Raw genomic sequence first — 57,671 nt, forward strand, 5'->3', positions numbered from 1 at the left:
AGGTGCGGGTGCTCGGCCTCGGCCTCGGTGCCCTCGGCGGCGACCGCCTTGTCCTCCTCGACGGCCTCGGACTCGGACTCGATGTGACCGGTGGCCGCACCGGTCATCGCGGTGCCCAGGTCCTCTGCGGTGACCGTGGCCGGGTCGGCGTCGGCGACCAGGCGGCCGCGGTAGATAACCCGGATGGTGTCGGAGAGGCCGATCAGCTCGTCCAGGTCGGCGGAGATCAGCAGCACCGCCAGGCCCGCGCGCTGCGCGGTGCGGATGTGCTCCCAGATCTGCGCCTGCGCACCGACGTCCACACCGCGGGTGGGGTGGGCGGCGATCAGCAGCTTGGGGTCATGGGCCATCTCGCGGCCGATGATCAGCTTCTGCTGGTTACCACCGGAGAGCGAGGCCGCGGTGACGTCGATCCCGGGGGTGCGAACGTCGAACTCCTCGACGATCCGCTGGGTGTCCTTGCGGGCGGCGGCCGGGTCCAGGAGGACGCCCTTGGAGTTGGGCGACTCGGTGACGTGACCGAGGATGCGGTTCTCCCAGAGCGGGGCCTCCAGCAGCAGACCGTGCCGGTGGCGGTCCTCCGGGATGTAGCCGATGCCGGCCTCGCGGCGGGCGCGGGTGAGCGAACCGGAGAGGTCCTTGCCGTCCAGCGTCACGGTGCCGGCGTTCAGCGGGAGCATGCCCATGATCGCCTCGACCAGTTCGGCCTGGCCGTTGCCCTCGACACCGGCGATGCCGAGGACCTCACCCTTGCGGATGCTCAGCGAGATGTCGTCCAGGACCACGCGCTCGATGCCCTCGGCGTCCGCCTTGGCGATGCGCAGGCCCTCGACCGTGAGCATCTCCACGTCGGTGACGGTGCACTCGCGGCTCTCCGGGGAGGGCAGCTCGGCGCCGACCATCAGCTCGGCGAGCTCGCGGGCGGTCACGCTCTTCGGGTCGGCGTCACCGACGGTGGTGCCGCGGCGGATGACGCTGATCGCATCGGCCACCGAGAGCACCTCGTGCAGCTTGTGCGAGATGAAGATGACGGTGACGCCCTCGGCCTTGAGTTCGCGGAGGTTGTCGAAGAGCGCGTCCACCTCCTGCGGCACCAGCACCGCGGTGGGCTCGTCCAGGATCAGGATCCTGGCGCCGCGGTAGAGCACCTTGAGGATCTCGACGCGCTGGCGGTCGGCCACGCCCAGGTCCTCGACCAGCGCGTCCGGGCGCACGCCCAGGCCGTACTGGTCGGAGATCTCCTTGATCTCGGCCTTGGCCTTGGCGCCTATGCCGTGCAGCTTCTCGCCGCCGAGGACGACGTTCTCCCACACGGTGAGGTTGTCGGCCAGCATGAAGTGCTGGTGCACCATGCCGATGCCGCGCGCGATGGCGTCACCGGGGGTGTGGAACTCGACCTGCTCGCCGTTGATGGTGATGGTGCCCTCATCGGGCTTCTGCATCCCGTAGAGGATCTTCATCAGCGTGGACTTGCCGGCGCCGTTCTCGCCCATCAGGGCGTGCACGGTGCCGGTGTTCACGGTGAGGTTGATGTCGTGGTTGGCCACGACGCCGGGGAAGCGCTTGGTGATACCGCGCAGTTCGACGGCCGGTGTCGCCGTCCCCGTGCTGGGGTTGCCGCCCTTGTTCAGGACGGGTTCGGAAGCGGTGATGGCGATCTCCTGGTGTTCTGGATGGCGCGTCGCTGCGCTGGAGGGCCAAGACGGGGGGATTTGAGGGGGATGGGAGGGGCCCGGTGGAGCGCGTTACGCGCGCCCCGCCGGGCCCCTCCCTGAATTCGCGTCAATCACGCCCTGCCCGGCAGGAGGCAGTGGCAGGTCAGGCTGGTGTCAGTTCTGCGGCGCGGTCGGGACCTTGGTGGCACCCGAGGTGATGGCCGTGGTGGCGTCGTCCAGCTTGGCCTTGAAGTCGCCGATGAAGCCGCCGGTGGTGGCCAGCGAGACGCCGTCGCTCTTCAGGTCGAAGTTCTTGACACCGGTGAGCGGGTTGCCGTCCTTGGCCGCCTTGATGTACTGGAACACCGCGACGTTCACGTTCTTCACCATCGAGGTGAGGATGTGGTCCTTGTACTTCTGCAGCGCCGGCTGCTTGGCCTGGTCGGCGTCGACACCGATGGCCCAGGCGCCGTCCTTCTGCGAGACGGCCTCGATGGCGCCCGAACCGGAGGAACCGGCGGCGGAGTAGATGATGTCCGCGCCCTTGTCGAGCTGGCCCTGAGCGGCCTCCTTGCCCTTGCCCGGGTCGTTGAAGCCGCTGAAGTCCGGCGGGGTGCTCAGGTAGGTGGTCTCGACCTGGATCTTCGAGTCGACCGAGGCGACACCGGCCTTGTAACCGGCCTCGAACTTCTTGATCAGCTCGGACTGGACACCGCCGATGAAGCCGACGTGCTTGGTCTTGGTCTTCAGCGCGGCGGCGACACCGGCCAGGTACGAGCCCTCCTGCTCCGAGAAGGTCAGCGAAGTGACGTTGCTCGGCTGGGTGTTGGAGGAGGAGTCGATGATCGCGAACTTGACGTTCGGGTTCTCCTTGGCGACCTTCTCGACGGCCGGCTGGTACACGAAGCCGACTGCGATGATCGGGTTGTAGCCCTTGGAGACCAGGGTGGAGAGACGGGTCTCCTTGTCGGCCTCGGCCTCACCGGTCTTGGCCTCCTGCTCGGCGACGTCCACGCCCAGCTGGGCCTTGGCATCGTCGAGACCCTTGGCGGCCGAGTCGTTGAACGACTGGTCGCCACGGCCGCCGATGTCGTAGGCCATGCCGACCTTGAGGGCGGAGCCGCCGGAGGAGCCGGAGCCGGAGGAGGCGGTGTCGGTGCTCTTTGCGCCGCAAGCGGCGAGCGAGGCGATGCCCAGGGATCCCGAGAGCACTACCGCGGCGAGCTTCATTGAACGGCGCAAGGGAGTTTCTCCTTCTCAACACAGCCGTTTGGCGTGGTTGAGCGCCACCGTAACGCGCGTAGAACACGGTTGGGTTACAGCCTGCGGGGGCCTGGGGGTTGTTACCAAAATGTGGTCCTACGTCCGGACAAAGCGGACAAAAACGAAACCCTCTATCCCCCGAACTGTCAGTGTCGGGTGATAACGCGAACACCCTGCGCCAGTACTCGAACACCCTACGCCAAGACGCCGCTTGCTCTCACATCCGCTTCTCGTATACGTATATCCCGCCGCCGCTTGCCACTTGCCGCTTGGCCCCGCGGGGCCGGGAAGGCCCCCGGCTCACACCCGGCCGTGCTCCAGCGCCAGCGCCGCGAAGAGCTCCACCCCGATCCCGATCGCCCGCTCGTCCACGTCGAAGTCGCCCTGGTGCAGGTCGCGCACCCCCTTCTCGTGCGGGGCCCGGACGCCGAGCCGGGCGAGTGCACCGGGGGCCTGCTCCAGGTACCAGGAGAAGTCCTCACCGCCGAGGCTCTGCTCGGTGTCCTCGACCACCGGGCCACCGCCCTGGGCGAAGCGGGCGGTCATCGCCGCCTCCAACTGCGCGATCGACTCGTGCTCGTTCACCACCGGCGGCACGCCGCGGTGGTAGTCGAGGCTCCACTTGGCGCGGTAGGTTTCGGCGATCTTGGCGATCAGCTCGTGCAGCGCGTCGGGCGCCTCGCGCCAGCCCGCCAGCTCCAGGCAGCGGACCGTGCCCTCCAGTTCGGCGTGCTGCGGGATGACGTTCGGCGCCGACCCCGAGGCGATCCGGCCCCAGACCAGGCTGACGCCCCAGCGCGGGTCCATCCGGCGGGCCAGCGCGGCGGGCAGGTCGGCGGCCATCCTGGCCACCGCCGTCACCAGGTCGGTGGTCAGGTGCGGCCGGGCGGTGTGACCGCCGGGACCGTCCAGGTGGAGCTCCAGGCGATCGCAGGCCGAGGTGATGGCACCGATCTTCAGGCCGATCCGGCCGACCGACACCCTGGGGTCGCAGTGCAGCGCGAAGATCCGGCCGACCCCCTCCATGCCGCCCGCCTCGATCACGTCCAGCGCGCCGCCCGGCATCACCTCCTCGGCCGGCTGGAAGATCAGCCGCACCGGCTGCCTCAGCTCCCCGGCCTGCAGCGCCTGGGCCAGCACCAGCGCGGTACCCAGCACCACTGAGGTGTGCACGTCGTGCCCGCAGGCGTGGGCCCGGCCCGGCAGGGTGGAGTGGTAGGGGACCTCGGTCTTGGCGTCGTCGATCGGCAGCGCGTCGATGTCCGCGCGGAAGGCCAGGAAAGGCGCGCCCGGCCTGGCCCCGGCCGGCACCAGGTCCACGATCATGCCGGTGCCACTGGGGAGCACCCGGGGCGTGAGCCCGGCTGCCACCAGCCGCTCGCGCAGCAGCCTGGTGGTACGGAACTCCTGCCGTCCGAGCTCGGGGTGGCGGTGCAGGTCCCGGCGGAACGCGATCAGCTCGGCCTCGTACGCCCGGACCCGGGCGCGCAGGTCGGAGCCCGGCCGGACGGCACCAGAGCGGGCGGGGGGTGTGGGTGCGGACTCGACGGCCTGAGGTTGGTTCACCTCAACAAGAGTAGGCCGGTGACAGGGATTTGGCCTGACTTCCGAAGAAGTCATGCTTACCGGCCGTGCAGATGGGTATGACATACCGTTTCAGCCGCCTTCCCGATGATCACTGCCCTGTGCAACGACTCCAGGGCCCGACGGACACGGCGGCCCCTGGGAGCCTGCCGCAATCCGCCCCTCTGCCCGGATTGCCCCGCACTGCGCCCCTACCCGCGGGTCATGCGCTGGCAAAGCTTTTGGATGAACTCTTGAGCAGCGCACACGCGTCCGAATAGACAACTACCGCACAGTCAACTTCCCTGCCACAGCTGGGTGAACAGCTCGTGGCTTCCTCCGTCATGCCCTGATGAAGGCGATCTGACGGACCGTTCACAGAAGTGGGGACCCTACGTGCCAGCAGCACGAACCCTGCGCACCCGGGCGGCGGTGGCGGCTCCGGCCGTCGCCGCGCTGATCCTGGGCACGCTCGCGGCCGCGACTCCCGCCGGTGCAGCCACCCCGGTCAACGAGCAGGCCGCCAAGGAGCTGCCGGGCAGCCACCCGGCCTGGGCCACCGCGCAGGCCGACGCCGGGGCCGTCGCCGACTCCACCCAGAGCACCGCCCGGGTCTACCTGGCCGGCCAGAACTCCGCCGGGCTGGCCGCGCTGGCCAAGGCCGTCTCGGACGTCAACTCGCCCGACTACGGCAAGTTCCTCTCCGCCGACGAGGCCAAGACCAAGTTCGGCGCCACCCCGGCCCAGGTCAAGGCGGTCACCGCCTGGCTGACCGGCGCCGGCCTCAAGGTCACCGACCAGACCGCGCACTACGTCGAGGTCTCCGGCACCACCGGCCAGCTGGCCAAGGCCTTCGGTGCCCCGATCCACTCGTACCGGACCGCCGACGGCACCCACCGCGCACCCGCCCGCGACGTCGTGGTCCCCGCCGCCCTCGCCGGCTCGGTGCTGGGTGTCGCCAACCTGACCGACGTCCAGCACAAGGCCGTCTCCCAGGCCGTCTCGGTCAAGGACGCCGAGCAGGCCGGGGCCCAGTCCCGGGCCGCCGCCGCGCCCGAGGCCGCCAAGCCGGACGCCGGCCTGCCGACCGTCCCGACCTGCTCGGACAACGGCTACGCCTCCAAGATCGCCAAGGGCGCCCCGGCCGGGTACGAGAAGAACGAGCCCTTCGCTCCGTGCTCGTACACCCCGACCCAGCTGCGCAAGGCGTACGGCATCAGCGATGCCAAGGTGACCGGCAAGGGGGCCCGGATCGCCATCATCGACGCCTACGCGCTCGGCACCATGGAGCAGGACGCGAACCACTTCGCGCAGCTGCACGGCGACAAGCCGTTCGCCAAGGGCCAGTACAGCGAGGTCGTCACCAAGGACAAGTGGAACCACCAGTCCGACTGCGGTGACTGGTCCGGCGAGGAGGCCCTGGACGTCGAGATGGCGCACGGTCTCGCGCCCGACGCCAAGGTCGTCTACGTCGGCGCCGACTCCTGCCTGGACGGCGACCTGAACGCCGCGCTGGCCAAGGTCGTCGACGGTCACCTGGCCGACATCGTCTCCAACTCGTGGGGCGAGATCATGCACGGCAAGAGCGGGGACCTGGACCCGGCCGTGATAGCCGCCGACAACCAGCTCTTCGAGCTCGGTGCCGTCGAGGGCATCAGCTTCACCGTCTCCAGCGGTGACTGCGGCAACGACTCGCCGCAGGCCGCCGCGACCGGCATCAACTGCGAGAAGGAGACCAACCAGGCGCAGGCCCAGTGGCCGTCCTCCTCGCCGTGGGTCACCTCGGTCGGCGGCACCGCCCTGGAGCTCGCCGACAAGACGGGCAAGTACGGCCACGAGGTCTCCATGGGCGACGTGCGCTCGGTGCTCTCGGACGACGGCAAGTCCTGGACCCCGAAGCCCGGCACCGGCACCTTCTACTTCGGCGGTGGCGGCGGCGTCTCCAAGGACTTCCAGCAGCCCTGGTACCAGAAGGGCGTCGTGCCGAAGTCCGTCTCCATGACGGCGGCCGACGGCACCAAGTCCCTCACCCCGCTGCGCGCCACCCCCGACGTCGCGATGAGCGGTGACCTGGTCGCGGCCACCCTGGTCGGTTACACCGACAAGGGCGCCTACAGCGAGGGCGGCTACGGCGGCACCTCGGTCTCCGCGCCGGAGTACGCGGCCATCCTGGCCGACACCATCCAGGAGCGCGGCGGCCGGGCGATCGGCTTCGCCAACCCCGCCATCTACGACCGGGCCGGCACCAAGGCGTTCCACGACGTCAACGACGCCGCCGTGCGCACCCCGCGCGGCAACGTGGTCGACCTCGGCATGGTCGGCGGCTCGCTCAAGGTCCGCCTGTACAAGATCGGCGCCGACTACGGCCTGACCGCGAAGAAGGGCTACGACACCGCGACCGGCGTCGGCACCCCGAACGGCGCTGACTACTTCAAGTCCTTCAAGCTGCCCAGGAAGAACTGACGCGGCGCACCACCCGAACGCCCCCGGTCCCTCTGCGGACCGGGGGCGTTCGCCCTGTCGGTCGGCCTCAGAAGCGCTCGACGGGCGCGTACGTCCCCCAGATCTCGCGCAGCGCGTCGCAGACCTCGCCGACGGTGGCCCTCGCCGCCAACGCCTCCCGCATCGGGTACAGCACGTTGTCGCTGCCGGAGGCGGCCCGGCGCAGCGCGGTCAGCGCCCGATCCACCGCCGGACCGTCACGCCGCGCACGGAGGCCGGCCAGCCGCTCGGCCTGCCGCGCCTCGATCGCCGGGTCCACCCTGAGCGGCTGGTAGGGCTCCTCGGCGTCCAGCCGGAAGCGGTTGACCCCGACCACGGTGCGCTCGCCGGAGTCGGTCTCCTGCTGGATGCGGTAGGCGGTGCGCTCGATCTCGCCCTTCTGCCAGCCCCGCTCGATCGCGGCCACCGCGCCGCCCGACTCCTCGACCCTGGCCATGAGTCCGAGTGCGGCCGCCTCCAGGCCGTCGGTCATCGACTCCACCGCGTAGCTGCCCGCGAACGGGTCCACGGTGGCGGTGACGTCGGTCTCGTACGCGAGCACCTGTTGGGTGCGCAGCGCGAGCCTGGCGGCCTTCTCGGTGGGCAGCGCGATGGCCTCGTCGTAGCTGTTGGTGTGCAGCGACTGGGTACCGCCGAGCACCGCGGCGAGCGCCTGCACCGAAACCCGGACCAGGTTCACCTCCGGCTGCTGGGCGGTGAGTTGGACCCCCGCGGTCTGGGTGTGGAAGCGCAGCATCTGCGACTTGGGGTTCTGGGCCCCGAACTCCTCCCGCATCACCCTGGCCCAGATCCGCCTGGCCGCACGGAACTTGGCGACCTCCTCCAGGAGGGTGGTGCGGGAGACGAAGAAGAAGGACAGGCGCGGCGCGAAGTCGTCCACGTCCATCCCGGTGGCGACGGCGGTGCGCACGTACTCGATGCCGTTGGCCAGCGTGAAGGCGATCTCCTGCGCGGGGTCCGCCCCCGCCTCGGCCATGTGGTAGCCGGAGATCGAGATGGTGTTCCACCTCGGGATCTCGGCCCGGCAGTACCGGAAGACGTCCGCGACCAGGCGCAGGCTGGGCTTCGGCGGGAAGATGTACGTCCCGCGCGCGATGTACTCCTTCAGCACGTCGTTCTGGACCGTGCCGCTCAGCCGGCCGGGCGCCACCCCCTGCGCCTCGCCGACCAGTTGGTAGAGCAGCAGGAGCAGGGCCGCGGGTGCGTTGATGGTCATCGAGGTGGACACCTCGCCCAGCGGGATGCCGCCGAACAGGATGTCCATGTCCTCGACCGAGTCGATCGCCACCCCGACCTTGCCGACCTCGCCGGCCGCGATCGGGGCGTCCGAGTCGTACCCCATCTGGGTCGGCAGGTCGAAGGCGACCGACAGGCCCGTGGTGCCGTGGGCGATCAGCTGCCGGTACCGGGCGTTGGACTCGGCGGCGGTCCCGAAGCCGGCGTACTGGCGCATGGTCCACGGCCTGCCGGTGTACATCGTCGGGTAGACCCCCCGGGTGAAGGGGTACTCGCCGGGCCGGCCGAGCCCGGCCCGCGCGTCCCAGCCTTCGAGGTCTTCGGGGCCGTACACCGGCGCGATCGGGAGGCCGGACTCGGTGCGGCGGGGATCAGTGTGGCGGGGGTCGGCTGCCATGCGGGGCCTCCGCGGGATGGAAGGTGCCTTGACCGCAATGTAGTGGGGGACGGAAGGCGGCGCCGGTCGTACGCGTTGAGATGATCAGTTCCAACGACCGGATCTTTCCCAGGAGTGGCAATGACCGAGCAGAAGGTGGCCGTGGTCACCGGTGCGAGCAGCGGGATCGGCGCGGCGACCGCCAGACGGCTGGCGGCGGACGGATTCGACGTGGTCCTCGCCGCCCGCCGGACCGAGCGGATCGAGGCGCTGGCCAAGGAGATCGGCGGCCGCGCCTACACCCTGGACGTCACCGACCGCGCCGCCGTCGACGCCTTCGCCGCCGAGGTCGGCCGGGTGGACGTCCTGGTCAACAACGCGGGCGGGGCGATCGGCGCGGAGTCGGTGGAGAGCGGCGACCCGGACGACTGGCGGGCCATGTACGAGGTCAACGTGATCGGCGTGCTGCACGTGACCCAGGCGCTGCTGCCCGCCCTGCGGGCGAGTGGCGACGGCACGGTGCTGGTGCTCTCCTCCACCGCCGCGCTGGCCGCCTACGAGGGCGGCGGCGGGTACGTCGCGGCCAAGCACGCCGCGCACACCATCGCCGCGACGCTCCGGCTCGAACTGTGCGGCGAGCCGATCCGGGTGATCGAGATCGCCCCCGGCATGGTCAGGTCGGAGGGCTTCGCGGTGACCAGGTACCGCGGGGACGAGGAGAAGGCCGCCGCGGTGTACGCGGGCGTGGCCGAGCCGCTCACCTCCGAGGACATCGCGGACACCGTCTCCTGGGCCGTCACCCGGCCCTCGCACGTCAACATCGACCTGCTGGTGGTCCGCCCGCGCGCCCAGGCCGCCAACCACAAGGTCCACCGCGTGCTGTAGCCCAGATGAGGCTCCTCCGGGCGGCGGGGCGCGGGCCCGCCGCCCACCGTCCCGCGCGCTTCCCGCGCCCCCGTCCGCCCGGGTGCCCCTCGGGAACGCCCTGCCCCTGGGGCCCTGGGACATGACCCGTTGGTGTCAACGTCACAACTTGATAGCTCGATCGAATGAATTCTGCGCGCCGCCTCCACAACTGATGAGCACTCAACTACCGTTGTCCCGCTGCCGGGTCGGACCTCCTGACGCCCGGCCCGGCCCGCTCCCACAGGTCGGTCGCGCCATCGCACAGCACGTATGTCCGTGCGCGCACCCGCCCCTGCCTGCTCCCCTCACGAGGAGGACCCGCTGGCCAGCGACATCCCGCCGCAGCGACCCGATCCTCCCCCGGACACCGTCCGGGAGGACCCGCCCCCGGACACCGTCCGGGAGGACCCGCCCCCGGACACCGTCCGGGAGGACCCGCCCCCAGACTTCGTCCGGGGGGACCCCCGATCGACGCCGTCCCTGCTCGGGCTCCACCGCTTCAACGAGGCCGACCCCGGCGCGGCGGAGGAGGCCCTGCTGGCCTGCTGCGGCAGCCACCGGTGGGCCCTGCGACTCGCGGCCCACCGCCCCTACCCCGACATAGAGTCCCTGCTCGCCGCCGCGAGCGAGGCCTCGTACGACCTGCGGCCGGCCGATCTGGCCGAGGCGCTGGCGGACGAGAGCTGGATGCCGCAGCCGCAGCTAGGCATGCGCGCGCCCGGCAGCCAGGCGGCCCACACCGCCCTGCGGGCCGCACACGCCGCGTACGAGGCGCGGTTCGGCCATGTCTTCGTGGTGTGCCTGGACGGCATCGACCCCGAGGAGATGCTCGACACCGTGCTGAGCTCGATCCGCACCCGGCTGGCGAACGACCCGGACGAGGAGCGCCTGATCGCCGCCGAGGAGCTCCGCCGGATCGCCCTGACCAGACTGGAACACCTGGTCGCCACCCACCAGGCCAGCCCGGCCCGCTAGGGCCTGGCCCAGCGCGTCACCCCGCTGTTACTGCTGCTGCGCCTCCCGCAGCTTGGCCACCTGCGCCTGGACCAGCCCCTGGTCCGGCGCGGGGGCCGGGTTCCCGCCCGCCCCGACGGTGGTGAACACCGCCAGTACCGTGCCGGCCCGCGCCAGCAGGGCGCGCTGGACGAGCGAGGTGGCGTCGGATTCATTCGTGAGGGTGAACGCGCTGGCGCCGTCCGCTCCCTCCGGCGTGGGCGTGTCGATCCTGGACAGCCGGTGCCTGGTACGGACCACGGTTCCCTTGCCGCCCGCCGGTCCGGCGCTCCGGGCGGTCGAGGTGAAGCTGCCGCACTGCGCCAGTACCCGGTCCAGCTCGCCCTGGATGTCGGCGGCCCGGCCGGGCTCGAAGGCCAGCAGGCCGGCGTAGACACTGCCCGCGGGGTCGGCGGCGAGCGCGACGCCGAGATCGGTCTCGGCGATCGGGCCGGAGGCCGCCTTGCCCGGCGCCATCGCGTCGAGCACCGGCTGACAGGCCGCCACGTCGGAGGTCTGGCGGTCGGCGCCCTGGGCGGTCTGCCGGCCCGGGGCCATCAGGGTGACGCTGTATCCGTGACCGAGGTCGCCGTCGGTGACGGCAGCGGCCCTCAGCTGGTCGGCGGTGAGCAGCCGGGGTACTCGGTCGGACGACGGGGCTACGGTGGCGCAGCCGGCCGCCAGCGCGAGCAGCGCACAGCTCAGGACACTCAGGGGACGGTGGGGCACGGCGGTCCTCGACAGCGGGAAGCGGACGGTGGATCGCACCGTAGCGCAGTTGCACCATCACCCAGAGTGACAGTTCCCGGTTCTGCTAGCCCGTACGTGCCTGATTGATCACACCTGACACCCCCGGAGGCGTCCGACGACACGGCGTCGATAGGATGCTGGCGGCCGGTGGACCGTACCCGGCCGGGCTGACCGACACCGAAGCCGGCCGAGCCCCCGAATCCGCTTCCGGAGGGTTTTCCGTGCCGGCTGGAACGCTGTACCGCGGCCGGGAAGGCATGTGGAGCTGGGTGGCTCACCGAGTCACCGGCGTCCTCATCTTCTTCTTCCTGTTCGCACATGTCCTCGACACCGCACTGGTGCGGGTGTCGCCGCAGGCGTACGACTCCGTCATCGCGACGTACAAGACGCCGCTCGTGAACCTGATGGAGTACGGCCTCACCGCCGCCATCCTGTTCCACGCCCTGAACGGCCTGCGCGTCGTTGCCGTGGACTTCTGGGCCAAGGGCCCGAAGTACCAGAAGCAGATGCTCTGGACCGTCGTCGGCGTCTGGGTCGTCCTGATGGCCGGCGCCTTCTACCCGATCCTGCAGCACACCCTTCGCACCTGGTTCGGGGGCTGATCCCAGATGGCTACTGAGACCACCGACACGCTGGTCGTCCCGTCCGCCCAGGCCCACACCGGCCAGGGCCTGGGGACCGGCAACCCGGCCGACGCCTTCGTGATCGAGCCGGCCCGGACCCGCACGAAGAAGACCCCGCGCCGTACGCGCACCAACTTCGAGATGCTCGCCTGGCTGTTCATGCGCCTGTCGGGTGTCGTCCTGGTCGTCCTGATCCTGGGCCACCTGCTGATCAACATCGTCCTCGACGGCGGTGTCTCCAAGATCAGCTTCGCCTTCGTGGCCGGCAAGTGGGCCTCGCCGTTCTGGCAGGGCTGGGACCTGCTGATGCTGTGGCTGGCCATGCTGCACGGCGCCAACGGCATGCGCACGGTCATCAACGACTACGCGGAGAAGGACTCCACTCGCCTGTGGCTGAAGCTCCTCCTGGGTGCCGCGACCGTCTTCACGGTCCTGCTCGGCACCCTGGTGATCTTCACCTTCGACCCCAACATCTAAGTCGGTAGCGAGCCCACAGCGAGGCGACTAACCCCCATGCAGATTCACCAGTACGACACCGTCATCGTCGGCGCGGGCGGCGCCGGCATGCGCGCGGCCATCGAGTCGACGCAGCGCAGCCGCACCGCCGTGCTGACCAAGCTCTACCCCACCCGGTCCCACACCGGCGCGGCCCAGGGCGGCATGTGCGCCGCCCTCGCCAACGTCGAGGAGGACAACTGGGAGTGGCACACCTTCGACACGGTCAAGGGTGGTGACTACCTGGTCGACCAGGACGCCGCCGAGATCATGTGCAAGGAGGCCATCGACGCGGTCCTCGACCTCGAGAAGATGGGCCTGCCCTTCTCCCGCACCGACCAGGGCCGGATCGACCAGCGCCGCTTCGGCGGTCACTCCCGCAACCACGGTGAGGCGCCCGTCCGCCGCTCCTGCTACGCGGCCGACCGCACCGGTCACATGATCCTCCAGACGCTGTTCCAGAACTGCGTCAAGCACGGTGTCGAGTTCTTCAACGAGTTCTACGTCCTCGACCTGCTCATCAACGAGGGCAAGACCGCCGGCGTCGTCGCCTACGAGCTGGCCACCGGCGAGATCCACGTCTTCCAGGCCAAGGCGGTCGTGTTCGCCTCCGGCGGCACCGGCAAGATGTTCAAGGTCACCTCGAACGCCCACACGCTGACCGGTGACGGCCAGGCCGTGGCGTACCGCCGGGGCCTGCCGCTGGAGGACATGGAGTTCTTCCAGTTCCACCCGACGGGCATCTGGCGCATGGGCATCCTGCTCACCGAGGGTGCCCGCGGCGAGGGCGGCATCCTGCGCAACAAGGACGGCGAGCGCTTCATGGAGCGCTACGCCCCCGTCATGAAGGACCTCGCGTCCCGTGACGTCTGCTCGCGCGCCATCTACAGCGAGATCCGCGAGGGTCGCGGCTGCGGTCCGGACGGCGACCACGTCTACCTGGACCTGACCCACCTGCCGCCGGAGCAGCTGGACGCCAAGCTCCCGGACATCACCGAGTTCGCCCGCACCTACCTCGGCATCGAGCCCTACACGGACCCGATCCCGATCCAGCCCACCGCGCACTACGGCATGGGCGGCATCCCGACCAACGTCGAGGGTGAGGTGCTGAAGAACAACACCGACATCGTCCCGGGCCTGTACGCGGCCGGCGAGGTCGCCTGCGTCTCGGTGCACGGCGCCAACCGCCTGGGCACCAACTCGCTGCTGGACATCAACGTGTTCGGCCGCCGCGCGGGCATCGCCGCCGCCGGCTACGCCGAGAAGCACGACTTCGTCGAGCTGCCGGCCGACCCGGGCAAGCTCGTCCAGGACATGGTCGACGGCCTGCGCGAGTCCACCGGCACCGAGTCGGTGGCCCAGCTCCGCAAGGAGCTGCAGGAGAGCATGGACGCCAACGCGTCCGTGTACCGCACCGGTGACACCCTGAAGCAGGCGGTCAAGGACGTTCGCAACCTGCGCGAGCGGTACAAGAACGTCGCCATCCAGGACAAGGGCATGCGCTACAACACGGACCTCCTGGAGGCCGTGGAGCTGGGCAACCTGCTCGACCTGGCCGAGGTGCTGGTCGTCTCCGCGCTGGCCCGCGAGGAGTCCCGCGGCGGTCACTACCGCGAGGACTTCCCCAAGCGCGACGACGAGAAGTTCATGCAGCACACCATGGCGTACCAGGAGGTTGCCGCGGACGGCAGCACCTCGATCCGCCTCGACTACAAGCCGGTCGTGCAGACCCGCTACCAGCCGATGGAGCGTAAGTACTGATGAGCACTCCGACCGTGGAGAAGCACTCGGCCGCTCTGGACGCGGCCGAGTCGGGTGCCACCCAGCTGATCACCGTCACCCTCCGGATCCGCCGGTTCAACCCGGAGGAGCACCCGGACCCGGTGTGGGTCGACTACAAGCTGGAGATGGACCCCAAGGAGCGCGTCCTGGACGCCCTCAACAAGGTCAAGTGGGAGCAGGACGGCACCCTCACCTACCGCCGTTCCTGCGCGCACGGCATCTGCGGCTCCGACGCCATGCGGATCAACGGCCGCAACCGGCTGGCGTGCAAGACCCTGATCAAGGACGTCAACCCGGAGAAGCCGATCACGGTCGAGGCCATAAAGGGTCTCGCGGTCCTCAAGGACCTGATCGTCGACATGGACCCGTTCTTCCAGGCGTACAAGGACGTCATGCCGTTCCTCATCACCAAGGGGAACGACCCGACCCGCGAGCGCCTGCAGTCCCAGGAGGACCGCGAGCGGTTCGACGACACCACCAAGTGCATCCTGTGCGCCGCGTGCACGTCGTCCTGCCCGGTCTTCTGGAACGACGGCCAGTACTTCGGCCCGGCCGCCATCGTCAACGCGCACCGCTTCATCTTCGACTCGCGTGACGAGGGCGCCGAGCAGCGCCTGGAGATCCTCAACGACCGTGAGGGCGTGTGGCGTTGCCGCACCACCTTCAACTGCTCCGAGGCCTGCCCCCGTGGCATCGAGGTCACCAAGGCGATCCAGGAAGTGAAGCGGGCCCTGGTGACCCGCCGCTTCTAGTCGCCGAGCCCCGAGGGCCCGTCCGGTCGAACCGGACGGGCCCTCGGGCGTTCTCGTCAGGACAGGACGCCCAGGTCCTTCGGCGCGGTGAAACCGTGGAAGGTCAGCAGGTGCCGCTCGGCGGTCACCGCGTACAGGTCCGGCACGCCGTCGCCGTCGATGTCGCCCACGCTGGCCAGCGTCGGGTACTCGTCGACCGGGAAGGTGCCGGCCACCGTGCCCGAGGCCGGATCGGCCAGCGCCGAGAAGTCGTACGTGCCGTCGGCCAGTTTGCCGACCGGGTACGTCCGCAGCGTGCCGGTGGCCCGCTCGCGGGCCCACAGGGCGAGGCTGCCGATATGCGTGCGCCGGATAAGCGCCCGGCGCAGATCCTGGCAGCGCCGGGGCGGTGGGGGCAATCGGTTTGGAAGGGTCAGTCCTCGCGGGGCGCGCGCAGGCCGCGGACGCCGATGCCGCCGATCACGAGGCCGAGGAGCAGGGAGGTGACGGCGAGCAGGAGGTGGATCCAGAAGAAGGCGGTGGGCTGGGAGTGGTCGCCGCCCACGAAGGCCTGGCCGCCGGAGTCCTTCCAGAGGTTCTTCACGAAGGTGGTCCAGATGATCAGGGACCAGACGCCGAAGGCGGCGAGGAACCAGGAGGCGCGGCGGCTGAGCTTCATGGGGTGTCCTTGGGCGGGAGGGGCGGTCTCGTTCCAGTATGAGGAGTCTGCCGGACGGCCCAGCGACCGGCACTCTTCGGAGGGACGGATACGGCGCGGCGACCGAATCGGCAGCGGTCTGGGTACGTTCACTTCGTGCGATCAGCCTGTCACCTTGCGTACCGCTGCGCGGCGGTCGCCGCCGCCGTCTCACTCTGCGCCGCCGCGGCGGCCCCCCTCGAGGAGCAACCGCCACCGGGCCTGTCGAAGATCGGCGGCGCCCGGCTCGCCCTGGCCGGCGTCCAGGTCTCCCCCAAGGCCGGGGCGCCGGCCCTTCCGGGGGGTCTGACCGGCCGTGCCTGGCTGGTGGCGGACGCCGTGAGCGGCGAGGTGCTGGCGGCCCAGAACGCCCATGTGCGACTGCCCCCGGCCAGCACGCTGAAGATGCTGTTCGCGGACACCGTGCTGCCCAGGTTCCCTCGCGATCAGGTGCACAAGGTCGCCCACGGGGAGCTGGCCAGCCTCGGCGCGGGCAGCAGCCTGGTCGGGGTGAAGGAGGACCTCGACTACCGGGTCGAGGACCTGTGGCGCGGCGTCTTCCTGAGCTCGGGCAATGACGCGGTGCACGTGCTCGCCCACATGAACGGCGGGATCGACAAGACCGTCGCCCAGATGCAGGCCAGGGCGGACGCGATGGGCGCCCATGACACCCATGTGGTCTCCCCCGACGGCTACGACGCGGAGGGCCAGCTCTCCTCGGCGTACGACCTGACGCTGTTCGCCAGGGTCGGACTGCGCAACACGGACTTCCGCTCGTACTGTTCGACAAAGCAGGCCACCTTCCCCGGCGCCTACGACAAGACCACCGGCCAGCGCGCCAGCTACGGCATCGCCAACACCGACCGGCTGCTCGGCCACTACCCCGGCCTGATCGGCGTCAAGAACGGCTACACCACCAACGCCGGCTCCACCTTCGTCGGCGCCGCCGAGCGCGACGGCCGGACCCTGCTGGTCGCGGTGATGCACCCCGAGACGTACATGAAGGTGTACGAGGAGACGGCGGCGCTGCTCGACTGGGGTTTCGCGGCCGAGGGCAAGGTCGCTCCGGTGGGGCAGCTGGTGGACGAGCCCGCCGGGAAGGCGGAGAGCCCGGGCAGCCGGGGGGCGCACGGCGCGGCGGGGAGGACCCGGACCGTCCAGGCCGCACGGGACGAGGTGGACGCCGGCGGCTGGATCGCCGCCGGGCTGTGCGGGGCGGCCGGGGCGGCTGCGCTGTGCGGGCTGCTGGTGCGGCGCCGTCGGGCCCGGGCCAGGGCTCTGCGGGCCGTGGCGGGGCCCGGGTCCGACGGCTCGGAACAGCCGGTGGGTGCGACCCCGGGGTCGCACGACTGACCGGGCGAACGGTCCGGGGCACGGGGCTGCCGGGGCAGACCGGCTTAGCCCTGGAGGCGGTGCCGGGCCCGGCGCAGAGCCCGGGTGGCGATCGGCGGGAGGACGTCGAGGGCGAGGCGGCGGGGAGTGGAGCGGCCGACCGGCCCGGGGGCGGGCTTGGCGGGATCCTCCCAGGCGAGGCGGTGGAGGGTCCGGCCGGCGATGGTCTCCTCGTCCATGCGGAAGCCCTCGCCGCGCCAGTCGCGGACGCACAGCTCCCGCTTGAGGGCTTCGGCGTCGCCCCAGGTGCCGTAGAACTTCTCGGGCGTCAGGCAGACCGGCTGCAGCCCGTGATCGAAGACGGCCTCCCAGACCGCGGCCGCCACCCCGGGGGTGTGCTCGGAGCGGTAGTCGTCCAGGGCGATCAGGCCGTCCGGGCCGAGGGCCGCTCGGGCCACCTGGATGTCGCCGGCGACGTGCTCGTACAGGTGCGAGGCGTCCACGTGGACGAAGCGGCAGCTCCCGGCGGGGATGCGCCCGTCGGCGAGGGCCGAGGTCGGGGCCTGGACCACGGTCGGCAGTTTCGGGTGGAAGGCCAGGTAGTTGGCCTCGAAGGCGCGGCGGGTCAGCGAATCCCGGTACGACATGGCCATTTCGGCGGAGTTGTCGTCGTCGGGCGCGTCGGAGTCGAAGAGGTCGCAGACGGTGAGGCTCTCGCCGGGCTGGAGGTGTTCGCCGAGCAGGATCGCGCTGCGGCCGAGGTAGGTGCCGAGCTCCAGGATGTCGCCCCCGGTGCCGGCAGCGGTCTGACGCTCCAGCATCCAGCCGAACACCTCCTGGTCGGCCTTCCAGAACCACCCCGGCACGTCGTCCGGAGTACGGGGCGCGGGGGCGGAAACGGGGGCGGTGTCAGCGCTGGTCAATGAGTGCCTCCAGGGAGGGTAGGCGGGGGGAGGGTCAGTCCCGGGTGGCGGCCAAGGCGGTTCTGGCCTGTTCGGCGGCGCGTTCACGAGCGGCTTCGGGGTCGTCCAGGGCGGTCCAGGAGACGCAGTACATCAGTAGCCGGGAAACGAAGTTGATCCAGAGCAGCAGGGCGATCGGAACGGCGAAAGCCCCGTAGACGCTCCGGCCCGCCACCTTACTGAGGTACGAGGCGAGCGCAACCTTCAGTACCTCGAAACCCACCGCGCCGATCAGCGCGCCGGACAGTACGGCTCGCCGGCGCTGCCCGCCGATCCTGGGGAACGGGCTCAGCAGGTAGGCGAACAGCACCAGGTCGGCGGCGACCGCGATCAGGAAACCGACGACGGCCAGCAGATAGCGGCCGGGGCCGCTCTGGGACAGGCCGAGCCACCCGGCGAGGCGCTGGGCCAGCGTGCTGCCGACGGCGGAGGCGACCATCGAGACGGCACAGACCAAACCGAGGCCCACCAGGACCACGCAGTCCCAGACCTTTCGCAGGATGAAGTTGCCGCCCTCCTCGGGGAGTTGCCAGATGTCACGGATCGATCCGCGCATGGTGTTCACCCAGCCGAGGCCGGAGAGCAGCAGCACCGCGGCGCTGACCACGCCGATGGTCCCGGCGTTGGCGGCCACCTCGTTCAGGTCGAGCGAGTTGGAGATCCCGGGCAGCTGCTTGGCGATGTCGCCCTGCAGCTGCTGCACGCGCGCGTGCGAGAGCGTCCCGACGGCGACCGCCATAGCCACCGTGAGCAGCGGGAAGAGCGCGAGGAAGCCGAAGAAGGTGACGGCCCCGGCGAGACGGTTGCTCTTGAGGGCGGTGAAGTGCTCGTACACGCGGTAGGGGCGGCTGCGCAGCACTCGGGCCACCACCGGGCCGATCAACGGCAGTCGGGTCAGAAAGTCCATCGGCGCACTCCCGCCTGGCAGGGCAGTCGACAGGGACAGCGGACGGTAGGGGTGGATACGCGGAGCAGAGCCCTGTATATCCCGGCCGGCCGACGGGGTGGCAACGGCGCTCCGCGGACGGGCCGTTGCGGGCCTCAGCCGGGCCGGTCGGTGAACGGCGCGGTGCCTCCGCAGTAGGTCGGCCAGTCCTTGGCCTCGACGTTGCCGCACCAGAGCCGGGTGTTCCTGCTGTCCTGCGGCCGCCAGTCCGGGTGCGGTGCGGCGCAGGTGTGGCCGGGAGCGTACGACGGGCAGCTGCCGTCGGCCCGTTGCAGCAGGTGCGCACGGTAGGCGTCGATGCCCATGGTGTCGGTCTGCGGGCCCTGCGGCATGTACCGGTTGGCGGACCAGGACGCGGCCATCGCCCCGAACACGGCGAGCGAGCAGAGCGAGCCCGCCGCCAGGCGCCGGCCGAGGAAGCGCGGGAGCTTCACCCGCCGCTCGGCGGTCAGCCGCAGCCAGGCACCGCGGGCCCCGCCGGCGAGCAGCATGGCCGAGAGCACGGTGAGGGCGATCAGCGCGTACAGGATCAGCCAGGTGGTGCGCGGGTAGAGCATGACGGCCTGGTCGCGCTCCATGTGCCCGGCGAACCAGAAGCGCAGCAGCCAGGCACCGACCAGGCAGCCGACGGCGGCGATCACCGGGGGCCGGCGCAGGCCGAGGGCCAGGGCGAGGCCGGTGCCGGTCAGCACGAGCAGCGCGAAGGTGGTCTGTCCGGCGAGTTCCCCGGGCGGCGGCCACGCCCAGGCGGCGGGCCATCCGGAGCGGTCGGAGCGCCAGCCGAGGACGTACGCCGGGTCGATGTAGACGTCGAAGTAGGCGTAGCGGTCCACGGTGTCGGCGCCGTGCTCGGCGAGCTTGACCAGCAGCGGCGAGCCGACCGCGGCGGCGGTGGCCGCGGCGGCGCCGAGCAGGCCGGCCGCCCTGGCCAGGGCGGCGGAGCCCTGACGCCACGGTACGAGCAGCAGGACGGCCACCAGGACACCGGGGGCGGACCAGACGAACCAGCCCGAGTAGCACAGGAAGAGCAGACCGAGGACGGCGCCGAGGGCCGCGCCGCGCAGCGCAGCGGTGCGGACGGACATCCGCGGCGCGTGGGCGAGTTCGGTGAGCAGGCGGCCGATCAGCGGCAGCAGCACCACCATCACCAGGTGGCTGTACGGCCGGATGGGGTCGAGGAAGAGGACGGCTGCGGGCAGCGCGACGGCCAGTGCCCAGGCGGGGCGGAGCAGGGTGCGCCAGGCGAGGTAGCACAGCGGGCCGAGGACGGCGCTGAGCAGCAGCTGGAGGTCCTTGAGGGCGTAGCCGACGTGGCCGCCGCGCAGGTACCGGGCCCATTCGGCGAGCAGCACGATGAAACCGGGCGGGTAGACGTCGGGCAGCCCCTCGCCGCGCAGGAAGGACGCGGCGTAGCCCAGCAGGGTGCCCGGGTCGCCGTCCTGGCCGCCGAGGCCCCAGGGGGTGCCGCGCAGGGCGACGGCGATGCCGCCCGCGACGATGCCGGTGCCGAGCCCCGCGACGACGGCGCAGCCGAGACGCAGCACCAGCTGCCAGCGGTGGCCCCGGGCTCGGTGGGCGGCCCACAGGACGGCGGTCAACAGCGGGACGGCCAGCACGGCCGCCCGGAACTGCAGCACCGCCAGACCGCTGACCTGGCCGACCCTGATCAGCGGGTTCACCTGGATGTTGCGGGACCAGAGCATGAAGCCGACGGCGACGGCGAGGGCGGTGGCCGCCTCCGCCGCGGCGGGCAGCCGGCGGGCCGGTGCACCGGGCGTGGCCGGCCGCGGGCCGGGTGGGGCGAGGTGCGGTTCTTCGGTTGCCTCGGTGGCCACATCGGGCATGCTGCTTCGCTTCCGTCGGGGAGGGGGCGCGTAGTGCGGGTACCCGGTCGCACCGTCGGGGGGCGCCGCGCGGCGCTCCGGCACTGCCTTCGGCGTAACGAGGTGTCACCCGGATGGGGCATCGATTTGTGATCCGATTAGCCCGAATGGGGCACCCGGGGTCGCTCACCGACGTTTCAGCGGACGATCGGACCGATCAGCGGGCGGCCGTCGCCGGTGTAGCGGACCAGGACGACCTCCAGGCGGCCGGCACGGCCCGGCCCGGCGAGCCGCGCGGTGGCGGCCGCCAGGGCGGGGTCGTCGAGGTAGACCCGCAGCGGGGCCGGGGAGCGGTCGGCGAATTGGACGATCTCCTGCGGGGTGCGGCGCCAGCGGCCCCAGATCCAGGCCCGCCAGGAGCGGCCGTTGTCGCGGGCGAGCACCCCGAGCCAGAGGTTGCCCTCGTAGAAGCGCGGGTCCTCGCCCTGCCTCGGCTCGGTGAGCAGCACGCCGATCCCGGGGTCGGGCACCGGGCGGGTGACGTGGACCGCGGTGACCAGGGAGGCGCTGAACGGGGCCGCCCGGTCCCCGTGCAGATAGCCGGCGAACCGGCTGGTCTGCCAGCCGCTGGTCCCGTCGTCGGTCTGGGAGTTGAGCACCAGCGCGGCCAGCACCACGAGGGCGGCGGCCCCCGCCCGGACGGCCCGCGCCGGGTTGCCGGCCGCCGTGCGGCCGCGCCCGGGCGGGCCGAACAGCGGGAGAGCGGCGGCACCGAGCGCGATCAGGCCGACCACGACCAGCTGGTGCAGCAGCTTCTCGTAGTAGTACTCGGTGTGCCCGGTGCTGGCGAGCTGGTACTGGCGCAGGGCGACGACCAGCCCGGCCACCGTGGTCACGGCGCAGAGCGCGGCGCGCCGGACGGCGTTGCGCCGGGCCGCCGCGGTGAGCAGCCCGAGGACGGCCGCCGCGAGCAGCGGCAGCAGCAGGTGCCGCACCACCGGCAGCGCGCCGCCCGGCATCGCCAGCACGGCGGGCGAGTTGGCTTGCCGCCAGTTGGCCAGGACGGGCAGTGCGGCGGCCGTGCCGGTGAGGGCGGCAGCGGCGGCCAGGGCGGCCCGGCGTACCGGCCGCAGGCGGCGGCAGTGCACCACCGCCCAGATCAGCAGCAGCGGGACGGCGGTGACCAGCAGCAGGTAGTACGAGAAGGAGATCCCGACGGTCAGCGCACCCAGCAGCAGCAGCTGTTCGCCGGGGCGGGCGAGCGGACGCAGCACCAGCGCGGTGAGCAGCGCGAACAGGGTGAGGCCGAAGATCTCGCTCTCGAAACCCGAGAGCAGCAGCCCGGTCGCCTCGTCCAGCACCAGGTAGCCGCCGGTCAGCGCGCACAGCAGCAGTACCGCCCAGCCGCCGAACGCCGGCCCCGCTGCCCGGCAGGCCGCCCAGAGCACGGCGGCCACGCAGGCCGCCAGCACCGTCCCGGTGAGCAGGGTGAAGGTGCCGAGGGAGGTGAGCGCGGGCGGTGCTCCGGTGCCGCCGCGCACGAAGCCGGTGAGCGCGGCCAGCACCAGGTGGCTGCCCTGCGGGTAGCTCTGGAAGCCGTCCTGCAGGGCGACGGCGGCCTGCTCGCGGTGGAAGACCAGGTAGCCGCCGAACCTGAGCACGGCGTCGTAGAGCGCGAAGTGCCGGGCCAGGTCCTCGCCGTGGAACAGGACGGCCAGGCGGCCGGTGGCGTCCTCGCCGAGCAGCGGGCGCAGGCAGCACCAACCGGCGGCGGCGAAGGCGAGCAGCAGCAGGCGGTCGGTGAGCGGGAGGGCGAGTCGGGGCGGCGGCCCGGGGCGGGTCAGCGCGAGGGCGGCCAGCGGCAGGGCGGTGGCCTCGGCGAGGGCGACCGGGTGCAGGCCCCACGGCCAGAGCGAGGCGAGGACGCCGAGCAGGCAGCCCCAGCCGGTCAGCAGGCCGGCGGACAGGACCAGCCGGTCGAGCGTCGTGAGGCGGGAGCGGAACCGGGCCGCGGTGGCGCACCAGAGCAGGGCGAGGGTGAGCGGGTCGACGCGGAGCAGGTGGAGCACCGGCGGGGCGAGGAGCAGTACGGCCGCGGGGACCAGTCCGGGCGCCACCGGCCTGAGGGGACGGGTGAGGCGGGGCACCGCGCCCTTGGAGTCCTCGGGGGCCTGGGTCGCCGCGTCGGGCATGGTGATCCGCTTCCGTCGGTCGTCGAGGCCGGGGCAGAAGCGGCGGCGCTCAGCCGGCGGGCGGGCCCCGGCGCACCGAGGTTGGCACAGTCCGCAGCTCCCCTCCGCCACTTCCGGTCCCCCGCCCGCGACGACCACCCGCATGGGCGACGCCCCGCGCCGGTCACCGTCGCTGCGGGGTGCGGGCGAGCGCGCGAGGGAATGCGCGTACGTCCGGCCGGGCCGCCGGGTCCGTGCTCCGCACGGCTCCCCCAGTCCCGGGGCGGGCGTGCGTCAGAAGATGCGCCGGGCGGCGAGGGTGGCGGCGTGGCGGGTGCGGGCCAGGGCGCGGATGGTCTGGTAGGCCAGGTAGCGACCCTGGCTGAGGAGCTCGGTCCGGACGCTGCCGGTGCCCGGGGTCGGGTGGTAGTCGGCGGGCCGCAGGCGGGCGCAGTGGCGGGCGGCCCGGCGGAAGTACTCGCGGCGGTCGCCCGGGGGGATCCGGCCGGGCTTGCTGACCACGGTGTTGAGGTGGTGCAGCATCCGGCCGTAGACCACGGGCCGCCAGTGGGCGAGGTCCTCCCGGCGGTCGAGGAAGGCGAAGACTCGGTCGTACTGGTCGAAGACGTCGAAGTGCTTGCGGGACGCGGTGGCGAGTATGTTGCCCCCGCTCTCGCGCTGGCGGTAGTGGACGCCGACCTGGTCGAGCACGGTGATCGAGCGGGCGGCGAGCAGGGCCGGGAAGGTCCAGGGGGTGTCCTCGTAGTAGCCGGCCGGGAAGGTCAGGCCCTGCTCGTCGATGTAACTGCGGCGGTACGCCTTGTTCCAGACCACCATCAGCAGTTCCAGCAGGTCGGGCCGGTCGTCGAGGGTGAAGACCTCGGGCCCCGGGCGGGCGAAGACGGGGGCGGAGCTGCTGCGCACCACGCGGCCGTCCCAGTAGGTCCGGGCGTAGTCGTAGACCAGGATCTCGGGGTCCGCGCAGGCCTTCAGGCGTTCCTCGACGGCCTCGAGCAGGCCTGGCGTGAGGGTGTCGTCACTGTCGAGGAAGATCACGTAGTCGCCGGCGGCGGCCTCCAGGCCGGCGTTGCGGGCGCGGCCGAGTCCGACGTTCTCCGCCAGGTGCAGTACCCGGATGCGCTCATCGCACTCGGCGGCCCCGTCCAGGATGGCGCCGCTCCCGTCGGGCGAGTGGTCGTCGACCGCGATCAGCTCGAAGTCCGCGAAGGACTGGCTGAGCACCGAGTCGAGACATTCGGTCAGGTACTCCTCGACCTGGTAGACCGGGACGATCACGCTGAAACGGGGCATTGGACTCTTTCCCACGGGGACACGAGGGCCGCCGGAGATCACCGGGCCGCCGACGACGCAGGCCAGGTTCGGCCTGGGGAGACCGGAAACGGAACAGCCCGGTTATGGGCATGATCCGTACCCCCGGCGGCCACGACCGACTCTCCCACCAAGCGCGTAACGAATTGGCGCAATCTCGGTTACCAGCGTCGTACCTTCGGGTGAATCACACGGGCGACAACTTCGCCACCCCTCTACTCTCCGTCACAACTCGATCTCCTATCAACCCTGCCGCACCCGGAACCGACCGGCCGGCACCCCGGAGAGGCCACCGCCATGTCCGAAACCCACGAACCGCCGCAGCCCTCCTCCTCCGCACCGGGCGCCTGCGCCCCCGGCCGCAGCGGCACCGGGGAGGCGACTGCCGGCGCCTCGTACACCGAGCGGCTGGTCACCCTGGAGCGGTCGGGGTTCAAGCGACTGCTGCCCACCCAGGCCCCCTACCGCTGGAACCTGCGGCGGCTGCGGCTCGGGCGGGTGCTGGACGTCGGCTGCGGGGTCGGCCGGAACCTGCAGCACTGCGCGGCGGGCAGCGTCGGCGTGGACCACAACGAGACCTCGGTGGCCACCGCCCGGGCGCGGGGTCTGGAGGCCTACACCGCGGCCGAGTTCGAGAGCGACGCGGGCCTCGCCCGGCCGGGCGCCTTCGACAGCATGCTGGTCGCGCACGTGCTGGAGCACCTGGACGAGGCCACCGGTGCGGAGCTGCTGAAGAGCTACCTTCCGAGTGTCCGCCCGGGCGGGCGGGTGGTACTGATCACTCCGCAGCCGGCCGGGTACCGCTCGGACCCGACGCACGTCCGCTTCGTCGACTTCGGTGGCCTGCGCGGGCACGCCGAGAACGCGGGGCTGGCCGTGCTGCACAGCTACTCCTTCCCGCTACCGGAGGCCGTGGGGCGGGTGTTCAAATACAACGAGTACGTACTGGTGGCCCGCCTCCCCTGAGCTGCGACCGCGCCCGGTCGCGGCTATTCGGTCACTTTCGGGCGGTACTATCCGCCCGTGTGCCGGCTCCGGACCGCCCATGGTCGGCCCGAGACCGGTCGCCAAGCCCCCGATGAAAGGCCCGCGCAGCCGATGGCCCCCCGCCTCTCCGTCGTCGTCCCGATCTACAACGTCGAGCGCTATCTGGAGGAGTGTCTGGACTCGATCGCGGCACAGACGTATCCCGACTTCGAGTGCGTCATGGTGGATGACGGCTCCAAGGACGGCAGCGCGGCCATCGCCGAGGCGTACGCCGCCAAGGACGCGCGGTTCCGGCTGGTGCGGCAGGAGAACAAGGGCCTGGGCGCGGCCCGCAACACCGGCTACCGGCACATCGCCGAGGGCACCGAGTTCCTGGCCTTCGTGGACAGCGACGACACCCTGCCGCCCAGCGCGTACGAGCTGATGATCGGCACCCTGAACGAGACCGGCTCGGACTTCGCCACCGGCAACGTGCTGCGCTTCCGCGCGATCGGGTACTACCAGTCGGGGGGGCACCGCAAGCCGTTCAAGGAGACCAGGCTGCGGACCCACATCACCGAGATCCCCTCGCTGGTGACCGACCGCACCGCGTGGAACAAGGTCTACCGCCGCTCGTTCTTCGACACCGCCGGTGTGCTCTACCCCGAGGGCATCCTGTACGAGGACGCGCCGGTCAGCGTGCCGCACCACTACCTCGCCCGCAGCGTGGACGTGCTCTCCGAGCCGATCTACCACTGGCGCGAGCGCGAGGTCGGCGAGATGTCGATCACGCAGATGCGGACCAACCCCAAGGGCCTGATCGACCGGGTGAAGTCGATGGAGCTGGTCCGCGCCTGGCTGCTGGAGCAGCAGGACCCCAAGTACCGCCGCTACCTGCGCTCCTACGACGAGAACAACCTGGTCGAGGAGATCCCGATGTTCTTCTCCTCGGTGCTGGAGGGGGACCAGGACTACCGCGACGCCTACCGGGAGTGCGTCAGCCGGCTGCTGCGCGCGATCGGCCCCGAGCAGGTCCGCAAGCTGCGCGCACCGTTGCGGCTCAAGTACCACCTGACCCTGCAGGGGCGGATGGACGAGCTCGTCGAGCAGTTGCGCTTCGAGAAGGACAGCAACGGAGCCGCCCCGGCGCGCGGTCTGCTCCGCCCGTACGCCGACTACCCGTTCCTGCGCGGCGGCCGCAAGAGCGTGCCGACCGACGTGCTGCGGCTGGACAACGCGCTGGTGATGCGCAGCCGGCTGTACGACTCCGCCTGGGAGGACGGCAAGCTGCGGATCACCGGGCACGCCTTCCCCGAGCACCTCGGTGCCGAGCACAAGCACGACATGGTCAAGGTGCTGGTGCTGCGCGAGGCCAAGGGGCACCGGGTGCTGGCCGTGCAGACCAGGGCGATGTACAGCCCGGAGGCCACCGCCAGCTCCCCGCACGACCTCTACAGCTGCGACTGGGCCGGCTTCACCGCGGTGATCGACCCGGGGCGCCTCAAGAGCCGGGGCCGTTGGAAGGACGGCTCCTGGCGGGTGCTGATCGCCGGTTTCGGCAAGGGCGGCGTCTACAAGGGCCGGATCTCCGGCGGCTGGAGCGACACCGCAGAGTACCCGCCGGTGCACTGGGTCGAGGACGACGTCCGGATCGTGCCCTGGCTCAAGGACAACCACGTCTACCTGCGGGTCGAGCAGGTCCGGGCCCGTGCGGTGCAGGTGGACTCGGCCGGCGGCGAGGTGCACCTGGCCGGCTCGGTGCGCTCCGGTGCCGACCTGGCCGGCGCCGAACTGCGGCTCAAGCACGTCGAGTCGGACCGGGAGCTGCTCTTCCCGCTGAAGCTCGGCACGCCCGCCGGGCGGACCGTACCGTTCACCGCGAACTTCCCGATCGCCGAGCTGACCGCCGTCCGCGAGGCCTGGGACGCGCTCGACCCGTCCTCCGCCGACCGGATGCGCGACCGCTGGGACACCGAACTGCGGATGGCCGACGGCTCCACCGTGCCGTTGGTGATAGACGACCGCCGGGCGCCGGCCCAGCTGAACGTGCCGATCGACCACCGGTCGGCCGGGGCGGCTTCCGGCACCGCGCGCGGCGGTCGGCGGGCGCTCTACTCCAAGCCCTCCCCCAGCGGGTACCTCCAGTTCTGTGACCAGGCGCTGCAGCCGGTCGTCGAGGAGGTCACGGCCGCCCGGGACGACGACGGCTTCCTGCTCAGCGGCAGCTTCCCGCTGCCGGGCACGCACCGGTACGAGCTGGTGATCCGGCACAACTGGCAGGAGGAGGAGCACAGTTACCCGGTGGAGATCGCCGAGGGCCGGTTCCGGGCCGCGCTGCCCGCCGTGCCCACCGCCTCCTTCGCCGGACAGGTACCGCTGCGCCGGGGCACCTGGGAGGTCTTCTTCCGGCCGGCCGGCGCCGCCGCCGACGGCGCCTGGCCGCAGGTGGTGCTGGCGCCGTCCTGCCACGGCTCGCTGCCGCTGGAGGTGGAGGCCAGGGGCAAGCGGATCGCCCTGGAGCGCCGCCGCCACGACATCCTCTCTCTGGAGGCGCACGCCGACCTGCTGCCGGAGGAGCGCAGCGGCTACCGGCAGCGGCAACTGCGCCATGAGTTCGCCGAGTTCCAGCGCCGTCCGCTGACCGACACGGTGCTCTACCTCGCCTCCAGGACCGGGCGGTACGGCGGCTCGCCGCGCGCCGTGCACGAGGAACTGGTCCGCCGCGGCGAGAAGCTGCGTCACCTGTGGACCGCGGACGACCGGCAGGCCGACCTGCCGCGGACCGCGGAGTCGATCCGGTGGGAGTCCACCGAGTGGTTCGAGGCGCTGGCCACCGCCAAGTACGTGGTGACCGGCGACCATCTGCCCGAGTTCTTCGAGCGCCGCCCGGGCCAGGTGGTGCTGCAGACCTGGCACGGCACCCCGCTGAAGCGGATCGGCCACGACTTCGAGAAGGTCTGGTTCACCGACGCCCAGTACCTGCGGCACCTGGAGCACGAGGTACCGCAGTGGAGTCTGCTGGTCGCGGCCAACCGCTGGTCGGCGCCGGTGCTGCGGCGGGCCTTCCGCTACCAGGGCGAGATCCTGGAGAGCGGCTACCCGCGCAACGACCTGCTGTTCGCCTCGGACCGGGAGAAGACCGCCGAGCGGGTGCGCGAGCGGCTCGGCCTGCCCGAGGGCAGGAAGGTGGTGCTGTACGCGCCGACCTTCCGCGAGGACCGGCGCCGCCCGCAGGGCGGCTACCAGCTGGACCTGCGGCTCGACCTGGCCGCCGCGCAGGCCGCCCTCGGCGAGGACCAGGTGCTGCTGGTCCGCGGCCACGAGGTGATGTGCGGCCAGATCCCGGGCGCCGGCAACGGCTACCTCTGGGACGTCGGCACCTACCCCGACATGGCCGAACTGCTGCTGATCGCCGACGTGCTGGTCACCGACTACTCCTCGGCGATGTTCGACTTCGCCAACACCGGCCGCCCGATGCTCTTCTTCACCCATGACCTCGCCCACTACCGGGACAACCTGCGCGGCTTCAGCTTCGACTTCGAGGCCGAGGCCCCGGGGCCGCTGCTCGCCACCTCCGGCCAACTCATCGACGCCCTGGGCCGGGTGGACGCACTCGCCGCCGAACACGCCGACAGGTACGCCGCGTTCCGCGAACGCTACTGCGACCTGGACGACGGCCAGGCCTCGGCCCGAGTGGTGGATGCCCTGCTGGAGAACTGAGCCGAAAAATCAAAAATAAAAACTGAACATAATGGCGGCCGGGCAGCTTTCCGAAAGCCCGGCCGCCACATTTCCGCTGTCAATTTGAAAATTGACCCGCCCGTCGGCCGTGGTGTGAGATAACGGGATATCAGCAGGGCTCTCGACTCCCGCAGCGCGAAGGGCATTGAGGTGCCTCGACCTTCCTTTGCCAGATCCCTCGTATTCTCCGTCCCGCTCCCCCGCCGGGCGGCGCTCACCGGCCCGGCCGATCCCGCCCCCCGGATGGGCATCCGCTCCGCCGCCTGGGTCGACGGACTGCTCGAACTGGTCGGCCACGCCCACGTCCCCGGACGCAGCGCCGACCGCCTCGGCACCGCCCGCACCCTGATCACCCTGCACCGCCCCGGCCGCCGCCGGCTCACCGTGCTGCGCACCACCCCCCGTTACCTCCCCGAGATCACCGACGAACTCGCCGAAGGAGGCCTCAACCTCGACTGGGCCGGGTTCGCGGTCCGGATCGATCCGGCGCTGCTGCGGCGCGGCGGTCACTGGGAGGACGGCGTCTGGCGGATCGGCGGCCTGCTGCTGGACGGGCTGCGCCCTTGGCCCGGCGACTTCACCGCCCACTGGTGCGGCTCGGGCGAGTACCCGCCCGCCGCCTGGGTGGCCGAGGGCGTACAGGCCATCCCGTACTTCCGGGGCGGCCAGCTGTGCCTACGGGTGGAGACCGCCCGCGCCCGGGTCAGCGCCACCCGCACCGTCGGGGACAGCATCGAACTGGCCTGTCTGAGCAGCCGACGGGCGGAGGGGGCGACCGTCCGGCTCAACCACCGCCAGTCCCCGGCCGTCATCGCGCTGCCCGTGCTGCCCGGTCCGGGCCGCAGCCTCACCGTCCGGATCCCGCTCGGCGCCTTCGAGCTCAGCGGCCGCCCCGAGCCCGACCCGGCCGAGACCGCGCACTGGGACCCGGTCCTGCACTACCCGGACGGCCGGACGGAGCCCCTGGTGCTCGACCACCCGTCGGGCGGCCTGGCCGCCCAGTTCGCGCTCCCCGCCCCCGGCCGCACCCTGCGCCTTAAGCACCTCGCCGACAGCCATCTACAGCTGTGCGAGCAGCGCTGCGTCCCGGTGGCGGACACCGTCGCCGCCATCCCCGAGGGCTTTCTGCTCACCGGCCACTTCCCGCAGCCCGGGGCGGGGCCGCACGAACTCGTGCTGCGCCACGGCGGCGGCCTGGACGAGCAGTCGATCGGCGTCGAACCGCTCGCGGGCGGCCGGTTCCAGGCCCGGCTGCCGATCACCGCCCCCACCTCGTACGGCGGTCGGCTACCGCTGCGCAAGGGCGTCTGGGACGTCCTGATCCGGCCCGCAGGCGACCCCGGGGGCGAGCAGCCGGTGGCGCTGGCCCCCGACGTGCTGCACGTGCTGCCGCTGGCGGCCGAGGCCCGGGGCAAGCGGGTCCTGCTGCAGCGGCGCTGGCACGACACCCTGATCGTGGACTCCACCCCCGTCCTGCCCGCCGCCGAGCGCAGCGCCCACCGCCAGCTCGGACTCCGCTCCCAGAGCTACCCGGCGGCCAGGGTGGAACCGCTGCGCGAAGCCGTGCTGTACGACGTCTTCGGCGGGCGCGGGTACGCCGACTCCCCGCGCGCGGTCCACGCCGAACTGGCCCGGCGCGCCAGCGGGCTGCGCCACCTGTGGACGGTGGACGACGCGCAGGCCGAACTCCCCGACGGCGTCGAGGCGGTGACCGTCTGGAGCGCCGAGTGGTACGAGGCCCTGGCCACCTGCCGCTACCTGGTCGGAAACACCCACTTCCCCGAGTTCGTCCGGCGCCGGGACGGCCAGGTCCTGCTGCAGACCTGGCACGGCACCCCACTGAAACGGATCGCCCACGACGTCGCCACCGGCTGGCTGGACGGCGACGGCTACCTGCGTCGCCTCGCCCAGGAGGTGCCGCAGTGGAGCCTGCTGCTGTCCCCCAACTCCTTCAGCACCCCGATCCTGCGCCGGGCCTTCCGCTACGACGGCGAGATCCTGGAGAGCGGCTACCCGCGCAACGACCTGCTCGCCCGCCCGGACGCCGCGCTGGCCGCGGCCGTGCGCCGGCGGCTGGGCATCCCGGAGGGCAGACGGGTCGTGCTGTATGCGCCCACCTGGCGCGAGGACGCCAGGAGCGGTGACGGCTACCGGCTGGACCTGCGGCTCGACCCTCAGGCGGCGCGCCGGGCGCTGGGGGCGGACCACGTCCTGCTGGTCCGGCCGCACTCGCACGTGCTCCAGCGGTGTCCCGGCCGCGGGGACGGCTTCCTGTACGACGTCGGCGACTACCCCGACACGGCCGAACTGCTGCTGATCGCCGACGTGCTGGTCACCGACTACTCCTCGGTGATGTTCGACTTCGCCAACACCGGCCGCCCGATGCTCTTCTTCACCCACGACCTCGCCCACTACCGGGACGACCTGCGCGGTTTCTACTTCGACTTCGAGGCCGAGGCGCCGGGCCCGCTGCTCGCCACCTCCGGCCAACTCATCGACGCCCTGGGCCGGGTGGACGCACTCGCCGACGAACACGCCGACAGGTACGCCGCGTTCCGCGAACGCTACTGCCACCTCGACGACGGCCGGGCCGCTGGGCGGGTCGTGGACGCCCTGCTGGAGCACCGCTAGCCGCACGGGTCCGGTGCCCCGGAAGTCTCACCCCTGGCCGAAGAGGTAGCCGCGCCAGGGCCGCCAGACCTCGTCCGCGTCGAAGCGGGACAGGCAGAACCCCAGCACGTCGAAGGCGGCGTGAAAGGTCCGGGCCTTCTCGTACGCCGCGTCGAGGACCTCGTCGGGAAGGCCGTGGGCGACCGTGACGTGCGGGTGGTACGGGAAGGCGAGCTCACGGGCGAGCGGCCCGGAGCGGACGGCGGCCTCCAGCACCCGGCACTCCTGGGCGCCCTCCTCCACCCGGATGAAGACCACCGGGGAGACCGGGCGGAAGGTGCCGCTGCCCTGGAGCAGCATCGGGAAGACGGCGTGTTCGGCGGCGACCGCGCTCAGGTGCTTCTCGATGTCGGGCAGCCGCTCGCACGGGACCTCGGTCGGCGGCAGCAGGGTGACATGGGTGGGTATCGAACGGGCGAGCGGGTCACCGTGGCCGTCGCGGGCGTCCTGGATAGCACTGCCGTACGGCTCCGGGACGGTTATGGACACACCGATGGTGACGGCCTCCGGGAGGTCGCCACCACCGGGAAGTGAGCGCGAGGGCATCAGCGCGTCAGCGCTTCGGCGCCAGGAAGCCGATGCGGTCGTAGACCGTCGCCAGGGTCTGCGAGGCGACCTCGCGGGCCTTCTCGGCGCCGAGGCCGAGCACCCGGTCCAGCTCGGCCGGGTCGTCCAGGTAGGTCTTGGTCCGGACCTGGAACGGGGTGACCCACTCGGTGAACAGCTCGGCCAACTCGGTCTTCAGGGCGCCGTACATCTTGCCCTCGAAGTGCTCGACCAGCTGCTCGATCGACTGGCCGCTGAGCGCGGAGTGGATCCGCAGCAGGTTGGAGACGCCGGCCTTGTTCTCCTCGTCGTAGGAGACCACGGTGTCGGTGTCGGTGACGGCGCTCTTGAACTTCTTGGCGCTGACCTTGGGCTCGTCCAGCAGGTTGATCAGACCCTTGGGCGAGGCGGCCGACTTGCTCATCTTCGCGGTCGGGTCCTGGAGGTCCTGGATCTTCGCCGTCTCCTTGAGGATGTACGGCTCCGGCACCGTGAAGGTCGGGCTGTAGCGGGTGTTGAAGCGGTCGGCGAGGTCGCGGGTGAGCTCCAGGTGCTGGCGCTGGTCCTCGCCGACCGGGACGGCGTCCGCCTGGTAGAGCAGGACGTCCGCGACCATGAGGACCGGGTAGGTGAACAGGCCGACCGTGGTGCTCTCGGCGCCGTGCCGGGTGGACTTGTCCTTGAACTGGGTCATCCGGGAGGCCTCGCCGAAGCCGGTGAGGCAGTTCATCACCCAGGCGAGCTGCGCGTGCTCGGGCACGTGCGACTGGACGAAGAGGGTGCAGTGCTCCGGGTCCAGGCCGGCGCCGAGCAGCTGCGCGGCGGAGATCCGGGTGTTCTGGCGCAGCGCCTCCGGGTCCTGCGACACGGTGATCGCGTGCAGGTCGACCACCATGTAGAAGGCGTCGTTCTCCCTCTGCAGGTCGACCCATTGGCGCACTGCGCCCAGGTAGTTGCCCAGGTGGAAGGAGCCTGAGGTGGGCTGGATGCCGGAGAGCACCCGGGGACGGTCCTTCACCGGACCGGTGACCGCTGCGTTGACCATGTGGGCCATTGTTCCAGCTCCACCTCCCGGTCAGGAAACGTCTGCGCCTGGAGGGTCGGACAGTGTGACCGCACTCACCTTGATGCGTTCGATCCGGCGGCCGTCGAGCTTGGCCACGGTTAGCCGCACCCCGTCCTCGGTGACGGTCTGGTCGCCCGCCTTCGGCAGCCGTCCGAGCGCGCTCACCAGGTAGCCCGCCACGGTCTCGTACGGGCCCTCGGGGAGGGTGACGCCGGTCTCCTCGGCGAAGTCAGCGAGGTTGAGCAGGCCGTCCAGCTCCATGCCGCCGCCGTCCAGCCGGCGGGTGGCGGTGGTGTCCTGGGCGTCGTACTCGTCGCGGATCTCGCCGATCACCTCCTCGACCAGGTCCTCCAGGGTGACGATCCCGGCGGTGCCGCCGTACTCGTCCACCACGATGGCCAGGTGGTGGCCCTCGCGACGCATCTCGCTCATCGCCTCCAGCACCCGCTTGGTGGCGGGCAGCAACTTGACCGGGCGGGCGATGTCGCGGATCCGCACCGCCTGACCGCCCTTGGCGCCGTACAGGTCGCGGACGTGCACGAAGCCGACCACGGCGTCGTACGAGCCCTCGACCACCGGGTAGCGGGAGTGCGGGGCGGAGGCGGCCTCCTCGCGGACCTCGGTGAGCACCCGGTCGGCGTCCAGGAAGGTGACCTCGGTGCGCGGCACCATCACCTCGCGCAGCTGGCGTTCCCCGGCGGCGAACACGTCGGCGATCAACGCCCGCTCGTCACTGCCGAGTTCGGTGTTGGCGGCGACCAGTCCGCGCAGTTCCTCCGAACTCATGCTGCCGCGCCCGGCCTTCGGATCGCTGCCGAGCAGCCGGACCATGAGGTTGGTGGAGTGCCCGAGCAGCCAGATCACCGGGCGCAGCGCCACGGACATCACGTCGACCACCGGTGCGGCCAGCACCGCGATGGAGTCGGCACGTTGCAGGCCGATCCGCTTGGGGGTCAACTCGCCCAGCACCAGCGAGACATAGCTGATCACCAGGGTCAGCCCGACCAGCGCCACGGCGTCCGCGATTCCCGGGGCCAGGCCCAGCCGGGCGATGTAGGGGGCGGCCTTGCCGGCCAGCGTGTCCGCGCCGAAGGCGGCGGACAGGAAGCCCATGCAGGTGACCCCGACCTGGACGGCGGCCAGGAACCTGTTGGGGTCGGCGGCGAGGTGTGCGGCCCGGACGGCGCCCCTGGTGCCGCGCGCCTCCAGCTCGCGGATCTGGCCCTCGCGCAGCGAGATCAGTGAGATCTCGGCGACGTTGAACAGGCCGCCCAGCATGATGAAGACCAGGACGAGGGCAGCGTCCTGCAGGGTTTCGCTCACATCGGTTCAGTCTACGGCCGCGGCCGGGCGCCTCCCGTTATTCCTCACGAGCCAAAAGGCTCGTGAGGGGGGTGGGTGGCACCCGGCCGCGTCATGCCGCGGGAGCGGCTCAGATGAGGCCGAGCTCCTGGACCGCGTCGCGCTCCTCGATCAGCTCGCCGACCGAGGCGTCGATGCGGGCGCGGGAGAACTCGTTGATCTCCAGGCCCTGGACGATCTCGAACTTGCCGTCCTTGCAGGTGACCGGGAAGGAGGAGATGATGCCCTCCGCCACGCCGTAGGAGCCGTCGGAGACGATGCCCATCGAGGTCCAGTCGCCCTCGGCGGTGCCGTTGACCCAGGTGTGCACGTGGTCGATGGCGGCGTTGGCGGCCGACGCGGCCGAGGAGGCGCCACGGGCGTCGATGATGGCGGCACCGCGCTTGGCGACGGTCGGGATGAACTCCTCGGCCAGCCACTTCTCGTCGTTGACCTCGGCGGCGGCGTTCTTGCCGGCGACCTCGGCGTGGAAGATGTCCGGGTACTGGGTGGCCGAGTGGTTGCCCCAGATGGTCATGCGCTTGACCTCGTTGACGGTGACGCCGAGCTTCTTGGCCAGCTGGGCGACCGCACGGTTGTGGTCCAGGCGGGTCATCGCGGTGAAGCGGTCGGCCGGGACGTCCGGCGCGTTGCGCTGGGCGATCAGGGCGTTGGTGTTGGCCGGGTTGCCGACGACCAGGACCTTGATGTCGTCCGCGGCGTGGTCGTTGATGGCCTTGCCCTGCGGGCCGAAGATGCCGCCGTTGGCCTGCAGCAGGTCGCCACGCTCCATGCCGGCGGTGCGCGGACGGGCGCCGACCAGCAGCGCGACGTTCGCGCCGTCGAAGGCCTTGTTGGCGTCGTCGGTGATGGTGATGTCGCGCAGCAGCGGGAACGCGCAGTCGTCCAGCTCCATCGCGGTGCCCTCGGCGGCCTTGACGCCCTGCGGGATCTCCAGCAGGCGGAGGTTCACCGGCACGTCGGCGCCGAGCAGGTGGCCCGAGGCGATGCGGAAGAGCAGCGCGTAGCCGATCTGGCCGGCCGCTCCGGTGACGGTGACGTTGACGGGGGTGCGGGTCATTTTTACCTTCTCCAGCAAATCGCCAGTGCCCCAGGCACATCGGCGCTGGAGCCGAGGATGATCTCTCGACATCGAGAGATCCGCCGTCAGGTTATCGCAAGGCGTCCTCCCGGAGCGCGTACGGGCCCGGTTGTTGCGTCACAGACGCACCGGGCCCCGCCCGCGGTGCGGACGGGGCCTCGGCGCCCGACGGGAGGGACTGTGCTCAGTAGTGCCGGCGGCCGATGAGCTGGCCGATGTTGTCCAGTACGGACAGGTGCAGCCAGGGGTCCGGCTGGGTCACCAGGGTCAGCAGCACGATCACCGCTCCGAGGAAGCTCAGCACCGAGATGTCGGTGAACCGGCTGCGCACCGCCAGCATGCCGACCTCCGGCAGCAGCAGGCGCAGCACGGCGGCCAGCAGCAGCGAGCCGCCGACCGTGAGCAGCCCGGCCTTCGTCAGCAGACCGGACTTGGAGTCGCCGAACCAGGCGATGGCGAGTCCGGTGCAGGCCACCGCCAGGACCAGCGTTATCGGCCACTGCCGGACCGGCAGGGGGTGGCTGTAGTGCAGCGCCGTCCCCGAGCCCTCGGGGGGCAGGGTGCCCGTGGTCTTCACCGGCCGACGCCTCGACCGGTTCACCTTGATCCCCATCCGGCTCAGCGACCGGCGCGGCGCTCGGCCGCCTCGACGATGTTGTTGAGCAGCATCGCGCGGGTCATCGGGCCGACCCCGCCGGGGTTCGGGGAGATCCAGGCGGCCACCTCGGCCACGCCCGGGTCCACATCGCCGACGATCTTGCCCTCGGCGTCCCGGCTGACGCCCACGTCCAGCACGGCCGCACCCGGCTTGACGTCCTCCGGCTTGACCAGGTGCGGCACACCGGCGGCGGCCACGATGATGTCGGCCTTGCGCAGGTGGTAGGCCAGGTCACGGGTGCCGGTGTGGCACAGGGTGACGGTGGCGTTCTCGCTCTTGCGGGTGAGCAGCAGACCGATCGAGCGGCCCACGGTGATGCCGCGGCCGAGCACGACCACCTCGGCACCGTTGATCTCGACCTTGTGCCGGCGCAGCAGCTCCACGATGCCCAGCGGGGTGCACGGCAGCGGGCCCTCGATGCCCAGCGCGAGGCGGCCCAGCGAGGTGGGGTGCAGACCGTCGGCGTCCTTGTCCGGGTCCATCAGCTCCAGGACCGGGTTCTGGTCCAGTCCCTTGGGCAGCGGCAGCTGGACGATGTATCCGGTGCACGCCGGGTCGGCGTTGAGCTCGCGGACGACGTCCTCCACGTCCTGCTGGGTGGCGGTCGCGGGCAGCTCGCGCTGGATGGAGGCGATGCCGACCTCCGCGCAGTCCCGGTGCTTGCCGTTGACGTACCAGCGGCTGCCCGGGTCGTCGCCGACCAGGACGGTGCCGAGGCCGGGGACGATGCCCCGTTCCTTGAGAGCCGCGACGCGCACGGCCAGTTCGGACTTGATCGCGGCGGCGGTGGCCTTGCCATCGAGAATCTGGGCAGTCATGGCCCCATTGTCCTGGATCCCCCCCGGTGCCCGCGTCACCGCCCCGGCGGCGTCGGAAGTACCGTTCGGGAGGACGTAGCGTGGGTTTCGGGTTGCGGTTGCGCCACAGTTGGGCGCCGCGCCGGAACTCGGCTGGACACCGCCGCGCGGGCCGGTTGACGATAGGGACTTGTAATCTCCGCCGCCGCTCGCTACGTCCGTGACGGGCCGTAGGAGACGACGGGGAGATCCCGGGGGAAGAGAAACAAGTGAGCAATCCGTACCAGACGCCGCCGTCCGATCCGTACGGCGGATACGGCGGCCCGCCGCAACAGCCCTACGGCGCACCGCAGTACCAGCAGCAGCCGCAGCCCGGCTACGGCTACCCGCAGCAGCCGGTGCCGCAGCAGCCGTTCACGGCCCCGCCGTTGGCGCAGACACCGCAGCGGGACTCCTACGCCACCGCCTCGGTGGTGCTCGGCTTCCTCGCCATCGTGCTCTCCTGCGCCTACCTTGGCTTTCTCGGACTGATCGGACTCGGCCTCGGCATCGCCGCGCTGAACCGCTCGGCCGCCACCGGGACGGGCCGGGGCGTGGCGGTCGGAGGGATCGTGCTCAACGCCCTGGGCATCCTGATCTCCGTCGCCATGGTCGTCCTCTTCACGGTCATCTACAAGTAGCCGTGTCCGCCACTACTGTGACGGTGCTGCGGGACCGCTGGCGCCGCTCGGAGGAGCGGCTGTCGGGGGCGGTTCTGCGAGTGCTGCTGCGCGGGGGAGGCGGTGCGGCGGCCGCCCTGGCGGTGGCCCGACTGCACGACGTGCACGACCCGGGAGCGCTGTGCATGCTGCGCCGGTTCACCGGGATCCCCTGCCCGGGCTGCGGCAGCACCACGGTCTTCATCGAGGCGGGGCACGGCAATTGGGCGGCCGCGCTGGCGGCCAACCCGGTCACCGTGGTGGCGGCCATCGGCTTGCTGTTCGCCCCGCTCGGCCCCGGGCGCTGGTGGTGGCAGCTGCCGAACGGCCGTCGGAACGTCCTGCTGGGCACGGCGTTGACGGTCTCCTGGCTGTGGCAGCTGCACCGGTTCGGCTTCCTCCATCTCTGAGGTCGCGTCGGCGCTCCTCATGCGCACGGATTTCCGGGCGATGCCGACCCTGTCTCGGTGTCAGCCCGGTCCGCTAAGGTCCCACCCGGTCGGCACGCTCAACTGCCCGTCCGCACCGGGATTCTCCTGTCCCACCCGTCCCAACATCCCAAACCGCTCGGAGGCACCGATGAGCTACCCGCCCGACCCGAACAACCCGTACGGCCAGCAGCCCCCGCAGCCCGGCTACGGCTACCCGCAGCAGTCCCCGCCGCCCGCCCCGGGCTACGGCTACCCGCAGCAGCAGGCCCCGGCCCCGGGTTACGGCGCCCCGCAGCCCGGCTACGGCGCACCGCAGCCCGGCTACGGCGGCATCCCGCAGCAGCCGGGTCCGTACGGCAACGCCGGCATGGTGCAGAACTTCTACGCCGGCTGGGGCAGCCGGGTGGTCGCCCGCATCATCGACTCGATCGTGATCGGCATCATCCCCGGCATCATCCTGTTCGTGCTGAAGCCGAAGACCAAGGTCGACTGTTCGGCGCTCATGTCGCCGGGCGGCCACTGCGTCACCACCACCACCGGTGGCGTCAACCCGGCCGTCTACAACGTGGTCCAGGGCGCGATGATGATCCTCATCTGGGCGATCCTGGCCCTGATGAAGAGCCAGATGGGCCAGTCGCTGGGTCAGAAGGCCGTCAACATCCGCATGGTCCGCGAGGACAGCGGCCAGCCGCTGGGCTTCGGTGCCGCCTTCGCCCGCGAGGCACTGCACCTGCTGGACGAGCTCAGCTGCTGCGTCGGTTTCCTGTGGCCGCTGTGGGACGCCAAGAAGCAGACCTTCTCCGACAAGATCATGGGCACCGTGGTCGTCAAGTCGCAGTAACTGTCCGGCGGTTACCGCAGGCGAGAGGCCCTGCACTCCCGAGCGGAGGGCAGGGCCTCTGCCTTGGACCGGCCGGCGACAGGGCCTGTCCGAAGCCGGCCGGGGCCGGCCGGAACCGAAAGGCCCCGGCCGGCCCGGCATCAGTGGAAGAAGTGCCGGGTGCCGGTGAAGTACATCGTCACCCCGGCCTCGGCGGCGGCCGCGATCACCAGCTCGTCGCGGATCGAACCGCCCGGCTGGACAATGGCCTTGACCCCGGCGGCGATCAGGATCTCCGGGCCGTCCGGGAACGGGAAGAAGGCGTCGGAGGCCGCGTACGAGCCCTTGGCCCGCTCGCCGGCCCGCTCGACCGCCAGCTTGCAGGAGTCCACCCGGTTGACCTGGCCCATGCCGACGCCGACCGAGGCGCCGTCCTTGGCCAGCAGGATCGCGTTGGACTTGACGGCCCGGCAGGCCCGCCAGGCGAAGGCCAGCTCTGCCAGCTCGGCTTCGGACAGCGCCTCACCGGTGGCCAGGGTCCAGGTCGACGGGTCGTCGCCCTCGGCGTGGATCCGGTCGGTCTCCTGCAGCAGCACACCGCCGGAGATCGGACGGGCCTCCTTGCGGTTGCACGGGGCGTCCGGGGCGACCAGCACCCGGATGTTCTTCTTCTGGGCCAGCACCTCGACCGCGCCGTCCTCGTAGGCGGGGGCGACGACGACCTCGGTGAAGATGGGCGCGATCTGCTCGGCCAGCTCCACGGTGACCGGACGGTTGACCGCGATCACACCGCCGTAGGCGGAGACCGGGTCGCACTCGTGCGCCTTGCGGTGCGCCTCGGCGACGTCCTTGCCGACGGCGATGCCGCACGGGTTGGCGTGCTTGATGATCGCGACGGCCGGCTCGGTGTGGTCGTACGCGGCCCGGCGGGCCGCGTCGGTGTCCACGTAGTTGTTGTAGGACATCTCCTTGCCGTGCAGCTGCCGGGCGCCCGCTAGGCCGCCGCTGCCGTCGGTGTAGAGCGCCGCCGCCTGGTGCGGGTTCTCGCCGTAGCGGAGCACGTTCTGGCGCTCGAAGGCGGAGCCGAGGAAGGCCGGGAAGGCGCTCTCGGACTCGGTGTAACCCGAGGTCTCGAACCAGTTGGCCACCGCCACGTCGTAGGCGGCGGTGTGCGCGAAGGCGGCGGCCGCCAGGCGCTTGCGGGTCAGCAGGTCGAAGCCGCCGGAGCGGACGGCGTCCAGGACGTCGCCGTACCGGGCCGGGTCGACCACCACGGCCACCGAGGGGTGGTTCTTGGCGGCGGCGCGGACCATCGACGGGCCACCGATGTCGATCTGCTCGACGCACTCGTCCGGGGTGGCGCCGGAGGCGACGGTGGCCTTGAACGGGTAGAGGTTCACCACGACCAGGTCGAAGGGCTCGATCTCCAGCTCGGCCAGCTGGGCCCGGTGCGTCTCGAGGCGCAGGTCGGCGAGCACGCCGGCGTGCACGCGGGGGTGCAGCGTCTTCACGCGCCCGTCCAGGCACTCCGGGAAGCCGGTCAGCTCGGAAACCTCGGTCACCGGGACGCCGGCGGCGGCGATCCGGCCGGCGGTCGAACCGGTGGAGACGATGGCGACCCCGGCGGCGTGCAGGCCCTGGGCGAGCTCCTCCAGACCGGTCTTGTCGTACACGCTGATCAGCGCGCGGCGGATCGGCCTCACGTTCTCGGAGACGGGGGGCGTGGTGGAGCTGGCACTCATGCTCCCACCTCGCTGCGCTCGGCGGGCGCTGCGCGCCGGGCACCCCGCTCGATGATTCCTTCGCTGCGCTCACTCATGTGCCGGGATCCATACCTTTCGGTCCTCGATGCGGTGACCTTCGCGGGCCAGGCGGCCCACGACGTCGACGAGCAGGGTGCGCTCGACAGTCTTGATGCGCTCGTGCAGCGCTTCGCCGCCATCGGCGTAGTCGGCGTCCTCGACCTGGACGACGCCCTGCGCGATGATCGGCCCGGTGTCCACTCCGGCGTCGACCAGGTGGACGGTGCAGCCGGTGACCTTCACCCCGTACGCCAGCGCGTCGGTGACACCGTGAGCGCCGGGGAAGGAAGGCAGCAGGGCGGGGTGGGTGTTGACGATCCGTCCGGAGAACGCGGTGAGGAACTCGGCGCCGAGGATCTTCATGAAGCCGGCCGAGACCACCAGGTCCGGCTGGTAGCCGAGGACCGAGGCGGTCAGCGCGCGGTCCCAGTCGGCGCGCTCGGCATGGTCCTGGACCCGCTGGACGAAGGTGGGGATGCCCGCCTGCTCGGCACGCCCCAGCCCCGCGATCCCGGTCCGGTCGGCGCCCACGGCGACGATCTCCGCTCCGAACGCCGGGTCGTCGGCGGCGTCGATCAGCGCCTGCAGATTGGTGCCGGAACCGGAGACCAGGACCACCAGACGGGCCGGTCCCGGCGTACGCGGCGGGAAGACTTGGGCGGAAGCAGCGGCCACTGCGCGATTCTCCGTACGTCGTTGCTCGCTGGTACATCCACCGTCGGTGGGGCCACTACGAGCGGCGAACATGTCATGAGCGGATCCTGGTTGCCGGGACGCGCGCTGCACTGCCGGGGCCCCGGGAACCCTTCCGAGCTGCTGACCGTCACCACGATAACGGCTGGTCGGAGGCCTTCCGTACGCACCTGGCAGCGCTACGCGCGTAGTTGAGACGGGGATCTCGATGATCGGCTCGGCCGCTCCGCGGGTGCGGAGCACCGACCGGCTCCGCGGACCCCGCGCACCCCGGGGTGGCGCAGGTCGGCAGGGCGGCGTCAGGCCCGAGGCGGCCTGCGGGATCATTGGTTGCGCGGCCCCGCACCGACCCGTCCCCGACGGCGCACCGGCCCGCACCGATCGAACCGATCACACCGATCGCACCGACGAGAAGGAATGGCTGACCCGATGAGCAGCGGCGACGACACCGGCGAGCGCAACCCCTTCGCGCCCCCGCCGGCGGGCACCCCCGATCAGCCGTGGCAGCCGCGCACCCCGCAGCAGCCACCGGCCGCCCCCGAGGACGAGGACGACCGCCCCGCCGTACCGCCGCCGCACCCCTGGAGCCCGCACTACCAGGGCCGCTGGTCGGCCCCGCAGCCGCCGCAGACGCCGAAGTTCGATCCAGGCGACCCGCTGCAGCGCCGCTCCAGGTACGCCCTCAGCGCGGGCATGGGCGCCCTGTTCTGCGTGGTCACCGGCATCGCGTACGTGGCCCTGCTGCTCGGCGCGCTCGCCCTCTACTGGGGCATCAGCGCCCTGCGGGCCCCTCGGCAGGCCGCCGCTGCCACGGCCGACGGCACCGCCGGTACCGGCCGGGCCGGTGCACCCCCGATCGGCCCGCAGCCGGTCCGCCCGCAGACCCCGGCGGCCGTGGGCGGCCTGGTGACGGGGGGTGTCGCGGTGCTCTTCGTACTCAGCTTCCTCGGCGTCAACCTGTACTACCACGACTACGTGACCTGCGTGAGCGACGCCCTCACGGCCGAGGCCCAGCAGGGCTGCAGCCCGCTCGGCCCGAAGATCCTGGTCGACCTCTACAACGGCGCCAACCAGTAGCGGGGCATCCGCCGGGACGCGAGCGGACGGGTAGCCAGGCGGACGGGTAGTCGGGTGTGCGGGGCTCGTGCGGGCGGCGGGTAGCCGTGCGGGCGTGTCGGCAGGCGGTACGGATCGCGCGCAGGCGTGTCCTCCGGCCGCGTGGCCGCTCGCGCGGCTCCCGAGGCCCTGGTCGGCGTGGGTGCGGGGTCACGGCGTCGCTGCCCGGCCGCGGTGTCCGGGCGGCCTCCCGTGGCCCTGACGTTGTGCCCTGCCGTGGGGCGTTCAGCGCCGAGGGGGCAGGCGGTCGGCGGCGCGGGTCAGGGTGCGGTGGAGGGCCAGCCGGGTGAGAGCGGCGCGGCGGCGGGCGACAGTGGTGCACCGGCCCCACCAGGTGGGCGCGGTACCGCGGGTGAGCCACCAGCGGCCTAGCAGTGCCCCGGGCAGCGTGACCGCGGCCAGCCAGCCCGCGGCGGCCGGTCCGGCCAGCCACGGGACGGGCCCGAGTTCGGACATCCGCCCGCCCGCGAGCGCGCCACCCGACAGCCAGGCGCAGAGCGCGGCCCCGGCCCCGGTCAGCAGGGCGCTGCCGAGCGCCGCGACGGCGGTGGCCACCGGATGCCACGGCCGTGCGTCCGTCCCGGTCTCCGCACCGGTCGCCACCCCTGCCACCGGCTCCGGCTCAGGTCTGCCCTCCTCGTCCTGCACGGCCGTCCCGCCCCGCGCCGGCCTCCAGCTCCGTTCCCCGGCCGCCGCCCGGCCGATCAGCACCGCCGGCACCACCCCCGCGAACAGCGGAAGCGCGCACGCCGCCAGCCGCCAGCCCGCTCCGCCGGCCTCGGGCAACAGCGCGAAGAGCGGGAAGTCGGGCAGCGGGCCGAGCCGGGTGCCGGTCGGTGCGACGGCCGTGCCGGTGCCCACGGCGAAGCCCGGTCCGAGCGTGTACGAGGCGGCCCACAGCACCGCGTTGGGGAGCAGCAGCAGACAGGCGACGAGCAGCCCGGCGTACCCGGCCATGCTCTCGTCCACGGCCCGGGCCGATCGCCCGGTGGCACCGAGGCCGGTCAGCAGGGCGGCGAGCAGGAGCAGTCCGCCCGCCGCCACCAGGCCGGACCCCCCGGCCGCGGCGGCCCGGCGGATCGCGGGGCCGCCGCCGGTCGGCACGGCCCACGACGGCAACCAGGTCCGTGAGCGTACGCCGGAGCGTGCCGGCCACCAGCCGCACTCGGGGCGCGCCCCTCCGATGACCGTGCCACTCAGCAGCGCGGCGGCGGCCAGTACCGCGACGGCGACCATGTCGTACGCCGGGCGGGACCGGAACGGCCCCTCCCCGGCGCACCCGGAGACCACGGCCACCGCGACACCCAGATACCCGGCGCACACCATCAGGGGAGCCCGCCACTGGACCGGCTGGCGCCGTCCGACGTGCGCCCCCGTCCGGTAGAGCAGCGTCACGGTGAACAGGGTCGGCAGCAGCGGGGTGAGGGTCACCTGAGTCATCTGGTCGGCATCGGTCAGCGGCCCGCCGTGGCCGAGCAGCCAGAGCGCGCAGACCAGCCGCCCCGCACCGGAGGGCGTGTCGTCCGCGTACGGGGTCAGCACCCAGAGCCCGAGGACGGGGACACCGATCGCGGCAAGGGTGACCAGTCCCACCCGCACTCCGGTGAGCAGGTCGGCGATGACCGGACGGGCGCCCAATTCTCCCGGTACGTCCAGCATCGGACGGCCCATCAGCTGCGTCATGGGCCTCATGGTCCCAACTCCGACCCGTTGTGCCCCGTCAAGCGGCAAAACCTCGACGTGTCCCGGATTATTTGCTTATGTGCCAAGTTTGCACGCGTAGCCGCGCCAGGTGACGCGGTGACGACGACACCCGCAACGGCACGCAGTCACCCGGATGCCGCCAGACTGCTCCGGGTGCTGTCGCCGCGTGAGGCCCAGATCCTGGCCATGCTGGCTGCCGGTACCGAGCTCCAGGCCGTCGCCTGGGAACTCGGCATCGCCTCGAACACGGCGCGCAGCCACCTGACCCGGGCCGTGCGGAAGCTGGGCCTGCGGACCAAGGAGGAGGCCGTCGCCCTGGCGGCCGTCCTCGTCGCACCGGGCCCGGCACCGTCCGCCGACCGGGCGCAGGCGGCGGCCCCGACGGACGCCCTGGACACGGCAGGACCGAGCGACGCTCAGGACGCGGGCCCGGACGGCACGCAGGGCGCAGCTGGCACGGCCGGTGCTCGGGAGGCGGGTCGGGCCGGCGCGAAGGGCACGGCTGGCACGGCCGGTGCCCGGGACGCCACGGACTCGGACGAGGCGCAGCACACCGCAGTCCCGGACGGAGCCCCGGAGGCCGCCCGACCCCCGGAGGTGCTCTGGGGAGCCGGCTGGACCCCCGGCCGGTCCCGGGCCGGCACGGCACCAAAGGACGCGAACGGCATCCTGTACGACCCGATCGACGGCAAACCCGTCCCGCCGCGGCTCGTCTTCGCCGACTTCGACGCGCTGTGCACCGTCACGCACACCCGGCTGGTGCAGCAGACCTTCCTGCTCACCGGCTGCCGTCACCGCGCCGTGCACATCGTGCGTCTGGCGCTCGGTGTCGCCGGCCGCCGGTGGCACCAGATGTCGCGGCTGCCGGACCCGGAGCGCTGGGTGCGCTCGTACGCGTTCGAGACCGCGCTCTCCCCCTGGCGCCGGGGCGGCCCCCGGCGCACCCACCGCTTCTGGCGTCTGCCGCGCCCGCGGATCAAGGTCTGCCCGGTCAGCCAGGACCGTCAGGCCGACCCCGGCCGGGAACGGTTGACATCCCGTGACCGGGCGCTGCTCAGGGCGCTCCGGCGGCTCTCCCGCCCTCAGCGCCACGCGCTGGTGCTGCACGACGCGCTCGGGCTGCCCGTCGCCGAGGTCGCGGTGGAGGTCGAGTCCAGTACGGCGGCGGCCGAGAGCCGGGTGCGCCGGGCGCGGGCCGCGCTGGTGCGGTCCGTGCCCGACCTGGTGGGCCGGGATCCGTCGGCACCGGGGTTCGGCGAGCAGTTGGCCACCCTGCTGTACCGGGCGGCGGTGCACGGCTGCCCGGCGCCGCGCCGGCCGTCGCCGCTGCGGTTGAGGGTGCAGGCCGGGCTGCGCAGCGGGCTGCCGACGGCGGCCGCCGGGCTGGTGGTGCTGGTGGTGGGCGCGGCGATCGTGGCGGTCGCGATCGGCTACGGCCCGTCGCGGCTGATGCGGCCGTCCGCCCCGGTGCCGCCGCCGCTGTGCACCGGGCCGGGCAGCGGCGGCGCGGGACCGCTGCTGCCGGGCAGCGAGGCCGGACTGCGCACCGTGTGGTGCGGGCCGACGCCCGGCCGGCCGCTGCCGATGGTGGCCCCTCCCCCGCTTCGTCAGCGGCGGCCCAAGACCATGTCGACTCCGGGGCTCAGACCGCCTCGGCCCGAGCGCGGCGCGGCCGGGCGGGGCACGTCGAGCGCCGAGGGGATGCAGCTACCGGGGACGCCGGTCGCCCGTGCCGCCCAGGCAGTGCCGGGGGCTGCGGCTCTGTCCGGCGGCCTCGCCGACCGACCTTCCGCTGCCGATCTGGCCGACCGCCTGGGAGGAGTGACGGCGGCGCAGCTGGCGTGGGCACGGACACACAGCGGCGCCCCTACCGGTGGGCAGGGGCGCCGCTGCGAACGCTCGGCTACGGCTCAGCGGCTAGCGCTGCGCCGTACGGCTCACTTGTTGGCGTCGAAGAGCTCGCGAGCCAGGCGGGCGGTCTCGGACGGCGTCTTGCCGACCTTGACGCCGGCGGCCTCGAGGGCCTCCTTCTTCGCCTGGGCGGTGCCGGAGGAGCCGGAGACGATGGCGCCGGCGTGGCCCATGGTCTTGCCCTCGGGGGCGGTGAAGCCCGCGACGTAGCCGACGACCGGCTTGGTGACGTGCTCGGCGATGTAGGCCGCGGCACGCTCCTCGGCGTCGCCGCCGATCTCACCGATCATGACGATGAGCTCGGTCTCCGGGTCCTCCTGGAACGCCTTGAGGGCGTCGATGTGGGTGGTGCCGATGACCGGGTCACCGCCGATGCCCACAGCGGAGGAGAAGCCGATGTCCCGCAGCTCGTACATCAGCTGGTAGGTCAGCGTGCCGGACTTGGAGACCAGACCGATCTTGCCGGCCTTGGTGATGTCCGCCGGGATGATGCCCGCGTTGGACTGTCCGGGGGAGATCAGGCCGGGGCAGTTCGGGCCGATGATGCGGGTCTTGTTGCCCTTGGCACCGGCGTAGGCCCAGAAGGCCGCGGTGTCGTGGACCGGCACACCCTCGGTGATGACGACCGCGAGGCCGATCTCGGCGTCGATCGCCTCGACAACGGCGTCCTTGGTGAACTTCGGCGGCACGAAGATGACGGTGACGTCGGCACCGGTCTTCTCGATGGCCTCGGCAACGGAGCCGAAGACCGCGACCTCGGTGCCGTCGACGTCAACGGTGGTGCCGGCCTTGCGCGGGTTCACGCCACCGACGATCTGGGTGCCCGAGGCGAGCATCCGGCGGGTGTGCTTCATGCCCTCGGAGCCGGTCATGCCCTGGACGATGACCTTGCTGTCCTTGGTAAGGAAGATAGCCATGGTTAAAGTCCCCTTCCTTACTTCTGGTTGGCCAGCTCGGCGGCGCGGTCGGCCGCACCGTCCATGGTGTCCACCTGCTCGACCAGCGGGTGGTTGGCGTCGGTCAGGATCTTGCGACCCAGCTCGGCGTTGTTGCCGTCCAGACGGACGACGAGCGGCTTGGTGACCTGCTCGCCCTTCTCCTCGAGGAGGGCCAGGGCCTGCACGATGCCGTTGGCGACCGCGTCACAGGCGGTGATGCCACCGAAGACGTTGACGAAGACCGACTTGACGTCGGCGTCGCCCAGGATGATCTCCAGGCCGTTCGCCATGACCTCGGCGGAGGCGCCGCCACCGATGTCGAGGAAGTTGGCGGGCTTGACGCCACCGTGGTTCTCACCGGCGTAGGCGACGACGTCCAGGGTGCTCATGACGAGACCCGCGCCGTTGCCGATGATGCCGACCTCACCGTCGAGCTTGACGTAGTTGAGGTTCTTGGCCTTGGCGGCGGCCTCCAGCGGGTTGGCCGCGGCGTGGTCGACCAGCGACTCCATCTCCGGCTGACGGAACTCGGCGTTCTCGTCCAGGGAGACCTTGCCGTCGATCGCGATGAGCTTGCCCTCACCGCTCTTGACCAGCGGGTTGACCTCGACGAGGAGGGCGTCCTCGGCGACGAAGGTCTTCCACAGGGTCTGCAGAACCTCGGCGGCCTGCTCGGCGATCTCGGCCGGGAACTTGGCCGCGGCGACGATCTCGGCGGCCTTCTCCGGGGTGACACCCTCGTTGGCGTCGACCGGGACCTTGGCGAGGGCCTCGGGCTTGGTGGCCGCGACCTCCTCGATGTCCATGCCGCCCTCGACGCTGGCCATGGCCAGGAAGGTGCGGTTGGTGCGGTCGAGCAGGAAGGAGACGTAGTACTCCTCCTTGATGTCCGCGGTCTGGGCCAGCATCACCTTGTGGACGGTGTGGCCCTTGATGTCCATGCCGAGGATCGCCCCGGCCTTGGCGACGGCGTCCTCCGGGTCCGAGGCGAGCTTGACGCCACCGGCCTTGCCCCGGCCACCGACCTTCACCTGCGCCTTGATGACGGCGCGGCCACCGAAGCGCTCTGCGATCGCGGCAGCAGCCTCGGGGGTCTCGATGACCTCGCCGTCCAGCACGGGCACGCCGTGCTTGGCGAAGAGGTCCCTCGCCTGGTACTCGAACAGGTCCACGTGTGTTCGTCCTTGTTCGTGGTCGCGGATTGTGTTCTACGAGCGTGCCACGGCAGGATCTTCGCTGCGGGTCGTCGGGGCTGGGCAGGTACGCAGATGTACGGCCTTGCGGCCTGCGGAGCCTCGGGCGCACACGTCAATCAACACGCGCGTCACGTCCGTCTGGCAGGTTATCCCCGTACGACGGCCGTGTTTCGCCCCGGGCCCGCTCCTGTTTGGTGAGAACCGTCACAACGGGCGCATCCGAGCGTGTCGTGCGCCCAGCTCACAGCGGGTATGCCGATCGGGTGAGAGCCCTGTGCGGGACTCGCGACCCGCAGGTGACGGGCGGCGGCCCTTCCGGCCCTGTCCCTGCCCCGCCCCGGTCCTCACTTCCGCTCCGGCCCTCGTCCCTCCGGCCGTCCTCATGCCCCTTCCGGGTGGTCTTCGGCGTCGACTACGTGGTCAGTCCTGCTTCGGTATCGGCAGGGGCCGCTTCTCGATCGCGGCGGCCATGATCTCCGGGAAGGCGTCCGGTGTGCAGGCGAAGGCCGGGGCACCGAGCTCGGCCAGCGCGGCGGCGTGCGCGTGGTCGTACGCCGGGGCGCCCTCGTCCGAGAGCGCCAACAGCGCGATGAACTGCACGCCCGCCGCCTTCATCGCGGCCACCCGCTTGAGCATCTCGTTGCGGATGCCGCCCTCGTACAGGTCACTGATCAGCACCACGATGGTCTCGGACGGGCGGGTGATCTTCGACTGGCAGTAGGCGAGGGCGCGGTTGATGTCCGTACCGCCGCCGAGCTGGGTGGCGAACAGGACGTCCACCGGGTCGGTCAGCTGCTCCGTCAGGTCGACCACCGAGGTGTCGAAGACGACCAGCCGGGTGGCCAGGCTCTTCATCGACGCCAGCACCGCGCCGAACACCGCCGAGTGCACCACCGACGGCGCCATCGAACCCGACTGGTCGATGCAGAGGATGACGTCCTTCTTCACCGCCCGCTGGGCCCGGGCGTACCCGATCAGGCGCTCGGGCACCACCGTGCCACGACCGTCAGGACCCGCGTCGGGCAGGTAGTTCTTGAGGTTGGCCCGGATGGTGCGATCCCAGTCGATGTCGCGGTGGCGCGGGCGGTTGACCTTGGCGCTGCGGTCCAGGGCGCCGCCGAGCGTCGCCCTCGTCCGGTCCGCGAGGCGGCGCTCCAGCTCGGCGACCACCTTGCCGACCACCATCCGGGCCGTCTCCCTGGTGGTGGCGGGCAGGGCGTGCTTCAACGAGAGCAGCGTGCCGACCAGATGCACGTCCGGCTCGACCGCCTCCAGCATCTCCGGCTCCAGCAGCAGCCGGTCCAGGCCCAGGCGGGTGATCGCGTCCTGCTGCATCAGCTGGACCACCGAGGTGGGGAAGTACTCCCGGATGTCCCCCAGCCAGCGGGCCACCTGCGGCGCCGACCCGCCGAGCCCCGCGCTGCGGGCGCCCTGCCGCCGGCCGGCCGCCGGGTCACCCCCACCCCGGTAGAGCGCGGCGAGCGCGTCGTCGATCGCGGTGTCCCGGCCGGTGAGTCGGCAGCCGGTGCCGTCGGACTCGCCCCCGAGCACGAGCCGCCACCGGCGCAGCCGCTCGGCGGCGCCGTCCTGGAGGGGGGCGGTGGGGTCGGTGGCGGGATCGGCGGCGGTGGGCATCTCGGTCTCCTCGTCTGGAGAGCTCTCGGGAGAGAGCTCTCGGGTTCGAAGGCGGCTGCTCGGCGGACTGGGGCGTGGCGGCCGGGGCTCGGCGGCAGGGCTCGGCGGTGGAACTCGCCTGCGGGATTCGATCTGCGCGCTGTCAGCTTCTCGGACGGCACTGACATCGATGCCGATGCTCGGGTTCCGATGGGCCGGTCCCCTCCCTGGCCGGGTCAGCGGGCTCGGCGGTCGGACTGGCGGGGGATGCGGGGCGGTCCGGGGTTGCCGGAGGGGGCCGGGAGGCCGAGCAGCAGTGCGAGGGTGGGGAGTGCGGCGTCGGCCCTGGACTGGTCGAGACGGACGGCGGCGCGGGCGGCGGTCGGACCCGTGCCGAGGGGACCGGCGGCGACCCGCTCGCCGACCGTGCGCCGGACACCTGCCTCCAACTCGGCGAACGTCCGTCGGAGCAGCGGCAGTACGTCGACGAAGACCTCGCCGGACACACCACACAGCCACGCGTCGAGCAGACCTAGCAGCCGGGTGTCGTGCAGCAGCAGGGCGCCACCGCCGGCGAGGAAGCCCTCCACCCAACCCGCCGCGTCCGCAGGGGAGTTGGCGACAGAGAGGACCAGCCCCATCCGGCGCCCGGCCTCCTCGGAGTCGAGCCGGCCGTCGTCCAGCAGCAGCCGGACGGCGCGGCCGCGCAGCAGCCCGGGCACTCCGGTGGCCGGCCCTGCGGACGGCTCCCGGCGGGAGAGCGCGAGCAGCGTCGCGGCCCACCGGTCGGCGGGCGAGTCGTCCCCGCCCGGAACGGCGGCGACGGCGGGAGCGTCGTGCGAGTCCGCGCGGCCGTTCTCCGCCGTACCCGGGGCGGTGGCTCCCTCGGTCTGCGTACCGGCCGGGCGGCCCGTCTCCGCCGCGGGGTCGACCTGTGCCGACGCCAGCAGGCCGACTGCGGTGTGCACGGCGTCGAGACGGGCGCGCATGGCGGCGGCGCCGTCCGCGTCCAGGCCGGTGCAGGCGGACGGGAGGCCGATGCAGATGCGGTCGGCGAGGCTGCGGGCGACGCCCTCCAGGGCACTGCTGTCGGTGCCCCGGACGTCGCCGTAGCGCAGCGCCCGGACCAGCGCGGGGAGGGCGTCGGCGAGGTGGGCGACGTCGGTGTCGAGGGCGGCCCGGTCGCCCAGGACCCGCATCACGGCCGGCAGTGCGGTGGACAGCCCGGCGAGCAAGCAGCGTTCGGCGAGGCCGGTGAGCCGGGCGAGCTCGGTGGTGCCGAGCGCCGTCTCGACGGCCTTGCCGGTCGCGGCGTCCTCGACCGTGGTGCCCCACTGTGCGGCTTCGACGACGCGCACCGCGAACTCCGGCTCCCAGCGCAGTCGCCAGCTCTCCCGGAAGGTGCCGGTGGAGTTGACGGCGGACCGGGCCGGGGTGCCCCAGTCGACGCCCAGCAGGCGCAGCCGGTGCAGGAGCCGGGACCGGGCGGCATCCAGCTCCTTTCGCAGGTCGAGGTCGAGCTGACGCTCCTCGGGCTCCGGCTTGAGCCGGAGGCTGCGCTGCAGCCGGGCGAGGTCGCGCTGGAGCGGTACGGCGGGCACCGCCTCCGGGACCTCGCCGAGGGCGTCGCCGACCACCAGACGGTCGTGCACCAGGGCGAGGGCGATGTCGGAGCCGTCGCACATGACGGACCGTACGGCGTCGAGGGTCTCGGTGAGCCCCGCGAGCGGACGGCCGCGCATCACCGCGAGCGAGTCGGCGAGCCGGACGGCCTCGATGACATGGGCGGAGGAGACCGGGTGGTCCTCCGCGCGGAGCAGCTCGGCGACCTTGGTCATCCAGCGGGTCACCGGCTCGGAGCCGGCGGTGAAGAGGTGGTGGTACCAGCCGGGCGAGTCGATGCCGGCGCCGTAGCCGGTGTGCTGGGAGAGCCTGCGGTGGGTCCACGGCACCCAGGTGATGTCGGTCTTCGGCTTCTTCGGCAGCCCGGCGAGCAGGGCGCGGTCGTGGGCGACGGTCGGCATGGACTGCAGGGCGGGAACGTGCCAGGCGCCGCAGACCACGGCGATCCGGGTGTGCCCGGCGCGGCGGGCGGCACGGATCTGCTGGCGCATGTGGGCCTCGCGCAGCTCGTCCCGGCGGCCGACGGCCACGGCGGTGCCGGAGCCCGGCTCGCGCAGGGCGTTCATCGCCTCGGCGACGGCCGCGAAGGGGGCGAGTGCGTCGGCGCCGGGCGCGCGGTGCTCGATGACGTCCTCCCACCAGCGCTCGGGGTCGTCGTGGCCGGCGGCCTCGGCGAGTGCGCCGATCGGGTCGTGGACGACCGGCGCCGTACCCGCCGGCACGGTGCCGCAATCGCCGTCGGTGTCGCTCGCCGGCCCGGTGCCGGTGCCCGGTGCCGGGGAAGTGCCCCCCGGCACTCCCCCGGCGGCCTCCGCCAGGGCGAAGGTCTGGGCAGCGGGCAGGTCGATGAACCTGACCGGGAGCTCGTGCTCGACCGCGTACCGGATGGCGACCCATTCGGGCGAGAAGACCGCGAAGGGCCAGAACGCGGCCCTGGCCGGGTCGTCGACGACATGGGCGAGCAGGGCGACGGGCGGCACCATGTCCTTCTCGCCCGCCAGCGCGATGATCTGATCTGCCTCCGGCGGGCCCTCGATCAGGACGGCGTCCGGCCGCAGTTGCTCCAGCGCGGCGGCCACCGCACGGGCGGAGCCGGGCCCGTGGTGCCGTACGCCCAGCAGAGTCACCTCGGTACTCATGGTGTCCTCCCCTCTCGGTTGGTCCGGTGGATCAGCGGGAGTGCTCGCGGGCGGCGCGGTAGAAGTCCTTCCAGCCGTCCCGCTCGCGGATCACGCCCTCGACGTACTCGCGCCAGACCGCCTGGTCGGCCACCGGGTCGCGGACGACGGCGCCGGCGATGCCGGTGGTGACGTCGGCGGCGCGCAGCACGCCGTCGCCGAAGTGGGCTGCCAGGGCGAGGCCGTTGGTGACCACCGAGATCGCCTCGGCCGTGGAGAGGGTGCCGCTGGGCGTCTTGACCTTGGTACGGCCGTCGGCGGTGATGCCGTCACGCAGCTCGCGGAAGACGGTGACGACCCGTCGGATCTCCTCGGCGCCGCCGGGCAGGTCGGGCAGGTCGAGCGAGCGGCCGAGCTGGTTGACCCGGCGGGTGACGATGTCGACCTCCTCCTCCAGCGTGGCGGGCAGCGGCAGCACCACGGTGTTGAACCGGCGGCGGAGCGCGCTGGAGAGGTCGTTGACGCCGCGGTCCCGGTCGTTGGCGGTGGCGATCAGGTTGAAGCCGCGGACGGCCTGGACCTCGGTGCCGAGCTCGGGTACCGGCAGTGTCTTCTCGGACAGGATGGTGATCAGGCTGTCCTGGACGTCGGCCGGGATGCGGGTCAGCTCCTCGACCCGGGCGATCTTGCCGTCGGCCATCGCCCGCATCACCGGGGAGGGCACCAGGGCCTCCCGACTGGGGCCCTGTGCGAGCAGCTGGGCGTAGTTCCACCCGTAGCGGACGGCCTCCTCGGGCGTACCCGCGGTGCCCTGGACGAGCAGGGTGGAGTCGCCGCTGATCGCGGCGGCGAGGTGCTCGGAGACCCAGGTCTTCGCGGTGCCCGGGACACCTAGCAGCAGCAGCGCGCGGTCGGTGGCCAGCGTGGTGACGGCGACCTCGACGACCCGGCGCGGGCCGATGTACTTGGGAGTGATCACGGTGCCGTCAGGCAGTTCACCGCCCAGCAGGTAGGTGGCGACGGCCCAGGGCGAGAGCCGCCAACGCTCGGGGCGCGGCCGGTCGTCGTGGGCGGCGAGGGCGGCCAGCTCGGCGGCGAAAGCGTCCTCGGCATGCGCGCGCAGGACCTCGGCCGGGGCCTCGGACCGAGCTGTGGATTCACTCGAAAGGATGGTCATCAAAAGCTCCTCGGAGTCGGCCGCCGAGCCCCTGCGAGGGGGCGCCCGGGCGGTGGTGGATCGGTGGGGAGCATCGGCGCAGATGTCTTCTGACGTGCGAAGACGGGTGGGTCGTACGTACGTTCCCGACTCGCAGGAACAACCATGCACCCGCCCACTGACAACCGACGCCCGACCGGTGACCGGACGTCAGTTCCCCCAGTCCGGCTGTCAGTGGCCCGTCCTAGCGTCGTCGGCATGGAGGAACGCTGGAGCACCGAACACGTCCTGTCCCTCGCACCCGACCAGGCGTCGTGCAAGGCGGCCGGGAAGCTGTCCGCGCCCGCTCCCTGGTCGCAGGTCGGCTGGGGGCAGGGCGCTCTGTGGGGGCAGTGCAAGGGCAGCGGCGGCACGCCGTACCGGACGGTGGTCGAACTGGCCACTCCCGCGTACAAGTGCACCTGCCCCAGCCGGAAGTTCCCGTGCAAGCACGCCCTGGGCCTGCTGCTGCTCTGGAGCGGCAGCCCGGAGGCGGTCGCCGAGGGCGCCGAGCCACCGGATTGGGCCACCGAATGGCTGGAAGGACGTCAGCAGCGCAGTGAGCAGGTCGCGCAGCGGCTGGCGGCCAGGGCGGAGGCCGAGGCGGCCGACCCGGCGGCGGCCAGGCGCCGGGCCGACCGGCGGGCCGCCAGGGTCGCGGCGGGCGCCCAGGAGCTGCGGCTGCGGCTGGCCGACCGGGTCCGGCACGGGCTCGCCGACCACTCCACGGCCGCTGGCGACTGGGGCGAGGTCGCGGCCCGGATGATCGACGCCCAGGCCCCCGGGCTGGCCGCCCGGGTCAGGGAGTTGGACGGCACCCCGCAGGACGGCCTGCTCGCCGAGTACGCGCTGCTGCACCTGCTGGCCGGGGCGTACGGCCGGGCCGACCGGCTGCCCGACCCGCTGGCCGCCACGGTGCGGGCCCGGGTCGGCTACACCACCGACACCGCCGAGCTGCTCGCCGGGCCGACGGTGCGGGACCGCTGGCTGGTGCTCGGCGCCCGTGACACCTCGGACGAGCGGCTGACCACCCGCCGGATCTGGCTGCGCGGCGCCAAGACCGGCCGCCCGGCCCTGCTGCTCTCCTTCGGCCGCCCCGGCCAGGCTCCCGACCTTGCCCTCCCCACCGGCCGCCTGCTGGAGGCCGAGCTGGCCTTCCACCCGGGCGTCCGCCCCCTGCGGGCCGTCCTCGGCACCCGGTACGGTGCCCCCGGGGCAGGGCCGGCCGAGGCGCCCAGCGGCCTCTCGGTGGCCGAGGCGGTCACCGAGTACGGCGCGGCGGTCGCGGACGATCCGTGGCTGGAGTCCTGGCCGACCACGCTGAGCGGTGTCGTGCCCGTCCTGGCCGCCGAGGGCTGGCAGCTGACGGATGGCCTGCACAGCGTCCCGGTCCGCCGCGGCAGCGCCCCGGAGTCCGCGCTCTGGCGGCTGGCCGCCGTGTCGGCCGGCCACCCGGTGACCCTCTTCGGGGAATACGGCCACACGGGCTTCGCCCCGGTCACCGCCTGGGGCCACGACCACCGCCCGACGGGGGTGGCCCAATGACCCTCCGTCCCGGTCCGCCGCGCGACCGGCCGGCCGTGGCAGAGCACGCCGGAGCCGGTCGGCGCCCACCGTCCTCCCACCGCATCGGCAGCGGGCGGCGGGCGGCCGGGCCGCACACCCCGACTCGCCCGCCCCGTACGGCCGGTGGCCCGATCCCCTCCGTTCACCGGGGCCGGCCGGGGCCGGCCCCCGCACGCACCGCGGCGCACCCGGTCCCACCGGCCGCCGTACGCACCGCCGCAGGCCGCCCGGCCCGCCCGAGCAGAGGAGCCAACCAGTGACCGCTCTCACCACCGCCGGCGACAGCTGGGAAGAACTCCAGACCACCGCCATGCTGGGCACCGACCGCCGTCCGCTGCCCGCCCTGACCGGCTCGCCGGCGCTGAGCGCGGCGGCCCAGGCCGTGGAGCGTGCCGACGCCGCCACCGCGCTGCTGGAGCTGGCCGCGCTGGAGACGGTCCGCCGCCGGGCCGGGGCGGTGGCCGCCGAGGCCGACGGGCTGCCCGAGCCAGCCGCCCCCGACCCGCGCCGCGAGCTGCCCGAGGCGGCGGCCAGGCGGCTTGCCGTCCTGGTCGGCGGGCGGAGCAGCGCGGGCATGGTGGCCAACCTCGGCGAACTGCTGCCGCAGTGGCTCGCCACTGCCCGGGAGCATGGCTTCCGAGCGCCCGCCGCTCTGCTCCCCGCGCTGTTGGACGCGGCCCGGGCCCGCAGCGAGCTGCGGCCCGACGCGGTCGCGCTGGCCGGCCCGCTGGGCCGCTGGCTGGCCGAGCGGAACCCGGACTGGCGGTTCGTCACCCGCACCGCGGTCGAGCCGGGCCGCTCCGCCAGTGCCGCAGGCGGCGCCTCGGGGGGCGGGGGCGGCACCGCCCCGGCCGATCCGGGTGACCGGATATGGGAGGAGGGCCTGTTCGCCGAGCGGGTCACCCACCTCACCAGGCTCCGCCGCAGCGCTCCGGCCGCCGCCCTCGACCTGCTGCGCGGCACCTGGTCCACCGAGCGCGCCGAGGACCGCCTGCTCTTCCTGGACGCCCTGCAGGAGGGCCTCTCCCCACTCGACGAGCCGTTCCTGGAGGCCGCGCTCTCGGATCGCAGCAAGAACGTCCGGAGTACGGCCGCCGAACTGCTCTCCACCCTGCCGAGGTCGGCGCTCGCCGCCCGGATGGCGGAGCGCGCCCGCGCCGCCGTGCGCCTGGTCCGCCCGGCCGGCGAGACGGGTGGCACCCGATTGGTGGTCAGCCCTCCCGTCGAGTGCGACTCGGCGATGCAGCGGGACGGCATACCGCCCAAGTCGCCGACCGGGCGTGGCCAGCGGGCCTGGTGGTTCGGCGAGATCATCGCTGCGGCACCGCTCGACCTGTGGACCAGCGACACCGGCCTCACCCCCGAACAGCTGCTCCGCCTTCCCGTCGTCGACGCCGATGTCGACCTCACCGGCCAGGGCGGCGACGGCTCGGTGCAGGCCGGGAGTTGGGCCGACGACCTGCGGGAGGGATGGGCGCGGGCCGCCGTCCGCCAACAGCACGTCGAGTGGGCCCGGGCCCTGCTCGGCCCGAGTCCTCGCCCGGGCCAGGCCGGCGCTACGGTGGGCGCACCGGCCAAACTGCTCGCCGTTCTGCCACCGGCCGAACGGGCCGCCTGGACGGCCGCGTTCATCGAGAGCCACGGACTCGGCGAGGCGTTCCAGCTGCTGGGCGCCTGCGCCACCCCGTGGACACCGCCGCTGAGTACCTCCGTGGTGGCGGCACTTGAGCGCTCGGCCCGCACCGGGGCCTACCCCTGGAGCCACAGCGGGGTACTCGGTATGACGGAGCGCGCGCTGGCTCCCGAAACCGCCCCGGCCGTCGAGGCGCTGGCATCCGGCGCCGCACCGGACACCGCCTGGGCCGACACCTTCAACCGGCTGGCCGCGACACTGCGCTTCCGGGAGGCGATGCTGACCGAGCTGAACGTCTGATCGCCGCCCCGTCTGGTGGGCCGGCGGCCCGGATCACCCGTACGACCGCCTCGGGAGCGCGCGTCGGCACCCCCGAGGCGTCGGGGCCCTGGTGCGAGCGTGGCCGACTGCCGGGGCCTGCCTCAGCCGGCGACGCGGAGAAAGGCCTCAGCCCGCAATGCGGAGGGCACGGTCTCAGCCGGCGGCACGGAGGTTGGCCTCGACCCAGGCGACCACGTCCCGGGTCGGGGTGCCCGGGGTGAAGATGTCCGCGACACCGATCCGCTTGAGCTCGGCGATGTCCTCGTCCGG

At 72.3% G+C, this 57,671-nt stretch carries 44 protein-coding genes and 1 pseudogene (2 of these 45 only partly in view); 18 read left to right on the forward strand and 27 right to left on the reverse strand.

Translation table 11 applies throughout. From position 1 onward, the window contains the following. From ABD369_RS21395 to ABD369_RS21405, 3 genes are all read right to left on the reverse strand, one after another. On the reverse strand, positions 1-1,547 hold the 5' portion of the coding sequence (locus ABD369_RS21395) for an ABC transporter ATP-binding protein (protein ID WP_425557707.1). The gene continues 61 nt to the left of window position 1, outside the view; only the first 1,547 of its 1,608 coding nucleotides appear in the window; it begins with the start codon at positions 1,545-1,547; its stop codon lies off the left edge, out of view. A 282-nt stretch (positions 1,548-1,829) separates the two neighbouring features. After that, positions 1,830-2,897 (reverse strand): BMP family lipoprotein, encoded by a 1,068-nt coding sequence (locus tag ABD369_RS21400; RefSeq protein ID WP_344638087.1) that lies wholly within the window; start codon positions 2,895-2,897, stop codon positions 1,830-1,832. A 321-nt stretch (positions 2,898-3,218) separates the two neighbouring features. After that, positions 3,219-4,484, reverse strand: coding sequence for an amidohydrolase (locus ABD369_RS21405; RefSeq protein WP_425557708.1), 1,266 nt, complete (start codon positions 4,482-4,484; stop codon positions 3,219-3,221). Between the two features lie 393 nt (positions 4,485-4,877). Here ABD369_RS21405 and ABD369_RS21410 point away from each other — a divergent pair, with 393 nt between their 5' ends. After that, a complete protein-coding gene (locus ABD369_RS21410; RefSeq protein WP_344638088.1) occupies positions 4,878-6,944 on the forward strand; it encodes a S53 family peptidase in 2,067 nt (688 codons plus the stop codon). A 67-nt stretch (positions 6,945-7,011) separates the two neighbouring features. Here the strand turns inward: ABD369_RS21410 and ABD369_RS21415 are convergent, their stop codons facing one another. Beyond that, positions 7,012-8,616, reverse strand: coding sequence for an acyl-CoA mutase large subunit family protein (locus ABD369_RS21415; RefSeq protein ID WP_344638089.1), 1,605 nt, complete (start codon positions 8,614-8,616; stop codon positions 7,012-7,014). 120 nt (positions 8,617-8,736) lie between these two features. Between ABD369_RS21415 and ABD369_RS21420 the strand changes: the two genes are divergently transcribed. After that, positions 8,737-9,480 (forward strand): SDR family oxidoreductase, encoded by a 744-nt coding sequence (locus ABD369_RS21420; RefSeq protein ID WP_344638090.1) that lies wholly within the window; start codon positions 8,737-8,739, stop codon positions 9,478-9,480. A gap of 501 nt (positions 9,481-9,981) precedes the next feature. After that, on the forward strand, positions 9,982-10,476 hold the full coding sequence (locus ABD369_RS21425) for a 2-oxo-4-hydroxy-4-carboxy-5-ureidoimidazoline decarboxylase (protein ID WP_344638133.1): 495 nt from the start codon (positions 9,982-9,984) through the stop codon (positions 10,474-10,476). 27 nt (positions 10,477-10,503) lie between these two features. Here the strand turns inward: ABD369_RS21425 and ABD369_RS21430 are convergent, their stop codons facing one another. Then, positions 10,504-11,223 carry a hypothetical protein gene (locus ABD369_RS21430; RefSeq protein ID WP_344638091.1) on the reverse strand — a complete coding sequence of 240 codons (720 nt, stop codon included), beginning with the start codon at positions 11,221-11,223 and terminating at the stop codon, positions 10,504-10,506. Positions 11,224-11,465: 242 nt separating this feature from the next. Between ABD369_RS21430 and sdhC the strand changes: the two genes are divergently transcribed. The 4 genes from sdhC to ABD369_RS21450 are packed head-to-tail and all read left to right on the forward strand — an operon-like array spanning position 11,466 to position 14,896. Next, positions 11,466-11,846: a succinate dehydrogenase, cytochrome b556 subunit gene (gene sdhC / locus ABD369_RS21435; RefSeq protein ID WP_344638092.1), complete on the forward strand. Its 381-nt coding sequence runs from the start codon at positions 11,466-11,468 to the stop codon at positions 11,844-11,846. 6 nt (positions 11,847-11,852) lie between these two features. Continuing rightward, on the forward strand, positions 11,853-12,344 hold the full coding sequence (locus ABD369_RS21440) for a succinate dehydrogenase hydrophobic membrane anchor subunit (protein WP_344638093.1): 492 nt from the start codon (positions 11,853-11,855) through the stop codon (positions 12,342-12,344). Positions 12,345-12,380: 36 nt separating this feature from the next. Continuing rightward, positions 12,381-14,123: a succinate dehydrogenase flavoprotein subunit gene (gene sdhA, locus ABD369_RS21445; RefSeq protein WP_344638094.1), complete on the forward strand. Its 1,743-nt coding sequence runs from the start codon at positions 12,381-12,383 to the stop codon at positions 14,121-14,123. Next, positions 14,123-14,896 carry a succinate dehydrogenase iron-sulfur subunit gene (locus ABD369_RS21450; RefSeq protein ID WP_344638095.1) on the forward strand — a complete coding sequence of 258 codons (774 nt, stop codon included), beginning with the start codon at positions 14,123-14,125 and terminating at the stop codon, positions 14,894-14,896. The genes sdhA and ABD369_RS21450 overlap by 1 nt, the downstream gene beginning before the upstream one ends. A 56-nt stretch (positions 14,897-14,952) precedes the next feature. Here ABD369_RS21450 and ABD369_RS21455 read toward each other — a convergent pair whose 3' ends face one another. Beyond that, positions 14,953-15,294, reverse strand: a complete 342-nt coding sequence (locus ABD369_RS21455; RefSeq protein WP_344638096.1) for a hypothetical protein — start codon at positions 15,292-15,294, stop codon at positions 14,953-14,955. 14 nt (positions 15,295-15,308) lie between these two features. After that, complete coding sequence (locus ABD369_RS21460) at positions 15,309-15,554, reverse strand: SCO4848 family membrane protein (protein ID WP_344638097.1); 246 nt, start codon at positions 15,552-15,554, stop codon at positions 15,309-15,311. Between the two features lie 135 nt (positions 15,555-15,689). Between ABD369_RS21460 and ABD369_RS21465 the strand changes: the two genes are divergently transcribed. Then, the gene (locus tag ABD369_RS21465) at positions 15,690-16,925 is read left to right on the forward strand and encodes a D-alanyl-D-alanine carboxypeptidase family protein (protein WP_344638098.1); all 1,236 of its coding nucleotides are present in this window, start codon (positions 15,690-15,692) and stop codon (positions 16,923-16,925) included. Positions 16,926-16,969: 44 nt separating this feature from the next. Here ABD369_RS21465 and ABD369_RS21470 read toward each other — a convergent pair whose 3' ends face one another. From ABD369_RS21470 to ABD369_RS21490, 5 genes are all read right to left on the reverse strand, one after another. Further along, positions 16,970-17,827, reverse strand: coding sequence for a class I SAM-dependent methyltransferase (locus ABD369_RS21470; protein WP_344638099.1), 858 nt, complete (start codon positions 17,825-17,827; stop codon positions 16,970-16,972). A 34-nt stretch (positions 17,828-17,861) separates the two neighbouring features. Continuing rightward, positions 17,862-18,773 carry a YihY/virulence factor BrkB family protein gene (locus ABD369_RS21475; protein WP_344638100.1) on the reverse strand — a complete coding sequence of 304 codons (912 nt, stop codon included), beginning with the start codon at positions 18,771-18,773 and terminating at the stop codon, positions 17,862-17,864. Positions 18,774-18,907: 134 nt separating this feature from the next. Further along, entirely contained in the window at positions 18,908-20,647 is a 1,740-nt protein-coding gene (locus tag ABD369_RS21480) for a hypothetical protein (protein WP_344638101.1), read from the reverse strand. 185 nt (positions 20,648-20,832) lie between these two features. Then, complete coding sequence (locus tag ABD369_RS21485; protein WP_344638102.1) at positions 20,833-22,827, reverse strand: hypothetical protein; 1,995 nt, start codon at positions 22,825-22,827, stop codon at positions 20,833-20,835. Positions 22,828-23,100: 273 nt separating this feature from the next. After that, positions 23,101-24,117 (reverse strand): glycosyltransferase family 2 protein, encoded by a 1,017-nt coding sequence (locus ABD369_RS21490; RefSeq protein WP_425557709.1) that lies wholly within the window; start codon positions 24,115-24,117, stop codon positions 23,101-23,103. Positions 24,118-24,432: 315 nt separating this feature from the next. Between ABD369_RS21490 and ABD369_RS21495 the strand changes: the two genes are divergently transcribed. The 3 genes from ABD369_RS21495 (at position 24,433) to ABD369_RS21505 (ending at position 31,473) form a co-directional block, all read left to right on the forward strand. Further along, positions 24,433-25,101 carry a class I SAM-dependent methyltransferase gene (locus ABD369_RS21495; RefSeq protein ID WP_344638103.1) on the forward strand — a complete coding sequence of 223 codons (669 nt, stop codon included), beginning with the start codon at positions 24,433-24,435 and terminating at the stop codon, positions 25,099-25,101. A 132-nt stretch (positions 25,102-25,233) separates the two neighbouring features. After that, entirely contained in the window at positions 25,234-28,821 is a 3,588-nt protein-coding gene (locus ABD369_RS21500) for a bifunctional glycosyltransferase/CDP-glycerol:glycerophosphate glycerophosphotransferase (RefSeq protein ID WP_344638104.1), read from the forward strand. 264 nt (positions 28,822-29,085) lie between these two features. Next, positions 29,086-31,473 carry a CDP-glycerol glycerophosphotransferase family protein gene (locus ABD369_RS21505; RefSeq protein ID WP_344638105.1) on the forward strand — a complete coding sequence of 796 codons (2,388 nt, stop codon included), beginning with the start codon at positions 29,086-29,088 and terminating at the stop codon, positions 31,471-31,473. A 27-nt stretch (positions 31,474-31,500) separates the two neighbouring features. Here the strand turns inward: ABD369_RS21505 and ABD369_RS21510 are convergent, their stop codons facing one another. From ABD369_RS21510 to ABD369_RS21535, 6 genes are all read right to left on the reverse strand, one after another. Continuing rightward, the gene (locus ABD369_RS21510; protein ID WP_344638106.1) at positions 31,501-32,058 is read right to left on the reverse strand and encodes a 2'-5' RNA ligase family protein; all 558 of its coding nucleotides are present in this window, start codon (positions 32,056-32,058) and stop codon (positions 31,501-31,503) included. Positions 32,059-32,065: 7 nt separating this feature from the next. Beyond that, positions 32,066-33,103, reverse strand: a complete 1,038-nt coding sequence (gene trpS, locus ABD369_RS21515) for a tryptophan--tRNA ligase (RefSeq protein WP_344638107.1) — start codon at positions 33,101-33,103, stop codon at positions 32,066-32,068. A gap of 30 nt (positions 33,104-33,133) precedes the next feature. Further along, positions 33,134-34,447 (reverse strand): hemolysin family protein, encoded by a 1,314-nt coding sequence (locus ABD369_RS21520; RefSeq protein WP_344638108.1) that lies wholly within the window; start codon positions 34,445-34,447, stop codon positions 33,134-33,136. Positions 34,448-34,556: 109 nt separating this feature from the next. Further along, entirely contained in the window at positions 34,557-35,546 is a 990-nt protein-coding gene (locus ABD369_RS21525; protein WP_344638109.1) for a malate dehydrogenase, read from the reverse strand. A gap of 205 nt (positions 35,547-35,751) precedes the next feature. Next, positions 35,752-36,144: a DUF3017 domain-containing protein gene (locus tag ABD369_RS21530; RefSeq protein WP_344638110.1), complete on the reverse strand. Its 393-nt coding sequence runs from the start codon at positions 36,142-36,144 to the stop codon at positions 35,752-35,754. A gap of 41 nt (positions 36,145-36,185) precedes the next feature. Next, the gene (locus tag ABD369_RS21535; protein ID WP_344638111.1) at positions 36,186-37,043 is read right to left on the reverse strand and encodes a bifunctional methylenetetrahydrofolate dehydrogenase/methenyltetrahydrofolate cyclohydrolase; all 858 of its coding nucleotides are present in this window, start codon (positions 37,041-37,043) and stop codon (positions 36,186-36,188) included. Between the two features lie 248 nt (positions 37,044-37,291). Here ABD369_RS21535 and ABD369_RS21540 point away from each other — a divergent pair, with 248 nt between their 5' ends. The 3 genes from ABD369_RS21540 (at position 37,292) to ABD369_RS21550 (ending at position 38,992) form a co-directional block, all read left to right on the forward strand. Continuing rightward, complete coding sequence (locus tag ABD369_RS21540; RefSeq protein WP_344638112.1) at positions 37,292-37,702, forward strand: hypothetical protein; 411 nt, start codon at positions 37,292-37,294, stop codon at positions 37,700-37,702. 2 nt (positions 37,703-37,704) lie between these two features. Next, positions 37,705-38,130, forward strand: a complete 426-nt coding sequence (locus tag ABD369_RS21545) for a DUF2752 domain-containing protein (protein ID WP_344638113.1) — start codon at positions 37,705-37,707, stop codon at positions 38,128-38,130. A 169-nt stretch (positions 38,131-38,299) separates the two neighbouring features. Then, positions 38,300-38,992, forward strand: coding sequence for an RDD family protein (locus ABD369_RS21550; protein ID WP_344638114.1), 693 nt, complete (start codon positions 38,300-38,302; stop codon positions 38,990-38,992). A gap of 140 nt (positions 38,993-39,132) precedes the next feature. Here ABD369_RS21550 and purH read toward each other — a convergent pair whose 3' ends face one another. Both purH and purN read right to left on the reverse strand, forming a co-directional pair. After that, positions 39,133-40,713 carry a bifunctional phosphoribosylaminoimidazolecarboxamide formyltransferase/IMP cyclohydrolase gene (purH, locus tag ABD369_RS21555; protein ID WP_344638115.1) on the reverse strand — a complete coding sequence of 527 codons (1,581 nt, stop codon included), beginning with the start codon at positions 40,711-40,713 and terminating at the stop codon, positions 39,133-39,135. A 69-nt stretch (positions 40,714-40,782) separates the two neighbouring features. Further along, positions 40,783-41,448, reverse strand: coding sequence for a phosphoribosylglycinamide formyltransferase (gene purN, locus ABD369_RS21560; RefSeq protein WP_344638116.1), 666 nt, complete (start codon positions 41,446-41,448; stop codon positions 40,783-40,785). 447 nt (positions 41,449-41,895) lie between these two features. On the opposite strand from purN, the gene ABD369_RS21565 reads away from it, so the two are divergent. Further along, complete coding sequence (locus ABD369_RS21565; protein ID WP_344638117.1) at positions 41,896-42,543, forward strand: hypothetical protein; 648 nt, start codon at positions 41,896-41,898, stop codon at positions 42,541-42,543. A gap of 264 nt (positions 42,544-42,807) precedes the next feature. On the opposite strand, the gene ABD369_RS21570 is transcribed toward ABD369_RS21565, so the two are convergent. After that, a complete protein-coding gene (locus tag ABD369_RS21570) occupies positions 42,808-44,265 on the reverse strand; it encodes a cell division protein PerM (protein WP_344638118.1) in 1,458 nt (485 codons plus the stop codon). A gap of 174 nt (positions 44,266-44,439) precedes the next feature. On the opposite strand from ABD369_RS21570, the pseudogene ABD369_RS21575 reads away from it, so the two are divergent. Next, positions 44,440-45,477: pseudogene (locus ABD369_RS21575) on the forward strand (sigma factor-like helix-turn-helix DNA-binding protein); the annotation flags it as partial. Positions 45,478-46,223: 746 nt separating this feature from the next. Here ABD369_RS21575 and sucD read toward each other — a convergent pair. The 5 genes from sucD to ABD369_RS21600 form a co-directional block, all read right to left on the reverse strand. After that, complete coding sequence (gene sucD / locus ABD369_RS21580) at positions 46,224-47,114, reverse strand: succinate--CoA ligase subunit alpha (RefSeq protein ID WP_344638119.1); 891 nt, start codon at positions 47,112-47,114, stop codon at positions 46,224-46,226. A 17-nt stretch (positions 47,115-47,131) separates the two neighbouring features. Then, positions 47,132-48,307 carry an ADP-forming succinate--CoA ligase subunit beta gene (gene sucC, locus ABD369_RS21585; RefSeq protein WP_344638120.1) on the reverse strand — a complete coding sequence of 392 codons (1,176 nt, stop codon included), beginning with the start codon at positions 48,305-48,307 and terminating at the stop codon, positions 47,132-47,134. A gap of 444 nt (positions 48,308-48,751) precedes the next feature. Further along, positions 48,752-49,966 carry a VWA domain-containing protein gene (locus ABD369_RS21590; protein WP_344638121.1) on the reverse strand — a complete coding sequence of 405 codons (1,215 nt, stop codon included), beginning with the start codon at positions 49,964-49,966 and terminating at the stop codon, positions 48,752-48,754. Between the two features lie 215 nt (positions 49,967-50,181). Then, positions 50,182-52,707: a DUF5682 family protein gene (locus ABD369_RS21595; RefSeq protein WP_344638122.1), complete on the reverse strand. Its 2,526-nt coding sequence runs from the start codon at positions 52,705-52,707 to the stop codon at positions 50,182-50,184. Positions 52,708-52,738: 31 nt separating this feature from the next. Then, positions 52,739-53,863, reverse strand: coding sequence for an ATP-binding protein (locus ABD369_RS21600; protein WP_344638123.1), 1,125 nt, complete (start codon positions 53,861-53,863; stop codon positions 52,739-52,741). A 237-nt stretch (positions 53,864-54,100) separates the two neighbouring features. Between ABD369_RS21600 and ABD369_RS21605 the strand changes: the two genes are divergently transcribed. Both ABD369_RS21605 and ABD369_RS21610 read left to right on the forward strand, forming a co-directional pair. Beyond that, on the forward strand, positions 54,101-55,426 hold the full coding sequence (locus ABD369_RS21605) for an SWIM zinc finger family protein (RefSeq protein ID WP_344638124.1): 1,326 nt from the start codon (positions 54,101-54,103) through the stop codon (positions 55,424-55,426). A gap of 277 nt (positions 55,427-55,703) precedes the next feature. Next, positions 55,704-57,380 carry a DUF5691 domain-containing protein gene (locus tag ABD369_RS21610; RefSeq protein WP_344638125.1) on the forward strand — a complete coding sequence of 559 codons (1,677 nt, stop codon included), beginning with the start codon at positions 55,704-55,706 and terminating at the stop codon, positions 57,378-57,380. Between the two features lie 174 nt (positions 57,381-57,554). Here ABD369_RS21610 and icmB read toward each other — a convergent pair whose 3' ends face one another. Beyond that, positions 57,555-57,671: the end of a coenzyme B12-dependent isobutyryl CoA mutase small subunit gene (gene icmB / locus ABD369_RS21615; protein ID WP_145790664.1), read on the reverse strand. The gene runs 291 nt beyond the window's last position; only the last 117 of its 408 coding nucleotides appear in the window; its start codon lies beyond the right edge, outside the window — the gene reads right to left on this strand; its stop codon occupies positions 57,555-57,557.

This window comes from Kitasatospora cystarginea (assembly GCF_039533515.1).
GTDB classification, from domain to species: domain Bacteria; phylum Actinomycetota; class Actinomycetes; order Streptomycetales; family Streptomycetaceae; genus Kitasatospora; species Kitasatospora cystarginea.

Excerpts from the sequence above, each read along its gene's own strand:
- ABD369_RS21550 (WP_344638114.1), top strand. The coding sequence starts at position 38,300 with ATGAGCTACCCGCCCGACCCGAACAACCCGTACGGCCAGCAGCCCCCG.
- ABD369_RS21605 (WP_344638124.1), top strand. The coding sequence starts at position 54,101 with ATGGAGGAACGCTGGAGCACCGAACACGTCCTGTCCCTCGCACCCGAC.
- ABD369_RS21495 (WP_344638103.1), top strand. The coding sequence starts at position 24,433 with ATGTCCGAAACCCACGAACCGCCGCAGCCCTCCTCCTCCGCACCGGGC.
- ABD369_RS21450 (WP_344638095.1), top strand. The coding sequence starts at position 14,123 with ATGAGCACTCCGACCGTGGAGAAGCACTCGGCCGCTCTGGACGCGGCC.
- ABD369_RS21505 (WP_344638105.1), top strand. The coding sequence starts at position 29,086 with ATGGGCATCCGCTCCGCCGCCTGGGTCGACGGACTGCTCGAACTGGTC.
- ABD369_RS21570 (WP_344638118.1), bottom strand. The coding sequence starts at position 44,265 with ATGACGCAGCTGATGGGCCGTCCGATGCTGGACGTACCGGGAGAATTG.
- ABD369_RS21440 (WP_344638093.1), top strand. The coding sequence starts at position 11,853 with ATGGCTACTGAGACCACCGACACGCTGGTCGTCCCGTCCGCCCAGGCC.
- ABD369_RS21595 (WP_344638122.1), bottom strand. The coding sequence starts at position 52,707 with ATGAGTACCGAGGTGACTCTGCTGGGCGTACGGCACCACGGGCCCGGC.
- ABD369_RS21500 (WP_344638104.1), top strand. The coding sequence starts at position 25,234 with ATGGCCCCCCGCCTCTCCGTCGTCGTCCCGATCTACAACGTCGAGCGC.
- ABD369_RS21460 (WP_344638097.1), bottom strand. The coding sequence starts at position 15,554 with ATGAAGCTCAGCCGCCGCGCCTCCTGGTTCCTCGCCGCCTTCGGCGTC.
- sucD (WP_344638119.1), bottom strand. The coding sequence starts at position 47,114 with ATGGCTATCTTCCTTACCAAGGACAGCAAGGTCATCGTCCAGGGCATG.
- ABD369_RS21415 (WP_344638089.1), bottom strand. The coding sequence starts at position 8,616 with ATGGCAGCCGACCCCCGCCACACTGATCCCCGCCGCACCGAGTCCGGC.
- ABD369_RS21535 (WP_344638111.1), bottom strand. The coding sequence starts at position 37,043 with ATGACTGCCCAGATTCTCGATGGCAAGGCCACCGCCGCCGCGATCAAG.
- ABD369_RS21420 (WP_344638090.1), top strand. The coding sequence starts at position 8,737 with ATGACCGAGCAGAAGGTGGCCGTGGTCACCGGTGCGAGCAGCGGGATC.
- ABD369_RS21510 (WP_344638106.1), bottom strand. The coding sequence starts at position 32,058 with ATGCCCTCGCGCTCACTTCCCGGTGGTGGCGACCTCCCGGAGGCCGTC.
- ABD369_RS21565 (WP_344638117.1), top strand. The coding sequence starts at position 41,896 with ATGAGCAGCGGCGACGACACCGGCGAGCGCAACCCCTTCGCGCCCCCG.
- trpS (WP_344638107.1), bottom strand. The coding sequence starts at position 33,103 with ATGGTCAACGCAGCGGTCACCGGTCCGGTGAAGGACCGTCCCCGGGTG.
- sdhA (WP_344638094.1), top strand. The coding sequence starts at position 12,381 with ATGCAGATTCACCAGTACGACACCGTCATCGTCGGCGCGGGCGGCGCC.
- ABD369_RS21490 (WP_425557709.1), bottom strand. The coding sequence starts at position 24,117 with ATGCCCCGTTTCAGCGTGATCGTCCCGGTCTACCAGGTCGAGGAGTAC.
- ABD369_RS21525 (WP_344638109.1), bottom strand. The coding sequence starts at position 35,546 with ATGACCCGCACCCCCGTCAACGTCACCGTCACCGGAGCGGCCGGCCAG.
- ABD369_RS21590 (WP_344638121.1), bottom strand. The coding sequence starts at position 49,966 with ATGCCCACCGCCGCCGATCCCGCCACCGACCCCACCGCCCCCCTCCAG.
- purH (WP_344638115.1), bottom strand. The coding sequence starts at position 40,713 with ATGAGTGCCAGCTCCACCACGCCCCCCGTCTCCGAGAACGTGAGGCCG.
- ABD369_RS21600 (WP_344638123.1), bottom strand. The coding sequence starts at position 53,863 with ATGACCATCCTTTCGAGTGAATCCACAGCTCGGTCCGAGGCCCCGGCC.
- ABD369_RS21485 (WP_344638102.1), bottom strand. The coding sequence starts at position 22,827 with ATGCCCGACGCGGCGACCCAGGCCCCCGAGGACTCCAAGGGCGCGGTG.
- ABD369_RS21475 (WP_344638100.1), bottom strand. The coding sequence starts at position 18,773 with ATGGACTTTCTGACCCGACTGCCGTTGATCGGCCCGGTGGTGGCCCGA.